The following is a 43625-nucleotide window of genomic DNA, read 5'->3' as shown; positions in this document are numbered from 1 at the left end:
CGCATCCCGGGCGTCGGTCTTTGCGCGGCCTGGATAGAGGTCGGCGATCCGCCGCATAGCCAAACCGGGCAGATAGGCCACTTGGTGCCCGCAAGCCCGAGCGACCGCGACCGGCAACGCGCCGATCGTGGCGGGTTGATCGACCACCACGAGCAGCGGCCCATGCCCGGCGAGTTTGTCGAACAGCGCTCGCAGTTTAGGTTCGCTGTTGGGCAATGGGCCGTCATGCAGCCGCCTGCCGTCCGGAGCCACGCCCACTGCGTGATGCTCGCCTTTCCCTACGTCCAGGCCGAGGAACACACCGAAATCGCTGCTCATCCACCCAGCGGCCGGCGCAACGTGGCCGCGCCAACGATCCTGGGCGTCACCCATCGTTGTTCCCGGGCCTGACCTTTTGCCCGAAAGTACCGGGGATGACGATCCATCGGGCACGAATTCTGCAGAGATTTGCATTCTCGAAACGTGTGCCGGAGGCGGGGCACAGTGATGATGCGCAACCGACTCGCTTGGTAGAAATGGGCAATTTTGCCAGGGTAAAGCGTGCAAATCTTCGGAGCGTGTTTGACTTTTTCGGTGGTCCTGTGGTCGCGGACCTTGTGGAAGAAATCGAGGTTTCGATTACCGGATAGTCTGATCGGGTGAATCTATGACTCGGTACGAGTCCTGCTTAACGCCGCTCTTGTGCACGCGAAATTCTCAGCTGTACTCTTCCAGCTGTCGCCGAAGTCGAGTCGCAAGGCTTCACTTCGAAAAGTCCTTGAAGCGCCACCGCTGGGAGAACAGCGCCCAGGGTTGACTCGGGCCGGCGAGCTGTTGCGGGCTGAGTTCTCGGGTCTACTGCGTCGTGGCCCGGTTAATTTTATTGAAACATAGCACTATGCGAGGGGATCTGCTTGTCGAACACAGTTGTCTCCCGGCACAGCTTGGACGAGCGCATCGCTTTGATCAAGTTGTTGCTCGACGGGACCGAGGAGTCCTACGAGCCGCTGAAGTCCGATCTCGCGGAATCGGAGGTGCAGGGCAATATCGAGAACTTCGTGGGCGCGGTCCCCATTCCGCTCGGGCTGTGCGGTCCGGTGGACATCCGAGGTGGCGAGGCACGGGGGACTTTCGCCGTCCCCATGGCCACTCTCGAGGGGACCTTGCTCGCGTCCTACTCCCGCGGCGCGAAGGTGATGAATCTGTCGGGCGGCTGCGAGACCATGGTGTATGAAGACTACTTCTTGCGCGCCACCCAGTTGACCACGAATTCCCTCGACGAGTCGGCGCGACTGATAGAGTGGTGCCGCGACCATGAAGAGGCTATTCGGGACATAGCGAATCGCAGCAGTGGTCACCTGAACGTCACCGCTGTCTCGTACGACTGCGCGGGAACCTCCGTGATCTTGTCGCTCCAGTTCACCACCGGTGACGCGATGGGGAGCAACATGGGCAGCAAGGCCGTCAGCCTGGTGTCCGACTACGTCAAGCGGAACAGCGGCCTCGTGCGCGAAGAATTCGTGCCGTATCCGGAGGACAAGAAGAACATCCCCGCGCGTCAAAAAGGGAAGAAGGTCATCGCTCGCACCGTCCTGAAGGAGGACGTGGTGCGTCGAATGACCCGAGTCGGGCTGGATCAGCTGGCGAGCTACATCCGGAATTACAAGAACGTCCTGGCCCTACACGGGAGCCCGTCGCTGAACATCCATGCCGTCAACGGCATGGCCGCGTTGTTCCAGGCGTTCGGGCAGGACATGGCTTATCTCGGCGAATGCTCGCAAGGCGTGGTGGACTGCCAGTTCTTACGTTCTGGTGACCTGGAGGTGTCAATCACCCTGCCCACTCTCATTGTGGGAACCGTCGGTGGCGGAACCGGGCTGCCCGCCTTCCGGGCAACGTTGTCCATGGTGGGCTGCTACGGCGCCGGGAAGGCCCGGAAACTAGCGGAGATCATGGCTGCGGTGATGCTCGGCGGGGAGATCGGTTGCGCAGCCGCGCAGTGCAGCAACGAGTTCGTGGCGGCACACGAATCCTTGGGAAAGAACCGGCCGAGCGATCCGGCGGCCCCCCTCGTTCGGCCAAGGCTCCCGCTGGAGGACACCGAAAACGTCGGGAGCATGTCGTGACGCTCCTCACCCACGACAGCTGCCCGCCAGGCGCAGTGCGTGAGCCGTTGGACGTGCCGCGCAGCGATCCCCGTTCGCTGCTGCCGGAACGCGAACCGTTGCGTGTCCTGGGAACCCCCGCAGCCGCCGAGTACGACGTCGACTTGCTCCGCGCCTTGTTCCAGGAGGTTTTCACCGGCCGTCGCTACAACCTGCAGGCGACCGCGCTAGCCAAGCAGGGCAGACTCGCCGTCTACCCGGCGACCACCGGACAAGAAGCATGTGAAGTTGCGGCCGCCGCGGTGTTGTCGACACAGGATTGGCTTTTTCCCACCTACCGGGACACGCTTGCCGCCATCGTGCGCGGTGTGGACCCGGTTGAGGCGTTGACGGTGATGCGCGGCGACTGGCACCACGGCTACGACCCGTACGAGCACCGGGTCGCGCCGTTGAGCACCCCGCTCGCCACGCAACTCCCGCACGCTGTCGGCTTCGCCCGCGCTGCGCGGCTGAAGGGTGAAGACACAGTCGTTCTCGCCATGGTGGGTGATGGCGGTACGAGCGAGGGCGACTTCCACGAGGCGGTGAACTTCGCTGCCGTGTGGAAGGCTCCGGTAGTTTTCCTCGTTCAGAACAACGGATTCGCCATCTCGGTTCCGCTGGCCAAGCAAACCGCCGCGCTGTCACTCGCCGACAAGGCGGTCGGCTTCGGTGTGCCGGGACGTCTGGTCGACGGCAACGACGTGCTGGCCGTTCACCAGGTCCTCGATGAGGCGGTGTCGCGGGCTCGAGACGGCGGAGGCCCCACCCTCGTGGAGGCGGTCACCTACCGTCTCGATCCGCACACGAACTCTGATGACGACAGCCGCTATCGCGACCTTTCGGAGGTCGAGCAGTGGCGGCGGCGTGATCCAGTTCTCGTCCTGGAGCGGTCCTTGCGCGGAATGGGGGTGCTCGACGATGACGCCGTCGAGCAGGTAGCCCGGTCGGCTGAAGAATTCGCAGCGAACCTGCGGAAGCGCTACAACCACGCGCCGAGCCCGGACCCCATGACGCTGTTCTCCCACGTCTACGCAGAGAAAACACCGCAACTGCGTGAGCAGGAAGCGATGTTGCGCGCCGAGCTGCGCGCCGAGAGGCAGGCCGAAGGGAACGAACAGCAATGACGAACGGCGCGACCACTGTCACATTCTCGGCGCCGGCCGGAGCGAGTCCGGGGCAGCGTTCGACGACGATGGCTCAAGCGCTCAACGCCGCCCTGCGAGACGCTCTGCGCGACGACCCTACAGTCCACATCATGGGCGAGGATGTGGGCGCTCTCGGCGGGGTTTTCCGGATCACTGACGGATTGGCCGCCGAATTCGGCAGTGACCGGTGTGCGGACACGCCCCTCGCGGAGGCGGGCATCTTGGGAACGGCAGTGGGCATGGCGATGAACGGACTGCGCCCGGTCGTTGAAATGCAGTTCGATTCCTTCGCCTACCCGGCTTTCGAGCAACTGGTCAGCCACGTTGCGCGCATGCGGAACCGGACGCAGGGCCGCATGACGCTGCCGCTGACCATCCGCATTCCCTACGGGGGCGGGATCGGCGCGGTTGAGCACCACAGCGATTCCTCCGAGGCTTACTACATGCACACACCCGGGTTGCACTTGGTCTGCCCGGCTACCCACGCCGACGCCTACGGTCTTCTACGGCAGTCGATAGCCTCTGATGATCCGGTGGTCTTCTTGGAACCCAAGCGGCTGTACTGGTCGAAAGACCAATGGTCGTCGGATTCTTCCGAACAGGTGGATCCTGCCGGTGTCGCGGCAGTGCGTCGCAGTGGGACTTCGGCGACGCTGATCACCTACGGCCCGAGCCTGCCCTTGTGCATGGCGGCGGCCGAGGCGGCAGTTGAGGAGGGATGGCAGCTCGAAGTCGTCGACTTGCGATCCTTGGTGCCCTTCGACGACGAGACGGTTTGCGCCGCGGTGCGGCGAACGGGACGCGCGGTCGTGGTGCACGAGTCGGCGGGCTTCGCGGGTGCGGGTGCGGAGATTGCGGCGCGGATCACCGAACGCTGTTTCCACCACCTGGAGGCGCCCATCCTCCGTGTCGCAGGGTTGGACATCCCGTACCCGCCGCCGATGCTGGAGGGCCGTCACCTTCCGTCGGTGGACCGGATTCTCGATGCAGTGGCCCGCCTCCAATGGGAGACGGATATCCGAAGGGGAGAGGTGCATGTCGCAGGTCTTTGAATTCCTGCTCCCCGACATCGGTGAGGGCCTCACTGAGGCGGAAATCGTTCGCTGGCTGGTGGATGTCGGCGATCGCGTGCGCGCGGACCAGCCGGTGGTCGAGGTGGAGACGGCGAAAGCCACGGTCGAGCTGCCGTGCCCGTATCAAGGAACGGTCGACAGTCGTGTCGGAGACGTGGGTGACGTCCTCCCCGTGGGCAGCGTCCTGGTGACCGTTGCGGTCGCCGCGACCGAACTCGAGTGCTCCGACGATTCGGCCAAGGTGCTTGTCGGCTCCGGCGTCAGCAGCGCACCCGTTCGCCGGCGCGGTCGGGTTCGGGCGGGGGCGGTGCCCGTCCCGAGGACCACAAGTCTTTGTGCTCAGCCTGCCCCCAGCCGGGATTCCGGCTCGTCGGCGCTGGTGACCACGCCGGTCGCCGTCGTTTCGCCACTGGTGCGCCGCCTCGCGAGGGACAACGGGCTTGATCTGCGCGCGGTCCAAGGCACCGGCGCCGACGGTGTGATCACGCGCGCCGACGTCAAACGTGCCATCACCGCAGCCTCCCAGGTGGATTCCGCCGACCGGCGAGGAGGTGAGCGGGTTCCGATTCGTGGCATGCGCAAGGCGGTTGCCGACAAGCTCTCCCGCAGTCGACGCGAAATTCCGGACGTCACGTGTTGGATGGATGTCGACGCCACCGAGCTGCTCGCGGCACGGGACGTACTCAACGCAGGCGCTGAGGCGAACCGAATCAGTCTGCTCGCGTTCCTGGCACGCATTTGCGTCGCTGCCGCGTGCCAGTATCCTGAGCTGAATTCCACGGTGGACGTCGAACGTCAAGAGATTGTCCGCTTTTCAGCTGTCAATCTGGGTTTTGCGGCCCAAACCGAGAAGGGCTTGTTCGTGCCCGTGGTGCACGACGCCCACAAGATGACCACTGCCGATTTGTCCGTCGAGATCGCGCGGCTCACCCAGGCCGCCCGTGCCGGGACACTCGCTCTTTCTGAGCTTACCGGTGGAACCATCACGTTGAACAACTACGGCGGCTATGGAGTCGATGGCTCCACGCCGATCATCAACCACCCGGAGGCCGCGATGCTCGGCGTCGGCCGCATCGTGGCCAAGCCCTGGGTGCACGAAGGCGAATTGGCGGTGCGCAAGGTCGTGCAGCTCTCGTTGACGTTCGACCACCGAGTCTGCGATGGCGAGGTCGCATCAGGCTTTCTCCGCCATGTCGCTGACCGGGTAGAACAGCCGCTCAAGCTCCTATGAGTCCACGGAGGAGGAATGATCAGGTCTCTCATCTCCATGCCAGGGGAGACCGTTGACGGCGGTTTTGACGTGTTACAGCTTCGTCGGCGCATCGACGGCATCGACCAGAGCATCATCGATTTGATCCGTACTTGCAAGGAAATATCCCGGCAGGTGCAGCGCACTCCCACCGACGTGGGCGGGCCGCGGGTCGAACCCGTCCGGGAGGCCGAGATCACCAACAACTACCACGTCCCGTTCGGCGACGCCGGTAGTGCACTCGCTGCCGCACTGTTGCGGATCTGCTGGGGCTGACACGCACCTCTACTGTGGCTGAAGGTTGAAATGAACAGATCGCATGCCCTGCTCGATCCGCCCGCCCTGCTCGATCCGCCCGCCCTGCTCGATCCGGCTGCAGCACAACAACCAGATTGGCCGGATCCGTGTGCACTGCGGGACGTGGTGGGTGAACTCGCCGCGCAGCCGCAACTCGTCTCGCCCCGAGAGTGTGATCGGCTACTGGCGAGACTCGGGTCGGTGGCCGCTGGCGAGGCATTCCTCCTCCAAGGAGGGGATTGCGCGGAGACCTTCGCGGGTGCCACTCCGGAGACCGTCGAGGGGAAGGTGCGCATACTCCACCAGATGGCGGAGATCCTCGCGGCCAATATGAATTTGCCCGTGGTGACCGTTGGCCGCATCGCGGGGCAGTACGGAAAGCCCCGGTCCTCGGCAACGGAAACCAAGGACGGGACGGTGCTGCCGAGTTACCGGGGTGACGCCGTGAACGGGACGGACTTCACAGCCGAGGCCCGGACGCCGGACCCGAGGAGACTCCTGCAGGCATACCGGACAGCTGCTGACACCCTGGTGCAGCTTCGGGAGCTGACCGGCAACGTCGCGCTGGTCCGCGAGGAGTTCTTCACCAGCCACGAGGCGCTGCTGCTTCCATACGAAATAGGCCTCAGTCGCACCGACTCCCTGACGGATCGGCGGTTCGGCACATCGGGACACATGCTTTGGATCGGGGAGCGGACCAGGAAACTCGACGGTGCGCACGTGGAGTTCGCCGCTGGGATTTGCAATCCCATCGGCGTGAAGCTTGGCCCGACCGCCGACCCGGCCGACGTATTGACGTTGATCGACAGGCTGGACCCGGACCGCAAACCGGGCCGACTCACCCTGATCACTCGAATGGGAGCAGGGAAGATCCGCGATGTGCTGCCGCCGCTCGTTGAGAAGGTCACGGCGAGTGCGGGCTCGGTGGCGTGGGTGTGCGATCCCATGCATGGAAACACTTTCTCCTCGCCGAGCGGCTACAAGACCCGTCGCTTCGACGACGTACTCGACGAGATTGCGGGCTTCTTCGAAGTGCACCGCGCGCTCGGCACCCATCCGGGCGGCCTGCACTTGGAGCTCACCGGTGAGGCTGTCACCGAGTGCGTAGGTGGGAATCCCGCGGTGACCATGGAAAGTCTCAGCCGGTGTTACGAGACGGCGTGCGACCCGCGCCTGAACCGCGACCAAGCACTCGAGCTCGCCGTCGCGGTGGGCTATCTGGCGAGGGCCGCGGAGGGGGCGGCTGTCTCCTGATTTCTGTCACTGGAGTCGCGCAGGCCGAACAGGGTGGTCTTCGGTGACGGAAGAGATATTGTCCGAAAGTCGCAAGAACGACCGAAAAGCGACCGTTGCGATCACGATCACGGTGCTGCTGTGGGCCTCGGCTTTTGTGGGAATTCGTTACGCGGGAGAGGATTTCACACCGGGTTCGCTGGCGCTGGGGCGGCTGCTGGTCGGCTTGCTCGCACTGGGCGTGGTCCTGATGGTGCGCGGCGAAGGACTGCCACCGCGGGCGGCGTGGCCGGGCATCATCGGCGCGGGCGTCTTCTGGTTCGCGCTGTACACCGTGGCACTGAACTGGGGCGAGCGATACACCGACGCCGGAACAGCGGCGTTGATCACGGGAACGGGTCCGATCCTGGTGGCGCTGCTGGGCGGCTGGCTGCTCAAGGAGGGCTTTCCAACCCGGCTGCTGATCGGCCTCGCGGTTGCGTTCGTCGGGACCGCGGTAGTGGGGCTGTCCAACGGAAACGGACACGCTACGACGCAGGGCGCCCTGCTCTGCCTGGTGGCGGCGGCCGGGAACGCAATCGGGGTCGTGGCGCAGAAACCAGCGCTGAAGCATGCTTCTGCGCTGCAAGTTACGGCATTTTCTTGCGCCGTCGGCGCCCTGGCGTGCCTGCCCTTCGCGGGCTCGCTTACCACCGAACTGAGCACGGCACCGATGAGCTCCACACTCGCAATGGTCTACCTGGGTCTGTTGCCGACCGCGCTGGCGTTCCACACCTGGGCGTACGCGCTGTCCCGGACAACGGCCGGAAAGCTGGGCGCCACCACCTACGTGGTTCCGGTGCTGGTCGTGTTGTTGTCCTGGCTCCTGCTCAGCGAGGTGCCGACGCCGGTCGCGCTAGGGGGCGGCGCGCTGTCGCTGCTCGGTGTCGCGGTGTCCCGGATGAGGCGGAGGCGTGTCGACCCCACTTCCGCTGTCACCGACTGATCGGCTTGAACTGGTCAGCACCGCTGACTCTGTCCGGACCGGCTCGCACATGAGGTCGCTCAGGAGCGCGCGCAAGCTCTCTTCGTCGATGCGCGAATGGGCAGGGTGGCGGGGATGTAGGGTCCTGGATCTTTCTCATGGTTTGGCTTGGGGGCGTATCTGGTCTTTGAATGTCCTGCGGTCTTGTTGGGTGTTGGGCCACGTTGGTGCTCAATTGAGCGCAATTCCGGGGTGGGGCGACAACGGTGTTGAGGAGGGTGCGTTGCCGATGCGGGCTGCCGTCATCAGCTGGCCGGGGGTGATCGGTGTGGGTGAGGCGCCTGATCCGGAACCGGGCTTGGGGCAGGTGGTTGTCCGGGTCCGTGCGTGCGGGGTCTGCGGGCTAGACGTGCTTATCGCCGACGGCGAGCTTGCTTCCGTGCCGTATCCGATCGTGCCGGGGCATGAGTTCAGCGGCGAGATCGTTGCATTGGGGCCAGGCGCGGCGAGGAAGTGGCGGGTCGGGGATCGTGTGACGGTCGATCCGATCCTGCCCTGCGGGCAGTGCGCGGCGTGCTGTTCGGATTACATGATGGAGTGTGAGCAGCGCGGTGCTATCGGTGAGACGGTGAACGGTGCGTTCGCGGAATACGTCGCTGTGCCCGCCGCCAACTGCTACCGGATGCCGGACTCGATGACCTGGGCGCAGGCAGCGATGGTCGAACCGGCCTCGCGTGCACTCAGGGCCGTGCGCAGGTTCGGCGTCGTCGCTGGGCAGCGTGCACTGGTCGTGGGAGCGAACGCGACTGGGCTGCTCTTGCTGCAGGTGCAGCGACTCAGCGGTGTCAAGGTAACCCTCGTTGACCGCGACCCGGGGCTGCTGGATCTCGCGATGGACCTCGGCGCGTTTGCGGTTGCCACGGACATCGCCCAGGTCGGCGGTGAGAAGTTCGATGTTGCGATCGACTGCACCGGTGATCCGGAGGCGATGGAGGGTGCGTTCGACGCGATACACACCGATGGCCGGCTGCTCGTGTTCGGGACGCCCCACGCGAGCGGGCGTATCCAGTTGGCGCGAGTTCCGCTCTACGATCTGCAAGCCGAGCTGAATCGCTCGATGGCCGTGCTCAACAGCTTCGGCGTCGCGCTCGAACTGATCGCATCAGGATCGATCCGAACCGATCCGTTGCTGACTCACGCCTTGCCGCTTGCGAGCTTCGACGAAGCTTTGAAACTGACCCGCAGCGGAGCCGAGTTGAAGGTCCAGGTGCTGCCGGACTTCGAGGCGCTCGATCCCGAGCGGTCCATCGACCTCGGCGGGCGTGGTCAGTAATCCAACGTGCTCGTGACCGTGATCGTCGGCACCGGCCGAGCCGTCCGAGCTGAGCAACGCCTTCGGAACCAGATCCAGTCCCAGCAAGACATGGAGGAAACGGCATGGCAGAAGTCGCCTACGTGGAGGCATCGCGGGTCTACGGCGGTGCTTCGCAGGTGCGCGCCGTCGATCGGCTCGATCTCTTCATCTCCGATGGTGAATTCCTGGTCCTGGTCGGCCCGTCAGGATCGGGCAAGTCCACCGCCCTGCGCATGGTGGCCGGCCTGGAAGAAGTCGACGAAGGAGAGATCCGCATCGGCCACCGGGCGGTGAGCAACCTACCGCCGAAGGACCGCGACATCGCGATGGTTTTCCAGTCCTACGCCCTGTACCCGCACATGACTGTCGCGGAGAACATGGGTTTCGCGCTGAAGCTTCGACGCATGCCCGGATCCCAGATCAAGGAGAAGGTCGCCGAAGCCGCGGCGATGCTGGATCTCACCAAGTACCTGGACCGCAAGCCCAAGGCGCTCTCCGGTGGGCAGCGGCAGCGGGTCGCCATGGGCCGTGCGATCGTGCGGGAGCCGAGCGTATTCCTGATGGACGAGCCGCTGTCCAATTTGGATGCCAAGCTTCGGGTGGAGACGCGGGCGAACATCGCGTCGCTGCAACAGCGCCTGGGGACGACGACGATCTACGTGACGCACGATCAGGTCGAGGCGATGACGATGGGGGACCGGGTGGCGGTGCTCGCCGACGGTGTGCTGCAGCAGTGCGCCAGCCCTCGGGAGTTGTACGAGGCTCCAGCGAACTCGTTCGTCGCGGGTTTCATCGGCTCGCCCGCAATGAACCTGCTGGACCTGCCGTTGGACGCGGCCGGTGTCGTGATCGGCGGACTGACCATCGCGTTGCCCCGGGAGGTGCTTTCGGATGCCTCCGCCAAGCAGTTGGCGGAGGTGACCTTCGGGGTGCGGCCGGAGTCGTTGCGGCTGGTCGGGGCGGACGAGGAGGGTTTTGAACTCATCGTGCGACTGGTTGAAGAGCTGGGCTCGGACGCCTATGTGCACTGCGTTGTCGCTGGGTCGGAGCAGCGCATTGTCGTCCGCGTGGATGGCCGGACCCCGCCCTACATCGGTGAGCGGATCCGGGTCGCAGTGCGCGATACCGCCGAGGTCCACGTGTTCGACCCGAACACGACGCAGCGGTTGAGCGGCTCTCCATGAGGCGCGTTTCGTCGCCGGCGGTGCGTTACCAGGCAGAGTGCACTAGTCGAAAGGTCAGTTCTGGTTGCCGGATCGGCTACCGCGTCGATATTCAGGCATGGTTGGTCCGTAAACGTCGGATCGAGGAGGAGTTCGTTGGCGACGATCGATCTGCCTGAGGATGTTGAGCACGTGCTGCGGCAGCTGGAGTCTGAGATGGCGGATACTCGCGAGTACATCCTGCGGTGCCGTGCGTCGGGGGACGACCAGGCGGCTCAACTCCACGTCATCTGGATCGACCTCCTGCTGGACGAGTGGAACCGTTGCCGGTTGGTCGCGCAAGAGTCCTGACCAGGGCTCTCTCGCATAGAGGCGACATAGAGAATTCGTGAAGACGGGCTTCGCACACTGAGATCACATCATCACTCAACGTGTGGGAGTCCCGATGGACCGAGTGCGAGTGGCCGTGCAGGCAGCAGACCCCATCACCCTGGCCGGCCTCACCAGCTGCCTGACGTCACGGCCGGAGCTGGTCATAGAGCCGAACCACGCTGAGGCCGACGTGATCGTATTCGTCGCGGATCGGGTCAACACCCAGGTCCTGGCCGACCTGCGGCAGTCGGCGCAAGAGGTCTCCGTGCCCAGAGTGCTGGTGACCAACGAGCTCAACCCCGCCGACGTGCTCAGCGTGGTCGAATCCCGTGTGGTGGCTGTGCTGCCGCGAACGGCCGCGACCGGGACGAGGCTGATCAACAGCGTAGTCGCCGCGGCCAACGGCGGGGGCATGATGCCGCCCGATCTGCTGGGCGAGTTGCTCAAGAAGATCGACTACCTGCGCCGGGAAGTGCTGACGCCCCGCGGATTGAACTCTTCCGGGCTGACCACCCGGGAGGTCGACGTCCTGCGGTTGATGGCCGATGGAATGGACACCGCGGAGATCGCGCAGAAGCTGTGCTATTCCGAGCGGACCGTCAAGAATGTCATCTACGGCGTGACCGGTCGGCTCAACCTCCGCAACCGGCCACACGCGGTGGCTTTTGCGATGCGAGCCGGGGTGATCTGACCGCGCCCGGCAACGGGGCGGTGAGCGTGCAAAGTCTGGGCGTAGGTCGGCTGCGTCGCGCTCCACAGGGTCGGGCGCCGAAATTCGAAAACTCCCAACGGCATAGCACAGGGGAAGGACCTCGATGTTCACCATGGATGCGATCTTTAGATGGTGTAGAGATTTTGTGAAGATGGGTTCTGCACACTGAGGTCACAGCGTCACGGAGCGTAGTCACGGAGCGTGTGGGAGATCCTGATGGACCGAGTGCGAGTGGCCGTGCAGGCAGCAGACCCGATCACCCTGGCCGGGTTGGTGAGTTGTCTGAAGCCGCGGGCGGAGTTGTTCGTCGTGCCGAGTCCGGCCGACGCCGATGTGGTCGTGTTCGCCGCGGACCGCGTGAGTGCCCAGGTGCTGGCTGATCTGCGCCTGTCGGCACAGCAGGTGTCGGTGCCTCGTGTGCTGGTGGCCAACGAGCTCGATCCGTCCGATGTCCTACGTGCGGTGGAGGCCCGTGTGGTGGCGGTGCTGCCGCGAATCGCCGCGACCGGGACGAGGCTGATCAACAGCGTGGTGGCCGCGGCCAGGGGTGGTGCTGTGATGCCGCCGGATCTGCTGGGTGAGTTGCTCAAGCAGGTCGATCATCTGCAGCGTGAAGTGCTGACGCCGCGGGGTTTGAACGCGTCCGGGCTGACCAGCCGTGAGGTTGATGTGCTGCGGTTGATGGCCGATGGGTTGGACACCGTGGAGATCGCGGAGAAGCTGTGCTATTCGGAGCGGACGGTGAAGAACGTCATCTACGGGGTGACCAATCGCCTGAACCTGCGTAACCGGCCGCACGCGGTGGCTTTTGCGATGAGAGCCGGAGCGATCTGATGGGTGTACGGATCAGGACAACGGCCGGTTGCGCCCCCGCCGCGGTAGGCGCCGAAAACCGCAAGCGCCGCAACGCCATGGCGCAGAAGAACTCGAGGTCCACTAGGGACACCCTTGCGGCGAGAACGACTCGCCGTGTGCTGCCCTGCAGTGACGAGCAAGGCCACGACCGCGAACTCACCCTCACATTCACCGGCCGCCAGCTGGTGCTGACCGCACCGGACGGCACCGCTGCGGTCCTCACTCCCTTGCAGAGCGAACGATTGCGGTCCGCGGTCCGCGATCTGCTGCTGGATGTCGACCCGAGCGATTACGCGTGATCGGCCTGCAGACTCTCCGATTCGCGCCTGCGGACCTCGTCGACGATGGCGACTCGGGAATGCGCGTTGAGCTTTCCCAGGATGCGGGCAACGTGACTTTGCACCACGCGTCTCGGCAGGCCCAGTTCGGCCGCGATGTCCGGGTTGGAGCGGCCCTCGGCCACGAGAATCGCGATCCGGACCTCATCGCGGGACAGCGCCTCCCAGCCCTCGGCGGGATGGACGACCGAGATGTCCGGACTCGGGCGGATCCCGAACCCGCGGAGTCGTGACTCGGCGCGGCGGATGTCCCAGCGGGCGGACAGCCCGGCGAAGTGCTGGATCGCCTCGTCGAGTGCGCACTGCGCGTCCTTGAGCAGATTCCGTTGCGCCAGAAGTAAAGCAGCATCCTCCAAAGCCCCGGCCAGTTCGACCACGCGCCCCACTTCCCGGTAGTGCCGCCCCGCCGCCATGACCGGTTCGGGGTCACCAGCGATGAGTCCCTCGCAACGGGCCGCTGCGGCGAATGCCCGGGCCGGCCGGGTTTCCTTGGCGGCTTCGTCCCGGCACACGGCCAACGCCTGGTTCGCCAGATCGAGGTCGCCGAGTTCGACCGCCAACCGGACCATGATCGGCAACCACTGGTGGCGCAGCATCAGCGGGGCGAATCCGGGATTCAGGATCGGGTCCATAATCGACAGTGACTTCTCCGGCTCGCCGCGTTGTTCGGCCGCCAACGCCCGGGCGATCAGCAAGAAGTCAACATTCTCGCGCTCCGCGCCGCTGGATGGCGCGTACTCCTCGGCAGCGTCCAGATGGCGGGCGGCTGTCTTGCCGTCTTCCCGCTGCCCGGCGATCAACGCGCTGACGCCGTGCGAAAGCAGCGCCGCTGGGCCGGGCTCGCGCAATCCGTAGAAGGAGATCGCAGGGCCGTCCTCGGTCAAGGTCTGCAACTGGAGCATGGCGTCGTCCCAGCGGCCTACCCAGAAGTAGTGGACCGCCTCGGCAACTTGGAGGCCACTGGACGGAAGGTGCTGGGCCGCGATCTGGCGAGCCTCGAGCATCGTCGTTTCCGCCTCGTCGAGGCGATCCAGGTTCTGCAGCGTGAACGTGCGGTTGTCGAGCAGGTCGAAGCGGAACTCGGAGAATTCGGGATCATTCCCGACCACTTCGAGCGCCTTGTCGACGTGTTCGAGCGCGCGTACGTGATCCCGCTGCACCGACTCGACCAGCCACATGGTCTGCAATGCGTGCGCGATGGGGTAGGGCTCGCCGGTGGTTACTGCCTGCGCGTAGGCATTGTCGGCGCTTTTCTGAGTGGCGTCGAGATCGCTGAGGTCGCCGCGCTGGAAGTTCGCTGCCAGCGACCTGTGCCTACTGCGCCAGATCTCCGGTACTGCTGGATCGTCGGCCGCGTTGCCCAGCGTGTCGAGAGCAGCGGCCAACTCGCCCTTGCGGTACAGCGTCGCGACCAGCAGCTGTCGCATCTCCGCCGACCGGTACGGGTCGGTGGCGATCGCGAGGGCCTGGCGTGCTTTGTTTTCCGTGTCGCGTCCCGCCCGGAACATTACCTTCACGAGCGCGGCGAGCAGCACTTCCCGGTTCGGGTCACCGACCGGGCAGTTTTCGAGCGCGCGTGAGAAAAGGTCGATGGCGATCAGCGGGGCACGGTTGGACACCGCGACGTGATGCTCCGCCAGCCATTCCAGTACCCAGCGGTCGTTGGCGGTCGATGCTGCGAGAAGATGCTCGGCGACCTGCTCGACCCGTGCGCCGACCTCAGCCAGTTTTTCCGCCGCCTGCCGGTGCAGTGCGCCCCGGGCGGCCTTCGGGATTCCGTCGTAGAGCGCCTGGCGCAGCAACGGGTGGCGGAATGCCATCTGGACTTCGGCATCGACCAGAACGTCGGCGGAGACGGCCTCTTCGAAGGCGTCCAGCAGCTCGAACGCTTGTCTACCCATAGCGGCGGCGACTTCCGTGCAGGAGAACTCCAAGCCGAGCAGGGCGCCCCAGCGAAGCACTTCCCGGGTTGGCGAGGAGAGGAACTCCAGTCGTTTGCCGATCGCGGCGACCAAAGACCGAGGGGCTTGCGAGATCGACGAGGCGGGAACGTCTGCGGTGCCATTGGTGATCGCTACTGCCTCAGAGCGCAGCAGTGTGCCGGTGATTTCCTGCACATACAGCGGGTTTCCCGCCGCGCGCCCCGCAATTTCCCGCAGCACTGGCCCTGGTTTGGCCCCGACGATCTCGCGAAGCAGCTGGATGGTCTCCAGATCGGTCAGCGGTTCGAGGAGGAAGACTTCACCGTCGCGCGACTCGACGGCGCGGCGCAGCTGCCGCAGCTCAACCCTGTCGGGTGCCGGGCGTGTCGCGGCCACGAGCAGCAACGGCAACTGGCGCGTTGCCGCGCAAAGCCGGTGCCACACCAGCACGCTGGCTTCGTCCGCCCACTGCAGGTCGTCGATGACCAGGATCAGCGGCGAGATGGCACACAGCTCGTCGACGAGCTCCAGGAGCTGATCCACCGGCTCCGTGGAGCGCTCACCATGCAGGGTGGCGGCCAGCTTCGCCCGTCGCGGGTCGGGTGCTTTCGTGTCGATGCCAAGGCATTCCGCCATGACCTGCAGCGGGAACCGCTGACTCAGTTCGTCGGCGACCGCCCAGGCGAGTTGGCAGCCGAGACGGCCGGCATCGGCGAGGGCGACCGTGAGCAGCTCCGACTTGCCGATACCGGGTTCGCCCTCGATCCACACCGAACGGCCGCGGCCGGCCAGCACTTCCGCGACCAGTTCCTGCAGGCGCCTGCTTTCAGCCAGGCGTCCGACGTAACGCCTCTTGTCGCTTTGCTGCAGTGCCCGGTTGACGTAGGCGGGAACGATCGAGAGCGGCGTGGCGTGGCGAACCAGCGATTTCCGCACCGGTGTCGGGCTCAAGTCAGGATCGTTGGCCAGGATCTGTTCATGCACTCGCCTCAGCTCAGGCCCGGGTTCGATGCCGAGCTCTTCAACCAACGCCCGGCGGGCCTCGCGGAAGATCTCTAACGCCTCCGCCGGTCTGCCACTGCGGTACAAGGCGGTCATCAGCAGCGCGCGCAGGGACTCACGCAACGGGAATTCGCGGACCAGGCCGGCAAGTTCGGCCGCCAGCTCGACGTGGCTGCCGTGCGCGAGCATTGCTGTCGAGCGGTGTTCGATGGTCATGAGCCGTAACTCAGCGAGTCGTTCGCGCTGCAGCTGGGCGAACGGTCCCGGAATACCAGCGAGAGCCTCCCCTTGCCACAAGCCCAATGCGGCGTCCAGGGACTCGACCGCGCCCTCGTGGTCGCCGGAGGTGAGCTGCTGCCGCCCCTGCTCGCGCAACCGGTCGAACACCTTGACGTCCAGGTTCTCCGTCGGCAGCCGGAGCGTGTAACCGGCGGAATGCGAGATCAGGACGCCGTCGTTGGACCGGTGGGAGCGCTGCGGTTCCAGGCTGCGGCGCAGTCCCGAAATGTAGGTGTAGACGCTGCCTTCGGCGCTGGCCGGCGGGCGATCCCCCCAAAGGGCGTTGATGATTTCGTGCCGGGGCACGACGTGGTTGCACTGCAGCGCCAGCACCGCGAACACGGCTCGTTGGCGTGGCGGACCAAGCGAGATCTCGTCCTGTCCGAGCCAAACACGCAACGGTCCAAGCAACGTGACCTGAAGCGGTCCGTTCGCGCCTGCGGGCATCGCCACCCCTATTTCCACGGTCGCAAAAGATAGCGTCTCTCTCCGCAATAGTGCACCTTCGTGTACCGAATTGTGCCCGAGGCGGCTCATTGCCCGAAGGATTGCCTGTTTGTACACGCGTCAGGGGTTACCATCGGGTTCCGTTTTCCGGTACTGGATCGTCTCGATCGATCAATCGGTCAAAACGGATCTTCTTCGGGGCGACGGCTGGGCTCAGGCCTCCCGTTGGCCTGGTTGAGCGCCTGCCGAACGGAGCAGTCCAGGTGCCCGCCGGAGTCTGAAGATGTCGTGAAGAAGAAGTGAATCCAGGTTGGCCATGCTGCATTTCGAGTGGGAGTCAAGCTTGAAGGAGTGCAGCATGATGGCCAAGAACCACCGGACGATCATCCGCTTCGCCACGGTCTTCAGCCTGGCTGCCCTGCCAGGGGTGAGCGCACCGGTTCGGGTGGAACTGCGGTACGAAACCCGCGACCCGTACGCGGTGGCCGTGATCTTCAACGCGGGGCAGAGCCACCAGGTTCGCTGGGAGGTTGCCCGTGACCTACTCGCCGACGGGCTGGTCGCCGACAGCGGGGAAGGTGACATGCGCATCGGCCCTTGTCCGGACAAGCCCGAACTCCTCTTGATCACGTTGCGCTCGCCATCGGGACAGGCCACCTTCGAAACGCCGGCTGAGAAGCTGGCACAATTCTTGAACGACACCTATGACATCGTCGAACCCGGCGACGAACACCGGTGGATGAGTGTCGACGAGGCGTTGAACCGGCTGCTCCCAAACGACCTGTAACCGACCGGTATTCACACTCGCGCCGTGCGGTGTCGGCAAGGATCGACGCCGCACGGCGCATTCGTGGTGCGTACCGCAGAGTGATTCGCGCACTTGTCGAGGGGGACAGCAATTCCTGCCCCCTCGCACGGAGATTCATTTGTGCTTGGTGGCACCGTGCATCGTGCACGGTTGGCCGGATCAAGCCAGACCGAGTAAACGGGGGGCTTTGATCGTGACCGTCGGGGCATCGGTGACAGCTTGCGACTCCAGGCTGCTGATGTGGGTGAGATCGCCGTTGTAGGTTTCGATGACTGTCCGAAGGATGTTGCGGTCTTCACGCGAAACCATTCGCCGCTTGGCCGCAGCGATGGACGCCAGCGCTTCCGCCGCGGGCAACGCCTTTCCGCCTTCCAGGTAGCCGGCCACCTTGTTCGCCTGCTCGTCGTTCAGGGCCGAGCCCATGTGGAAGAGCACCTGGTCGAGGGCGCTGCTGAAGCTCTGCGGGGATTCGGGGGCGATGACGCCCGGGTCCATGGCAGACATGTCGTTCTCCCTTGCGTGCGTCAGGGGCAAATACTCCGTGGCGCGCGATTACGAATTTGTGCGTCGACAGCGAACGGCCGGGCGACGCGCCGCCTGGACCGGAGAGGGTGGCGGAGCATCTCGTTCCCGAAGTGGTCGATCCCTGTGCCCGCAGCACAAAGCTACCGGCCCCGGCCTAGCACTGGCCACGACTTGAGTTGAGCGTTGCCCGCACGACTCACCAAGATTGCACTCGTCCCCAGTGCCGGGCCGAGTTCCCGGGCGCACGGGGTACTGCCCTGCGATGGCGTACGTTGGCGGGTTTCCATTGGCTGGTGGGGATTCTGGGACGGTGTTGAGACGCTGTGGAGTCGCGTGCCGTCGTCGGCGGCGTGCTTCCCGGGGAGTTGATCGGCGGGTTGCTCCGCCAGGTTGATCGTCTGCGAGCGGAAGTTTTCTCCCCGCATGGTCTCAACGCTTCCGGGCTGACAACTTGCTAGGCGTGATCCAACTCGAACACGGACACGGCTCGAGTCAAACGGGCAAACCTTCCTGGACTTTCCCCTCGTCCGCCGAGCCGCCTGCGACTGATGGTAAGTAGTCGGACCATTTCCCTACAGCAACTGGCCAATTGTCATAGAGGGCGGGCACCGGCCGAGAATTCGGGAGTCCGAAAAGTTGGTCTCTCTTTGGTTGGTTGAATCGTAGAAAGGTATTGGTATGGTCTCGAGTGCGATTCCTTACGGGCAGGTTCTCTTCACGCACGGCCATGCCGCGGAGGCGGAACGGTTGACTGCGTTGGCGGCGGCGTTTGACTCTGACACCATCCACCGGCTCGGGAGGCTCGGTATCCAGCCCGACTGGAACTGGAGATCGGAGCTGGCGTCGGTACAGTTGCAAACTGGCTGGCCACCCAATGTCCTCGCGGCCGTGTCGTTGCCACCGATCTCGACACCAGCCTGATTTCAGACGAAGGGCGTCCCTCAAATTTGGAGATTATGGCGCATGATGTGACTGTCGATGATTTCCCCGAGGGCGCCTTCAATCTGATTTGTTCCAGGTTTGTGTTCGAGCACATCGCCGACCGTGACGCCGTGCTCGCCAAGGTGGTCCGCTCGCTGGCCCCAGGTGGCTGGCTCCTCCTGGGGGACACCGGACCGTTCCCGTTCGACTCATCGCCGAATGCGTTGTACCGCAAGGTCAGTCAGGCGGTGCTGTCGATCGCCACCAAGCGAATGGGAAGCGACTACGAATGGTCGAGAGCGTTCCCAGCCCAGTTGCGCGCGAACGGGCTGGTCAACACCGGTGTCCATGCCTCGAGCCACGGTGTTGGAGCCACCCCGATGGGCCGTGCGTGGCGGCTGACTGCCGAGCACATCGCGGCCGACCTGAATACATACTTCGGGATCACCGCAGCCGAGCTCGCGGAGTTTGCCGACCAGGTCGAGAGCTCCTCGTTCGATGATCTGTGCATCGCGAGCGTCGCAGCCTGGGGGCAGCGACCTCCAGCGACAGATCTGCCCAACCCGCGATTTCCTGCATGAGGGAGACCAGCATGTCGACCCAGCTGATATCTGATCACGGAGGCACTGCGGCCGCGTGAGTATCAGGTCGGTGCCGAATCAGTTCTCGCTGAACCATCTACCACGTTCTTATCTCGTCACATCTTGAGAGCAGGCAAATGGACCTTGAACTGAAGGATCGAGTGATACTCGTCACCGGGGCGTCCGTCGGCATCGGGCGGGCAACTGCCGAGCTGCTCGCAGCGGAAGGAGCCACCGTAGTTGGCGTGAGCCGCAATCTGGGGCCTAGCGACCCGGATGAACAGATCGATCACGTCATCGCCGATGTGACCGACCCGCAAGCAGGTGATCGCATCGTCGAGACAGTGCTGGAACGCCACGGCCGCCTCGATGGATTGGTCAACAACGCGGGTGGGTTGGATCTTCGAAGCGGTTTCCTCGACATCACCGAGGAACAATGGCTCGACATGTTCGACTTGAACTTCCATGCTGCGCGGCGCATGAGCAAAGCCGCACTGCCGGCACTCCTTGAATCTGGCGACAGTGCGATCGTCAATATCTCCAGCTCTTCTGCCCATTTAGGCACAATGCTGAATCCCGACTACGCGGCGGCCAAGCTGACGCTGTTGTCCCTGTCAAAAACCTTGGCTGCCGAGTTCACCGGCAATGGAGTCAGATCAAACGTGGTCACTCCTGGACTGACCAGGACGGCTATGACCGCCCCGGCGGTTTCGGGGAGAAAGTGGCGAAGTTTCGCGGGATCGAATTTGCTGACATCGTCGACTACATGGCCACTTCAGTTCGCCCGCAACTGACGAAACGAGTCAGTGAACCCGAGGACGTCGCTCGCGTGATTGCCTACCTTGTCTCCCCATTGGCAAGCCAAGTTACAGGCGCGGAATGGGTCGTTGATTCCGGCGTGCTAATGCAGATCTGAGCAGGCGACAAGGTCATTACAACCCCACCAAGGTGTGGGTCACCAACGCATTATCCGGTGCTGAGCTTGAAACCTGGAAACAGACTGCCGCTGCGCGACCGAATCGCGCAGCGGCAGTCTGATTCGTCAGCGTGATTTACCGACAGGGCAGGACTTGGCGGATTTCACCGAGCGGAGATCTTCGCGCCGGTCTCAGGGTTGGTTGAGACTATTGGTCAGATCTGCGGCATCGACGCCCATGCGTGGGCCGAGGAACCGTACGTGATGACGTTTCCGCCTCGGCTCGGACGGAACTTGCCGCTCTGGACCCAGAACGTGGACGGGCTGTGGATGCCGTAAACGTTGATCGACTCGACGGCGGTACTGGACCCAAAGCCAGTGAACTTCTGGCACTGGCCACGGTGCACGATATTCGTGGTCATACCGCCTCGCGCAGGAAACTCCACGTAGGACGCGTAGTCGCCCCGCGAGCACACGGTAAGCTGACCGGTGGCGGCTGAGGCGGGCGTCGTGGCAGCCAGCATGGTGGCCGATGCCAGGACACCGACAGTGATGGCGGAAGAACTTGCTCGCTTGAGGGTGTTCGCGAAGGGCATATTTCTCCGTTTCAGGTGTCTCTGCGCCGAATCACTATTGCTGCGGTCGCATGGAAATTGCGTTGTGAAGCTATGTCGGAGAGACTCGGCTCTGCAACAGGGTGCGAACAGATCTGCCCGTGCGGGCATGAACATATTCCCTTGCGAATCCGCCGTCAGACATTCTCGAGGGCGCGCTGCACGGTCCGTGAGCACCTTGGTTGCTGCCGGCTCAGTGTGCTATGGCGAATACAAGTAGCACTCGCTTGCGCACATCTTGCCTCACGCCGTTGGGCGGATGGATGGGCAGGAAACGAGGGTCGATCAGGCAACTTCGAGGATGGCGCCCTTTCGGCCACCGCACCGGGGTTCCTACGTTTTCAGCGTCCGGGTCGGATTCGGCCGGTCCGGTGCAAGGCCGTCCGCTCGGTGCTGTCTGGTCTGTTGGCTGCCAGATCAAGTGGTTCGCGTGCCGCGACCGCAGACAGGGAGGCTCGTTGTGCAATCGGACGTCGAGCCGGATCCGCGCCCGGTCGCGAGCCCCGGTGCAGGCACGATTCTGTCGGCGTTCGCCGATCTTCACGAGCGCGACATGCACCGCGAGCTTTTCGTCTTCGTCGACGACGAGGGCCGCGATGTCGAGTCGATGACAGTGCATCGCCTGGCCCAGGACGCGCACCGGGTCATGTCTCTGCTGGCAGAACGGGACGTCCGGCGTGGCGACCGGGCCCTGCTGGTCTACCTGCCTTCCCTGGATTTCGTCAGCGCGTTCCTTGGATGTCTTGCCTGCGGCGTGATCCCAGTTCCGGTCGCCGCGCCGAATCCGTGCAGGCTCGCGACCGACACCGGGGCTTTGGCGGCCATTGCGGTCAGCTCCGGTGCGCGTGTGGTGCTGACCCACGATGCCTACCAGGGGGCGATCGAGGCTGCGATAAGAGCGCGCCCGCTCCCGTCCGAGGCGCCCGAACTACCCGAGATTCCTTGGCTGGCCACCGATTCACGCGATGGTGGCGAGGTGGACGTGGTCGACCTGCGGCGTTGGTACGCCCACGCAGATCCCGATGAGCCTGCATTCCTACAGTACACGTCCGGCTCGACGGACTTCCAGAAAGGCGTGATCGTCAGCCATCGCAACATCTACCACGAGTTGCTGTTCCTGGCTGCGGACCTGGGGCTCGGCGACGACACGGTCGCGGTCACCTGGGTACCGCACTTCCACGACCTCGGATTGATCAGCTTCTTGCTGAACACCATCGTGGGGCACTCCGGGCGGACCTACGTGATGTCGCCCCTGAGCTTTCTGCAGCGGCCCTCGGTGTGGTTCGACGTCATGTCCCGGATACGCGCCACGCACACGTCGGCGCCGAACTTCGCCTACGACCTGATGGTCCGCAAGACGACCTTGGAGCAGCGCGCCGAATGGGACCTCAGCGCCGTGCGAATTCTCGGTTCCTCAGGCGAAATGGTGCTGCCACAGACCATGGAGCGGTTCTGGAACGCTTTCATACTGCGCGGTCTGAAGCCTGCGGTGTTCCACCCCGGTTACGGCATGGCCGAGCACACATTGAGCCTGAGCGTGGGCAGCGGTGGACCGATGTGGGTGGACAAGCGGGAGCTGGAGAAGGGCCGCGTGCGGCCGGTGGAGGCCGGGTCCGCGCGGGATGTGGTCGGTCTTTATGGCAGTGGTTGGGTCACCAAGGAAGATGCCCGCGTCCGCATCGTCGATCCCGACACCCACAAGCCATGTGATCCAGGGCAGGTGGGGGAGATCTGGGTCGACTCGCCCACCAAAGCCCTCGGGTACTGGGGCTTGGCGGACGAGACCCGTGAGACTTTTCGCGCTCGCGTGTCCGACGGCGACCCCCGCGAGTATCTGCGGACGGGTGATCTCGGCTTCCTGCACAACGGGGAATTGTTCGTCACCGGTCGACTCAAGGAACTGATCACCATCCGGGGCGACAACTACTACCCGCAGGACATCGAGGAATCCGTTCGCCGGTGTCATCCTCTGATCCGCCCGGGCGGGACCGAATTTTTCAAGCGGGCCAAGCATGTTTTGTAAGCCCTGTGTTGGTAGCGCACGTTCTTTCAGGGACGACACGCGATGGCATCCCGGCTCGGTGGTGATGTCAGACGCCTTTCGTTCTCCCCGAGTCCTTCTCACCAGAAAGGTTCGCATGCTGCGACTCGATCCTTCTTCGCTGACGATGGGTGTTCCGGTGCCGTGGTGCGAGACCGCGGTGGGGAAGGTGCGATTGACCGATCGGTTCACCTTGCATTCCAGGGCACCGGAGTCCAAGTCGTTGAGGCGTGCGCGGCGCGGGTTGGAGCACCTGCTGAGCTTGCTTGGCGCGCAGGATGTGGCGCTGGGCGAAGCAGCGGTGGAGGAGCGGTCACCAGCGGGCGGCAGCTGGTTCGTGGCACTTGGCGAGGAGGATGACCGGCACTGGGTGCGTGCGGCCGGGCTGTCGCATTTGCGTGCGCGTCAGGTCGCGGTCGACGAGGTGGTGCTGTCCTCGGGACTGTGTCTGTGGGGGACCGGAGCGTTGTGGGCGGTGGGAGAGGCGGGAGCGGTGGAATTGACGCGGGCGCCGCAACCCGAGGAGGTGCGCACTCTGCACACTCTGCGGGCCCAAGCGGAGCTCTCCGCCTATGAGACCACGACCTCAGCGGCACTGGCCGGACTCGCGGGAGCGTTGGCGCGGTGGGCGGCGATACGAGTGCCTCCCACAATGGACTGGGACATACCCCACCTGCACTACTTGGCCGCCTTGCTGGACGAGCGGGGTACGCCGATGCTGGCACCGGAATTGTGGCACTACTGGCAGGATTTGGTGCGTCAGCGCAACGCCCAGGTCCACGAGCTGGTGGTGCGGCGCTGTCTCGCCGAGGGCCTGCACGCTGTCGTCGTCGAGGGGCTGGCCGATATTGCGGACATTGCCCGCGGCCGGTCGCCAGGAACCACGCCCCAACAGGCACTGCGGTTCCTAGCCGACGTCGATCCGGTCTGGCGCCGCATCGCTCCGACCGAACAGGTCACCAGTTACTCCGAGCTGGTCCGGTTGGCCTATGTGGTGCAAGTGCTGCGAGCCGGTTGCCCAGAACTGCACGGACGATCTGGGCGATTGCTGATATGCGTGGAGGATCCGGCCGAGTCCCGGATTCTTTCCACGGCGCGGACAGTCGCCGAACGGGCTGGGCTGGATCTGCAGGCCGTGGGGCTGCATCCGCTTGGGACACTCCTGCCCAGCGCGGGCGGCAGCCTGCACGCCTGCGGGGAGCCGAGGTAAGCAGCGCCGGGAAACAGACCGGCGCAGGGGAAACTCGCGTTCGTTGGGAGAGTGGGACACATTGCTGCGCCCCACTCACCACACACGTTGCCGGACGAGGCAGTAGCTCAGTTGCGCAGCAGCAACGCTGTCACATGTAGACCGCATGCGACTGCCACGATCAGCGTGTACTCGGTGGTGATCTCGTCGAGGTAGTACGCAAGATTGACCGGGTAGGTGGCCACGGTCATATTGCCGTGCTCTGCGAGGGTGTCCAGGTATTCCCGGGGTTTGATGCGCTCATTCCAGTGGTCCATCAGGATCCGGGAACCCTGGTGGGTCATCAGGGTTACCTGGTTCGGGTCCACGTCATTGCGTTTGAGCAGGTCCAGTGCCACTACTGCAACGGCGTCCTTGACCAGCCCGCCGAGATCCTCGATCCCGGTCTGCGTCATGTCGTAGGTCGGGGTCGGCAGCCCGGTGACCGGATCGACGGGGAGCAGCGTGAGTCCGTTGAGGTGCAACGTTCTCATGGTCATAGTCAGGCCGTGGTATTGGCTGCTTGCGGTCTGCGTCAAGTGGTCAAGGACCACGAATCGATCGGAAGGACCGACCACCGCCGCACCGGCCGCGTCGCCGATGCTGACCGCGTGGCCTTTGGTGTAGTCCATGTGTCCGGTCCAGTTGGCGCCGCAGGCGACCAGCGAGTTGCGGGCCCGGCCGGCTTCTACCGCCTCGGCTGCGTGCACGACGCCGAGCAGGAAGTTGCTGTACTCGCTGTTGATCGGTACGACCACGACTTCAGAGGGAAGCCCAAGCAGGTGGTGCACGTGGTACAGGCTGTTAGGGGTGAGGTATTCCGGCACGGTAATGTAGCCGTACAACCGGTCGATGTCGGCGGGCTCGAGCCCTGCTTTGCCCAGCGCGAGATCGGCGGCTTTGACGACATGGTCTTCAATGCGTTCGCCCTTGGCGAGCACTCGGCGGCGATCGAGGCCGCGGAAGACGGCCGCCTCGATCACGCCCTGGGCATTGCGGTTCTGATTCAGCGAAGCATATGCCGGGTCGTCGTTGCGTCGGACCCCGTTCGGGACCGAATAGCCAGCGCCGAGAATGCCTGCAGTCTGTGTCATGCCGTCCCTCAGAGACTGTTGGGTAATGGTCTGGGTGGGTGGTCGCTTAGCGGAACCTGAGAGGTTCCCTGGACTGTGGGTGCCCCTCCTTATGTATGTCCAAATACACGGCGGAGGGGCCGTCCTCGCCAGGAAACCTCTCAGAACCCGCCGATGGTCATCTTGGCAAGGTGGATGCAAGCGGCTGCGCCGCTTCCAAAGGCGCGGACGGCATTCGCCGACAGGCACTCAGTACGTGATGAGCGGCTTGATAATTCCGTCAGCGCGTGAAGCGAGGAGGTCGAAAGCTTTCGCCGCGTCTCCGAAGCCGAAACGGTGCGTCGTCATCGGTGTGGGGTCGATGCGCTTGTTGACCATGAGCCGGAACAACCGCTGAAGACGCTCGGAGCCGCCAGGGCAGAGCATCGCTCGGATGGTCTTGCCACCCATGCCGAAGCCGAAGGACACCAGTGGAATCGGCAGCGGCCCGGTGGCCTGCCAGCCGTGGTAGCCGGCATTGACCACCGTGCCGCCGGCTTTCGTTGCGCGAACGGCCTGCTCGAAGGTCTCGTGGGTGCCGAGTGCCTCGATGGCGCAATCGACCCCGTGCTGGCCGACGACGTCCCGGATCTTGTTGATCGCATCCTCGTGGCGCGGGTTGATGACTAGATCGCTGCCGAACTGTGCGGACAGCCGGGCATTGAGTGGGCGAGTCGCAGTGGTTATGACTGTGCCGGCGCCGAGCAAGCGGGCTCCTGCCGTGACGGAGAGACCGACCGCGCCCTGAGCGAACACCGCAACGGTACCGCCGAGAGGGATGTTGGCTTGTTCGGCTGCGGCGAGCCCCGTGCTCATGGAGTCGGTCGCGTACAACGCCTGCTCGTCGGTCAGCTCGTCGGGGATCCTGGCGACGTTGAAATCGGCATCTGGCACGACGAAGTATTCAGCCAGACTTCCGTCCTGTTGTGTGGTGAACTTATAGCCACCAACCCCACCGCCGCACTGCTGTGGCGCCCCGCTCTGGCAGAAATCACAGCACCCGCACGGCGTGACTGAGGTAACCGCCACCCGTTCGCCTTCGCGTACTCGTGTCACTGCGTCCCCAACGCGGCTCACGATCCCCACACTTTCGTGCCCAAGGACGCGGCCCACCGGCACAGCCATTGCTCCGCTTAGATTGTGTACGTCGCTCGCGCACATCATCGATGCGGTGGTTCGCACTACCGCATCGCGCGGACCTGGTTCCGGTACCGGCCGTTCTGCCAACGCGACCTCGTTGTGCGCCACAAGCGTCAGGGCTTGCATGGTTACGCGCCGCGGACGTGGCAACTTAGCAGTTTCTTGGCTACCCGATTGCGTCGTGGTCAAGCCGCTCGTACTCATGACTTTCCTCCTGTTCTATAGCCTTGCATTCGAGAACATCTGCCAGGTTCCGGAGACTGTCCATCAGGGATTCGACGCGGTCCCCGGAAGATTTCAAGAACAGTTCCAAGTATTGCCGCCCGCTGCGGCTTTCCAGCGACATTCGGTCAATGGTGAGGCCGCACCGGCGCACTGTGGCCGTAACGCGCGGCACTACGTAAGGCGTGTCCCGCGTAACCAAGAAAACTGCTCGAGGGGAGGCGCAGGCCAACTTGTTACTCGCGTTTCTCGCGATGACTTCCTCGCGAACGATGCTCGTATCCCAGCATGGTGACATACCTCGGGCAATGGCGATGTCATCGTTGCTGACGCCTGGCTCGATCATCGGCCACACCATCTCACTGGCCGGCACCTGGAAATCGATGACCACTGGAGTGTCGGTGATTTCCAGAGCGCGTCGAACCACGTCGTCGAGTTCATCGATCGTCGTGCATCGCAGGCCGACGCATCCATATGCTTCGGCGAGCCGCACGAAATCCGGCGCTGACCCAACGGTGTTCAATTCAGACTGCGAGTACCGCTGGTCGTAGAAAAGGTTCTGCCACTGCCGGACCATGCCATAACTACCGTTGTTGATCACAGCGATCTTGATGGGGATTCGTTCGGCCACGCACGTGGCGAGCTCCTGATGCGTCATCTGAAAGCAGCCGTCGCCGTCGATCGCCCAGACCTCGCGCTCGGGCAAAGCCATTTTCGCGCCCATGGCGGCAGGCACCGCCACTCCCATCGTGCCAAGCCCGCCCGAGGTGATCAGCGAGCGCGGACGTTCGAAGCCGATGCACTGGGCAGCCCACATCTGATGTTGGCCAACCCCGGTCACGTAGATCGCCTCCGGCGCGGCCAGTTCGCTCAGCCGGCGTAGCACACGAGGGGCGGACAGGCCCTCCGCTGGCTGTTCGTAGGCCGGGCGATAGGTCTTCTGATACCCCTGCAAGATCCTGGTCCAGGCCGTGAAGTCGTAGCGGAGATCCTCTGCAGCGCTTAGCCGGTGGAGTTCGCCGAGGACCTGCTTGCAATTGCCGACCAGGGGCACATCGGCGTGCCGGACACGAGAAACCTCGGTGGCGTCGATGTCGATATGTATGACCTGTGCCCCGGGGGCGAACGTGGACAGTTGTCCGGTCACTCGGTCGTCGAAGCGAACGCCGACCGCGATGAGCAAGTCAGCCTGTTGCAGAGCGCCGACCGCGGCCACTGATCCGTGCATACCCGGCATGCCCATGTGCAATGGATGGCTGTCCGGGAAGACGCCGAGTCCCATGAGCGTGGTCACCACAGGTATCCCGGTGTGCTCTGCAAAGCGCAACAGCTCCGGAGCAGCGTCCCCGAGAACGGCACCACCGCCTACGTAGAGCACTGGCCGCGATGCCGAACTCAGCAGCTTTAGGGCGCTACGCAGCAACTCTTCGTCATAAATGGTCGGCGTCTGGGGCGCAGACCCTAGTAGTCCAGGGAAGGGAGTGGCGGCGAGCAAGGCATCCTTGCACACGTCAACGACCACCGGCCCGGGCCTGCCAGCCCTGGCAATCCGAAATGCGTCGGCGATCGCAGCAGGGATCTGTTCGGCGTCGGTGACTGCGAACCCGTGCTTGGTAATGGGTAGAGTGATCCCCAGGACGTCAATCTCCTGGAAAGCGTCCGTTCCGATCGCCGTGCTGGGCACTTGGCCGGTGATCGCCACAATCGGGATCGAGTCTCGGTACGCGTCGGCCAGGGGAGTGACGAGATTTGTCGCGCCGGGACCGCTGGTAACCAGACAAACCCCAACCCTCCCGGTCGCCTGGGCGTAGCCCCTCGCCGCGTGACCGGCGCATTGCTCGTGCCGTACCAATACGTGCCGCAGCGTCTTCGAATCGACCAGCGCATCATACGCCGGCAGGATCGCGCCCCCGGGCAAGCCAAAGATCACCTCCGTCCCGGCTAGTTCCAGGCTTCGGAGCAGGGCTTGAGCACCGGTTATTCGTTCGGCATATCTTGGTGAGGGGACGACCATCGGGAAAGCCTCCAAAGGAAGACCCATTAATTCCGGGTTGTACCCGGCGTCGGCCTACCTCCACGAAAACCGACGCCAAGGATTACCCGCCGACGACATGAAAGCATGCCGCTTCGTGCAAGTACTGTTTAGAGAAAATGGTGCCATTGATCGCCGCTTCACGTGCAAGCAACGGAGTCACAAGGGAGACCGGCAAGGAAACCGGGCGATCGTTGCGGATACTCCTCGCCCGCCTCTGGCAGAATTCTCCGTTCTCGACCTGCGGGAATCGGGCTACCCCAGGTGTACACCCGGGGTATTGATTCTGCGGCCAACCAGACTAAATGTCGGTGGTCGCGAGTTCGTGGCAAATTTTTACGGTTCTCTCGTCAGAGACGATACCGCTTGACCACGGCTGTGCCCTTGCGATCATCAATACCTGCCTATTTGGGCAGGTTCAGGGAGTGCTGTGTCCGCTCTGGGATCCAGAGAGGTTTTTTCGTCCTGATCGGCCCGCAGCCGCGGACCGCAAAGCTGCACGTCGATGGGGTGTCGCATGCGCCGCAGGCGCATAGCCCACCCAAGACACCGGCACCGCCGCGGGTTCACGGTGCCCACTCCTCCGGGGTTCCCCCGGCGAGGATGAGTGCTGGCGGGAACCGCCGAAAGGGCATTGAGGTGGCTCGCTGCACCGTCGAGCGGCTGATGCGTCAGCTGGGCATCAGCGGTGTCGAGCGAGGCGCACCCAAGCGGACCGCGATCCCGGCTGCCATCGTCGTGCGGCGTTTCACAGGCGGTGCAGGGTCCTCGCGAAAGTCGGTGTGCTGTTGATAATCTTGGCGACGAACCAGCATTCCGGGCAGCTGTCCCAGAACCAATCGGTCTCACTCGGCCGGATCAGCGTGATCACCTCGCCGCAGAGCGCTACGACCTCGGTCCCGAGTTCACGCTGATGTTGCTCCTTGCGCATGGCGTGTCTGGCGCCGTTCACTGGCAGCCACCGAACGTCACTCACGTTGATCGCCTCCACTGGGCATTGCCCTTCTGCCAACGTCAGTCTGGGACGTGACGTGCGAGCCGCCGATGTGGGAGTCGAGTGCGGATACGCGGCCTTTGCCGGCTCACGCCGTGTTCAGGTCAGATCTCGATGTCTTCCACCTGAGGGCTCGTGACCTCGAAGCTACGCAGCGAGCGCGCGCTTCGCGATACTTCAGGGCATACGTGCACTTTCGGGCTGGACAAGTTGACCCAGTTCACAGTTCGACGCTTCCACCCGTGCGGCTTCTGCGCGTCGTCTCCGTGCCCGGATGCTTTGGTGGGCGCACGGCGCACCAAGGATGCTGCGTGATGGTGTACCAGGTTGCTCGCGGGAATCGCTCGTCCGCGGTGCCTCCGCGCCCCCATCAGGGTTGCCCGGAAGTCCCTTCCTTGCAACGAATTCTTGACGGGTAACTACCCAGGGGCCAGCATTGCTCTTCATTCGCCAAGAGCGGAACAAGCGTGAGGATCGGCCGCGCGTCATATTCGCGTGTGACGAAACGACACCGGAAACGAGTTGGATCGAGTGACTGACCGAACCGTGCGTGATGAAGGCCGACCAGAGCTGCGAGAGCATGTCGATGTCGGCGACATGGGATACAGCAAGTCCTTGAAAGCCAGGCACATCAACATGATCGCGATCGGGGGCGCGATCGGCACCGGGCTTTTCCTCGGCGCGGGCGGGCGACTGGCGCAGGCCGGTCCTGCATTGGCCATCGCGTATGCCGTCTGTGGTGTGTTCGCCTTCTTCGTGGTGCGGGCTCTGGGGGAGCTGATCCTGTACCGGCCGTCGTCCGGCGCATTCGTTTCCTATGCGCGGGAATTCATGGGCGAAAAGGGCGCTTTCGTCGCTGGGTGGATGTACTTCCTGAACTGGGCCACCACCGGTATTGCCGACATCACCGCGATTTCGCTGTACGCGCACTACTGGAGCCTGTTCACCCCGGTTCCGCAGTGGGTGCTGGCGCTGGTGGCGCTGGTGGTGGTGCTTGCGCTGAACCTGGTCTCGGTGAAGATCTTCGGCGAGATGGAGTTCTGGTTCGCGATCATCAAGGTCGGCGCGCTGGTCGTCTTCATGGTGATTGGCATCGGTCTGCTGGCCGTGGCGCATCCGATCGGTGACACCGTCCCTGGGCCGCAGCTGATCTTCGACAACGGCGGTGTGCTGCCCAACGGCCTGGTGCCCTTGATCCTCGTCATCCAAGGAATCGTCTTCGCCTACGCTGCCATCGAGCTGGTCGGTGTCGCCGCGGGGGAGACGGAGAACCCGTCGAAGATCATGCCCAAGGCGATCAACTCGATCATGTGGCGGATTGGCATCTTCTACGTCGGCTCGGTCATCCTGTTGTCGATGTTGCTGCCGTGGAACGCGTACCAGAAGGGCGAGAGCCCATTCGTCACGGTCCTGTCCCAACTCGGAATCCCCGCAGCCGGCGACATGATGAACCTGGTCGTGCTCACCGCTGCGATGTCCAGTCTCAACTCGGGGCTCTACTCCACCGGCCGCATCCTGCGGTCGATGGCGGCCTCCGGTTCCGCCCCGAAGTTCACTGGCCTGATGAACCGCAGCCAGGTTCCTTACGGCGGAATCCTGCTCACCGGCGCGGTCTGCGTGCTCGGTGTGGGGCTGAACTACGTTGTCCCCGCCGCGGCCTTCGAGATCGTGCTGAACTTCGCCGCGATCGCGATCATCACCACCTGGGGCATGATCATGCTGTGCCACCTTCTCTTCGTGCGCAAGGCGAAGACCGGCGCGGTACTTCGACCGACCTACCGTCTGCCCGGCTCGCCGGTCACTCAGCTCGTGACGATCGCGTTCCTGTTGTCCGTCGCGGTTCTGATGTGGTTCGACGTGCCGGCGGGGCGGGTGACGCTGCTGTGCGTCCCGGTGCTTGTGGCAGCCCTGGTGATCGGCTGGTTCTTCGTCCGCAAGCGGGTGGATACGGCACAGGTTCTGGGGGAAACCGGCAAGAAAAATTAGTCGGGTTCCGCTAGATTGCTGGCGGCTCCTTACCGCGCATAGGGGCACCGGCACGGGACGCGATCACGGGCAATTCGAGATTGCTCGTGATCGCGTTCTCGTTTTTGGTCAGCAGGATTGTGGTGGATGTCGCGCTGCGGCCTTTGTTTTCTGCGCCGGAGGGAGTTATACTTCGGATGTATTTGTTGGCGGTGCGGAAGCGTGCACTAGCGGTTTGCGAGGCTGAAGCGGTGGAAACGGGTAAGATCGTTAAGTACGACGAGACCAGAGGGTTCGGTTTTATCGCGCCGGATTCCGGTGGCGAGGACGTATTCCTGCATGCGTCCATTCTGGACGAGGAGCTCAAGCAGAATCTCCGCGGCGGTATGCGGGTCGGGTTCGAGGCGATGCCCGGCACTCAGGGCACCAAGGCAGTGGCTGTGCACCCGCTCGGCGCGGCTTCGCAGGCGGCGGAGGTCGCGGACGAAACCCGCAGAGGTGACGATGATGAGCTGTGCGACGTCCTGCCGGTGGCCGAGTTCTCCCAGCAGATCACAGATGTGCTGATCGAGACCGCGCCCAGCCTGACGGGTGGGCAGATCCTCCAAGTGCGCAAGCGGCTTGTGGCATTCGCGCAGAGCAACGGCTGGGTGGAAGCCTGATGGCGCGTTGAGAAGTTCGGCATGCCCGGTCGGGACGCAAAGCGTCCCGACCGGGCATGCCGCGTTGAGCAAAGCGTCGCGACGGCTTGCCGGGGCACTTTCGGTGCTCCGGCAAGCCGTCACCTGCGATCAGGGGAGGATTCAATGCACGGGTTCGATGATATGCGTGCGGTCGGCGGAGCTCGTCTCGCGTTGTAGGGGCACGGCTGTCCGAAGTTCCTCGGCTGTGTGGCCGATTCCAAGTTCGGATACAAGCCGGGCGACCAGGGCTTCTTGCTCGGTGAGGTAGAAATGCCCGCCGGTGAAGCCTTCGTAGGAATACGTGCCTACCGTTAACTCATTCCAGGCCGAAGCATCGTCCAAGGTCGTGAGCACGTCGCCGTCGGAATGCAACACGGTGACAGGGCAGCTGATCTGCGGCGACGGGTCGCATCGGTAGCGGTTCAGCATCTCGTAGTCCGCGCGCAGTGTCGGCGCCATCATGTTCTTCAGCACTCTGCTGCGGTAGATCGGCTTGGGTATACCACCGATGCTGTAGGAGTGTTCCCACACTCCGTCGTCTGTGCCGGGAAGCGGGTCGCGCCGGTGCAGCCGGTGGGGCGCGGTGATGTTCGATGCGACCAGTGCGTGCGGCGGAGCGCTTTCGACGTCGGCAAGCCTGCGGGCGACCTCGAAGGCCACCACCGAGCCCATGCTGTGCCCGAAGAGCACCAGCGGCACCGCCGGCAAGGCGAGGATGTGCGAGGCGATCTCGTCCGCGAGTGGGCAGATCTCCGCAGCGGCCGGCTCATCCCGCCTTCGCCCGCGCCCCGGGTATTCGACCGCATGGATTTGGACGCCGGGCACGGCGTTTGCCGGCCACTTGGCGAAGAAGTCCGCGTTGCCTCCCGCGTGCGGAAAGCACACCAGGTTCAGTTTGGGGCAGGGATGGGAGGTGAGGGGCCACAGCGGTGGTGTGGCCGTCTTCACCCTGGGCGCGGGGACGGGAATGTCCGGCATCAGATGCTGCCACCTCCGTCCGCGGTGATGACCTGCCCGTTGATGTTGGTGTGCTCGAGGAGCAGGGTGCGGATCAGAGGCAGGATGTCTTCAGGGGTCACCAGACGGCCGGTGGGGGTGCGGCGCGCGATGGAGGCGACCTGGTTGGCACCTAGCACCGCAGACATCTCCGAGTCGAAAAAGCCTGGGGAGACGCAGTTGACCAGCACGCGGTCCCGCCACTCACGGGCGAGCGAGCGGGTGGCCGATTCCAGTGCGCCCTTCGTGGCGGAGTACGCGGTCAGCCCCGGATAGCCGCGTTGGGCACAGACCGAACCGATCATGACGATGCGGCCCCGTCGCCCCGATGCCAGCAACGTGCGCAGGAAGTCACGCGTGAGCAGAAGTGGCGCTGTGAGATTGGTGGCGCTGCGTTATTGCTGGCCGTTGGCCGCGTGGCTGACGGCCTTGACAGGGCGCCTGGAGCTCGAGTTCGCCTGCACTGGAACCGGCAGCTCCGTGTCGGCGATGAACTGGTCCAGTTCCTCCTGCTTGATGCCGTAGCAATGCTCGGGCGCGGGGAAGGCACTGCGGCGGACTTCGTCGGCGTACTCGCTCACCGCATCGGTCATCGCGGACCGCATGTTGGCCCACCGCTTGGCGAACTTGGGCTGGAAGCCGTCGAAGATGCCCAGCAAGTCGTGGTAGACGAGCACTTGGCCGTCGGTGTCCGGACCCGCACCAATCCCGATCACCGGTATCTTCATGTGCGGCATGATGACCTTGGTGACTTTGGCCGGAACCGCTTCGAAGACGATGGAGAAGCAACCAGCGGCTTGGAGACGTAGGGCATCGTCCAGCACCGATCGTGCTCGTTCGGCGGTGACGCCCTGGGCGCGGAACCCGCCCAGGGCCGTCGCGGTTTGCGGGGTCAGCCCGATGTGGCCCATGACCGGGATGCCGGCGCGGACGATCGCCCTCGCCCGCTCTGCCGACTCGCCGCCGCCCTCGAGCTTGACGACGTCGCAGCCGCCTTCCTTGACGAATCGAATCGCGGTGCTCACTGCCTGCTCGTTGGACACCTCGTAGGAACCGAAAGGCAGGTCGCCGACCAGCAGCGGGGTTTTCAGACCTCTGCGAACCGCCGCGGTCAGCATGATCATCTCTTCGATCGAGACCGGAACCGTCGTGGGATAGCCGAGCACGGTCATGGCGGCCGAATCGCCGACGAGGACCATGTCGACGCCAGCGGAATCGACCACCTGGGCGCTCGGGTAGTCGTAGGCCGTGATCATTACGATCCGTTCACCGCGGTGGCGCAGGTCGGCCAGTGCGTTCACCGTGACGGGTTTGCGGCTGGCTCCGGACTTGCCTTCAGGCTGGGGGTACGTGGACATCGCTATACTCTCCTAGTCGTTTTCCCGGCACGCTGGCCCGGACTCATTTCTGCGCTGTCCGATTGAATGCCAAGTCTCTGGTTGCCTCGACGAGCGCGTCGAACAAGAACAGCGATTGCGGGCAGCGCTGTCCAACCGCGAATCGCTGGAGCGCCACGGTTTTCTCGTCGCCGCGAGCGATGGGCCCCGTCAACGCACGCGAGGCGCCGAGTTTCTCCCAGTTCCGGAAAGCCGTTTCCACCAACGGAAGGAATGCCCCACGATCCACTCCCGCGGTAGCGGCCATGTCCTCGGCCAGGCCCAGCACCGTGACGAGGAAATTCGCGGCGACCGATGCCGCAGCGTGGTAGGCGGCGCGGTCGCCCTCCGCGACCGCGATAGGGCGCATGCCCAGGCTCATGGCCAACTTTCGTGCCACTTCTGACCCCCGCTGGGTAGTACCGGCGATCGCTGCAGCGCAACCGTCGAAGCTGGCAGGCGCGGCTCGTGTGATCGTCATCAGTGGATGCAGGGAGAATCCCTCGTGCTCACCCAGAACTCCGAGGCCGGTGGCGCCCGAGCAGTGTCCGACCACGATTCCCAGGCGCAACCGTGCCGCGACATCTGCGATAGCACCGTCCGGAACGCAAAGCAGGACCACGGGGGCATTCCCGACATCCGGATCACGCCCCAACGGGCCGACGATCTCCGTTCCCGCGTCGCGCAACGAACGTGCCAACGCGGTGCCCATCCGTCCCTGGCCGACGATTGCGACCGGGCCCTCCGGCAGATCTCGCGAGAGATGATCCATAGGTACCACCGAGTTCCTCGTGATCATTGCCCTCCGCGAGCCCGGCCCGCCAATGGAAAACTCCTGACGGTTACGCGTCGCGTTGAGGTGACCGCGTCCATCAACTTCCCCATCAAGAACGATGCTGTTCCCTGACGGAACTTTGCCGAGATTGCCAGGTCTAGGAGTCCTCGTGCTTTAGGGGCCGGCCGAGATTGAGACACTCCGGAATATGCCACTTAGCCTGGCAATCTGTCAGCGCCTCTTGCCCGTTCGTACCGACGCGAGTGGCCAAAGAGGAAGGCAGCCATCGGACACGCCAGCCAACGGTGACAACGCCGCCCGAAGCGCTAAGGCCACGGGGGATGAGCTCTTCAAGGGCTACGCCACTTGAGCCCAAGTCCCCCTGCCCGCTCTCGTCGACGTCACCCGCCGGGGGCGATCATGACCACCTGGTGGTCTCCGGGCCGTCCGGTGAGGGCGTCCATCATCGCTGAGACCGGTCCGGAGTCCAGGGGGACGACGTCGGTGATGATCTGCTCGACCGGGACACGGCCGCCTCCGAGGAGATCCAAGGCCTCCTCGAAGGCGCCTCTGTTCTGGGCGAAGCTGCCCACGATCCGGATCTCCTTGGTGATGAGGGCGACCGAGTCCAGTTCTGTGGGCCGCTCGTTCACTCCGAGTGCGACGACCGTTCCCCGTGTCCGCACGCGTCGGGCCGCGTCCGCGAGCGCGGTCACCGAGCCCACGCACTCGAACACCACGTCTGCGTCCGGGCCCTGCTCATCGACGTCCACGGCGGTGATCCCGGTCGCGGTTAGGCGTGCGCGCCGTACGGGGTGCGGTTCCACCACCCGCACGTCCTCGACTCCCCGTAGCCGCAGCACGTGTGCCAGCAGGAAGCCGACCGTGCCGCCTCCGAGGACCGTGACAGTATCCGCTGCCGAAATTCCGGAGCGGTCGGCCGCGTGGACAGCGCAGGAAAGCGGTTCCGTCAGCGCGGCGTGCTCCAGCGAAACACCGTCCGGCACCGCGTACACCGTGTGCTCGGGGACGACGACGGCTTCGGCGTAGCCGCCGGGGCGTGTGCCCAGGCCGAGGGAACTCAGCCGCCAGGGCTGTACAGGGCACAGGTGGTTGTCGCCTAGCCGGCAGTCGTCGCAGTCCCCGCAGCCCGCTTTCGGCCACACCACCACGGCCTGCCCCGCCGTCAGCCGCTCCCCGCCCGGTGCGGCGACGTGCCCGGAGATTTCGTGTCCGAGAACCGCGCCGGCCGGGACGAGGTGCGGCATCGCCCGCAGGTGCAGGTCGGAACCGCAGATGGCGCAGAACGCTACGTCCACGCGTACCCAGCCGGGCTCCAGCTCGCGTTCCTCGACCTCCGCGAGGCGCAGCCCGCGCTCCTCGGTGATGACCAGTGTCCTCAATTTTCCTCCACAGTCTTCTCAGCGTCCAGGAAAGCCCGGATCCGGGCGACCAGGACGTCCGGCTGCTCCTCGGCCGGGAAATGCCCGCAGGAGGCGATTTGCGCCCCCTCAAGCCGGGTGGCGTAGTCCCGCCACAGGTCGAGTACGGGCAGTGACCCCACCAGCCCTTCGGCGCCCCACGCCACGTGCACGGGCATTGTCAGGCGGCGGCCCGCAGCCGCGTCGGCCTCGTCGGCTTCCAGATCCTCATGGCGAGCGGCGCGGTAGTCGTCGAAGCTCGCGCGAAGCGCCCCGGGCTGTGCGTACGCTTCCGCGTAGTGCCGCAGGTCCGCCTCAGTGAACGCCTCGCGCCGGAATGCTCCGGCGGCCAGCATGAACCGGACGTACTCCCCGCCTTTTCCTTCGGTGAGGAACTCGGGGAGGTCGGGGACGAGGTGGAAGAGCCAGTGCCAGTACGCGGCCCCGACCCGTGCGTCCATGTGCCGCCACATTTCCAGCGTCGGTACGACGCTGAGCAGCATCAGGCGGCTGATCTCGTGCGGCCGCTCCAGTCCCCACCGGTGGGCCACGCGTGCGCCCCGGTCGTGCCCGACCACAACAGCCTGCGTGTATCCCAGCTCATGCATGAGTCCGCTCATGTCGGCGGACATGGTCCGCTTGTCGTAGCCGCCTCGGGGCCGGCTGGAAGCCCCGTATCCGCGCAGATCCGGCGCGACCACCGTATGGTCCCGCGCGAGGACGGGCAGAACGCGGCGCCAGGCGTAGCTGGTCTGCGGCCATCCGTGGAGGAACAGGATCAGCGGACCCTCTCCAGCGCGCCGTACATGGAACCGCAAACCGTCCACCGTCCGCGTCTCTTCCCGCACATGCATCGCCACGGCGGTTTACCTCCCGTCCGCTGGGACGGGAATTCCTGCGGTCCGCGGCGCTGGGAGGGGAACTTCTACGGCCCGCGCTGGGGACGTGAATTCCGTCAGGTAGCCGTCGTCGACCAGGGGGGCGGTGACGAGTTCGGGCAGGGGCGCGAGCAACTCGGCCAGGAGGCCGATCTTCTCCCTGTCGGCCGACACAGGCCGCTGCGGTTCCCCCAGCCGGTGTGCGGCGAAATCCGCTACCAGGTCGTCCATGATCTGCTGCGGCACCTGCGGGTCGGCGTCGTGCTCGCTCAGGATGAGGTCGAGCATGCGGGCGTGAACGAGCGCGACGGCCTCGTCATGGGTGAACGATCCGCCCGGACGGCTGCGCCACGCCTCGGTCAGTTTCCTTTCGACCCGCTCGGGCAGTGTCCCAGGCGGGCGTGAGGCGAACCGGTCCGAACGCAGAGCAGCGCGCGCCACTTGGTAGGCCATCACGGAGTTGTCGCCCGCGAAGGTCACATTGACCTCGAAGTCGGTCCGCAGGGTGACGATCTGGTTGTGGCAGTGGAACCCCTGCGACCCGCACATCTCGCGGGACGCGGCCAGGACGTCCAGGACCAGCCAGGAGCCGCATTTTCCGGTCGCGGTGAGCAGGTGCATGTTTTTACGGCCGGGGTCGGTGTGCCAGTCGCGTTCGACGCCCCTGACGACGGCGCGTTCCAGCAGGCGCAGCGCGAGGCAGCGCAGCTGGACCGGATACAGGCGGTCCAGGAACAGCGGCTCGTCCAGGAGGACCTTGCGGGTAGGCGTGCGGCGGGTTTCGCGGTGACAGGCGAACCGCCAGGTGAGGTGAGCTGCGAGTTCGGCGGCTCGCGCTCCGGCGCTGAGCGGGAAGATGCGTTCCTGGACGAAGGTCTCGATGGATTTCACGAAGCGGGCGCCGGCATCGGGAAGCGTGCTGGAAAAACGTCCGTCCGCGTCGATGCGCGAGTACCGCCCCATCAGCGCCTCGCGGGGGAGCCGGACCCCGGCGAAGCGGGCACCGCCGACCTGGTTGGCCTGGATACCTCCCTTCGGGTCGCACGACAGGATCGTGATACCCCGCAGGGGAGGACCGTTCTCCTCGTCCCGCAGCGGGACACGGAACCAGTGGTGGCCGACGTCTTCGCCGTCGATGACAAGGCGGGCCAGGACCATGCCGACGGTCGCGGCGTGTTTGATGTTTCCGATCCAGAACTTGCAGGCGGCGTCCGTGGGGGTGTCGAGCGTGAAACTCTGCTCCTCACGATTCCAGGAGACCGTCGTGCGGATCTCCCGCAGGTTGGTACCGCCGCCGATCTCCGTGCAGCAGAACGCGTAGACCTGATGCATCCGCGTGATTTCGTCGTGGTATCGGGCGACCTGCTCAGGGGTGCCGTGGTTGAACAGCGCGCTCCCCGCGATGAGGTGATCGGTGATGGTCGAGGTGAGCGCGAAATCGAAGGCGCCCGTCAGGCCCATCACCTCGCACATGGACCGGAACGCGTGCTCCCGGGACTGGCCCATCCACATGTCGTTGTCGACGAGCCCCTCCCGGAAGATCGCTTTCATCCGGTCGATGGTCAGGTCCATGTACTCCCGCAAGGGCAGATCGTCACGCAGTCGCGGATCGAACAACTCCTGCCGCAGCAGGTCACGCATCGTCCGCCGGTAGGCGGAGACGTCCTGCGCCACGTCCAGGGCAGTCAACCGCTCCGCCTCCGTGGCATGGGCATGGGTTAAGAGAGGTTGCCCATTGGGGACTGAAGTTGCGGCCATGTGATCGAAATCCTCTCGATTCGTGGGCATCGCGCATTTTCAAAGGGGGCCGTGCTAGTTGGGCAGGGCCCATCTAGCGGCCGTTCACCCACGGTGGCGGGAAAGCTGGGCCCAGCAAGACACACAGTTGGGCGGCCAAGAGGAACAAATCGGCACGGAAAAACCTCAAGGGTTTCGTGATCATCCAGTAGGGTGCATGGTCGAACTCATTTCTGCGCTACCCGGCAGCCGCCAGGTCTCTTGGTGCTTCGGCCAGGGCGTCAAACGCTCCCAACAAGTGCGGGTACTTGTCACTTCGTCGCTCCCGCCTACAAGCGTCGTCGCGATCGGAGTAACGAAAACCTCCTACATATCTCAGCTTCTGTCACACCTAGTTGCCCGAACGGCACATAAACCGGTGTCCTAACGGGCACGCCACGCGACCTTGCTTCCAGACTTGCGCGAAAGTCAGTGGGCAAGTGGAAGGACGAGCAATGGAACTCTTCGCGCAAGGGCTCTTCGCCCCGGAATGCCCGGTGATCTTGGACAACGGTGACGTCTTGGTGGTGGAGATGCGGCGAGACCGCAGCGCCGTCACTCGTGTAGATGCGGAAACACGGGAACTGCACGCTATCGCCCTGACTGGAGGGTTCCCCAACGGACTGCTGCGTGATGCGCAAGGCAAGCTGTGGGTCGGCGAAGCGCGCGAGCACGCGCTCATCCGCTACGACGCAGAGGGCAACGAGGAAGCACGCATCACGAATTGTGGGGACGAGCTTTTCCGCTGGCCCAACGACCACGTCATCGGCCGTGACGGTGCGATCTACATGACCGACTCCGGCGCGTGGGAGCACGAAGTGCTCGACCCCGTGAAGATGACCCTCAAGCCTGGTTGGTCTGACTATCCGTTCGATGGCCGGGTGTACCGGATCGATCGGGCGACGTTGGACGTGACGCGGATCGACAACGGCATTCGGTTCGCCAACGGTATTGCCTTCGACCGCCACGACCGGCTCTACGTGGCCGAGACCATTGGCGGGAATATCTACCGTTACGAGGTTTTCGGCGCCAATCCGCGGCGCGAGTTGTTCGGCAATGTTTGGGACGGTGTGGCGCCCGAGGGTTTCATTGGCCCGGACGGCATGAAATTCGGTGCAGACGGGCGTCTTTACTGCACGGTGATGGGTGCCGGGCACATCGTCGTCTTCGACGAGGCCGGCACGGTGGTGGAGCGTATCGAGACGAAGGGCAAGGCGCCGACGAACATCGCGTTCACCGAAGACGGACGGCACAAGATGTTCGTCACTGAGATCGCCAACGGCGCGATCGAGGTGCATGACGCCCCGTGCGATGGTTTACCCATCTATCGGGACTCGGTCGTCATCCCAGCTCAAAGGGACATCTCGCCCTCTCGCCACCGGGCGGAGACCAGCTCCGTGTGATCGGTGCTGGTGGTCCCGGGGAGCGGTCCGGTGTCGATCAGCTCCTGACGGCGCCAGTTGTCGATCGTCTGGACGCTGAAGCGGATTCGCGAGCGCGCCCCTTCTTATGTGACCAATACGCGGCGAATGGGCTGTCCTCGCCAGGAAACGTCTGAGAACCCGCGGCGGTGCAAGTTGTCAGGATGGGCCAAGCGGCTTCGCCGCTTCAAAGACAAAACCGCCATTCGCCAGCAGGCTCTAAGCGTTGTGTCCAGCCATGGAGAAGGAAGAGACATGCCGGCAATCCGATTGGCAGCGCTGGGCGACAGCTTCGTCGAGGGCCGTGGCGATCCCGGCCTCGATGGCCCGTTCCACGGCTGGGTGCCCCGGCTGGCCGACCAGCTCGGGATACCGCGCCGGGGCGTGCTGAACCTGGGGGTGTATCAGGCGACCACCCAGGACGTCGTCGACGGGCAGCTTCCGGCCGTGCTGGCGAGAAAGCCCCCGATGATCGTCGTGAACGTCGGGGTCAACGATCTCGTCAGCGACTATGATCCCGAGCGGTTCCGGCGTAACCTGGGGACGATCTATTCGAGTCTTCGCGGCATGGACACCACGGTGTTCACCGCGTCCTATCCCGACATCCCGAAGAACCTGGCTGTTCCCGACGCTTTCCGGAGCCTGCTGCGGGACCGGTTCGCCGAGGCGAACTCTGTCCTGCGGGAGATCACCGTCGCGACCGGGACGCTCTGCCTGGACCTGACAGCGATGCCCGGTTGGGCTGAGGCGCGGGTGTGGGCGGCGGACGGAATACATCCCAACGCCGCGGGTCACCAGCTTTTTGCCGACCAGCTGACCGAATTCGCCGCGCGGGAGACGGGTCTGGTGCAGCCCGCCCTGCTCGTCGGTGGGTAACCGCGCGACCAGAGATCTGCCTCTCCCGCATTCCGCGACCGAGCCGACGAAGTCCCGGTGGCCCGATCCTAAACCTTGCCCGACGGCGGTACGTGTCTTCGTGCTGCCCACCCGCCGAAACGACGTTGTGAGGAAGAACGTGAGCGAGGGGACGAATCCGATGGACCGGAACTTGACCGACCGGCGGCTGGCGAACAATCCCATTGCCATCGTGGGCATGGCGGGTCTATTCCCGATGGCGCGCAACTACCGCTAGTTCTGGCAGAACATCGTCGACGGCACGGACTGCACCGAGGAGGTGCCGGAATCCCGTTGGCGCCTTGAGGACTACTACGACCCCGACCCGTCGGTGCCGGACAAGACCTATTCGCACCGCGGCGGTTTCGTCCCGGACGTGGATTTCAGCCCGCTGGAGTGGGGGCTGCCGCCCAACCAGCTTGATATCACCAGCACGATGCAGCTGCTGAGCCTCGGCGTCGCCCGTGACCTCCTCCTGGACAGCGGGGCGGTGGGCTCGGCGTGGTACGACGCGTCCACCACGGGCTGCGTCCTGGGCACGACCGGATCGGTGCCGCTGGTGCACCCGCTGGCCGCCCGGCTGTCCACCCCGGTGCTCAAGGAGGTCGTGCGCAGCTGCGGGCTGACCACCGAGGACGCGGAGCAGATCGCGGAGAAGTACGCCCAGGCATTCACCCGGTGGGAAGAGACCACCTTCCCGGGGCTGCTCGCCAACGTCGTCGCCGGGCGCGTCGCGAACCGCCTCGGTCTGGGCGGCATGAACTCCACTGTGGACGCCGTGTGCGCCGCGTCGCTGTCGGCGGTCCGGGTGGCCATCGCCGAACTGGTGGACGGCCGCGCGGACATGATGATCACCGGCGGGGTGGACACCGACAACTCCATCTTCGGGTTCATGTGCTTCAGCAAGACCCAGGCCCTGTCGCGCAGCAGCAAGATCAGCCCGTTCTCGGACGCCGCGGATGGGACGCTGCTTCGGCGAAGGTGTGGGCATGCTCGCGCTGCGGCGGCTCTCCGACGCCGAACGGGACGGCAACCGGATCTATGCGGTGATCCGCGGCCTCGGTTCCTCCAGCGACGGCCGGTCGAACAGCATCTACGCCCCGCTGGCAAAGGGGCAGCGGGTGGCGCTGGACCGCGCCTACGCGGACGCGGACTGCTTACCCGACTCGGTCGAGCTGTTCGAGGCACACGCCACCGGAACGCCGGTCGGGGACCGCACCGAGCTGACCGCGCTGGGCGGCCTGCTGCGCGAATCGTCGGAGGAGCAGCACTTCGCCGCGCTGGGAAGCGTCAAGTCCCAGATCGGCCACACCAAGGGTGCGGCGGGCACTGCGAGCCTGATGAAGCTCGCGCTGAGCCTCTACAACAAGACGCTGCCGCCCACGATCAATGTCGACCGCACCAACTCACAAGATCATTCTGTTAGGGCCTCTTGCAACTCGTTTCAGAATGATCGGTGTGTCTGATGTCGGTGGTTGATCAACTTTTGGCATGCTGCTGGGGTGATCGAGGAGTTGGTGCCAGAGGGCTTGTGGGAACGGGTGGAACCGTTGCTGCCGGCGCGTCCGCCGCGTCGCCGTCGGTATCCAGGAAGGTTGCCGACCGGCGATCGAGCAGCGCTGGCCGGAATCGTGTTCGTGCTCAAGACCGGGATCACGTGGCGGGAGTTGCCGCACGAGGTCGCCGGATGTTCCGGGGTGACCTGCTGGCGGAGGCTGCGGGACTGGACCGAGGCCGGGGTCTTCGAGGCGGTCCACGAGCTGCTACTCGACCAG

The 43625-nt window shown here is 64.6% G+C and carries 40 protein-coding genes and 3 pseudogenes; 28 read left to right on the top strand and 15 right to left on the bottom strand.

What is annotated here, in order from left to right:
* A partial coding sequence (locus tag BLW84_RS41185) for an IS110 family transposase (RefSeq protein ID WP_143061293.1) occupies positions 1-318 on the bottom strand: 318 nt, incomplete at its 3' end.
* 95 nt (positions 319-413) lie between these two features.
* Here BLW84_RS41185 and BLW84_RS46895 point away from each other — a divergent pair.
* The 14 genes from BLW84_RS46895 (at position 414) to BLW84_RS41120 (ending at position 12842) form a co-directional block, all read left to right on the top strand.
* Positions 414-629: a hypothetical protein gene (locus BLW84_RS46895; RefSeq protein ID WP_143061292.1), complete on the top strand. Its 216-nt coding sequence runs from the start codon at positions 414-416 to the stop codon at positions 627-629.
* A 294-nt stretch (positions 630-923) separates the two neighbouring features.
* A complete protein-coding gene (locus BLW84_RS41180; protein ID WP_245761746.1) occupies positions 924-2105 on the top strand; it encodes a hypothetical protein in 1182 nt (393 codons plus the stop codon).
* Between the two features lie 53 nt (positions 2106-2158).
* Positions 2159-3250, top strand: coding sequence for a thiamine pyrophosphate-dependent enzyme (locus tag BLW84_RS41175; RefSeq protein ID WP_218157686.1), 1092 nt, complete (start codon positions 2159-2161; stop codon positions 3248-3250).
* A gap of 68 nt (positions 3251-3318) precedes the next feature.
* Positions 3319-4323: an alpha-ketoacid dehydrogenase subunit beta gene (locus BLW84_RS41170; RefSeq protein ID WP_245761749.1), complete on the top strand. Its 1005-nt coding sequence runs from the start codon at positions 3319-3321 to the stop codon at positions 4321-4323.
* Positions 4307-5575: a dihydrolipoamide acetyltransferase family protein gene (locus tag BLW84_RS41165; RefSeq protein ID WP_093277348.1), complete on the top strand. Its 1269-nt coding sequence runs from the start codon at positions 4307-4309 to the stop codon at positions 5573-5575. Before BLW84_RS41170 ends, BLW84_RS41165 begins: the two co-directional genes overlap by 17 nt.
* Before the next feature lie 36 nt (positions 5576-5611).
* Positions 5612-5869 carry a chorismate mutase family protein gene (locus BLW84_RS41160; RefSeq protein WP_177226982.1) on the top strand — a complete coding sequence of 86 codons (258 nt, stop codon included), beginning with the start codon at positions 5612-5614 and terminating at the stop codon, positions 5867-5869.
* 30 nt (positions 5870-5899) lie between these two features.
* Complete coding sequence (locus tag BLW84_RS41155) at positions 5900-7144, top strand: 3-deoxy-7-phosphoheptulonate synthase class II (RefSeq protein ID WP_093277343.1); 1245 nt, start codon at positions 5900-5902, stop codon at positions 7142-7144.
* Between the two features lie 43 nt (positions 7145-7187).
* Positions 7188-8108 carry a DMT family transporter gene (locus tag BLW84_RS41150; protein WP_245761745.1) on the top strand — a complete coding sequence of 307 codons (921 nt, stop codon included), beginning with the start codon at positions 7188-7190 and terminating at the stop codon, positions 8106-8108.
* Positions 8109-8376: 268 nt separating this feature from the next.
* Positions 8377-9420 (top strand): alcohol dehydrogenase catalytic domain-containing protein, encoded by a 1044-nt coding sequence (locus BLW84_RS41145; RefSeq protein ID WP_093277342.1) that lies wholly within the window; start codon positions 8377-8379, stop codon positions 9418-9420.
* 104 nt (positions 9421-9524) lie between these two features.
* Positions 9525-10625: an ABC transporter ATP-binding protein gene (locus BLW84_RS41140; RefSeq protein ID WP_093277340.1), complete on the top strand. Its 1101-nt coding sequence runs from the start codon at positions 9525-9527 to the stop codon at positions 10623-10625.
* A gap of 135 nt (positions 10626-10760) precedes the next feature.
* On the top strand, positions 10761-10955 hold the full coding sequence (locus tag BLW84_RS41135; RefSeq protein ID WP_093277338.1) for a hypothetical protein: 195 nt from the start codon (positions 10761-10763) through the stop codon (positions 10953-10955).
* 94 nt (positions 10956-11049) lie between these two features.
* Positions 11050-11667, top strand: coding sequence for a helix-turn-helix transcriptional regulator (locus BLW84_RS41130; protein ID WP_093277336.1), 618 nt, complete (start codon positions 11050-11052; stop codon positions 11665-11667).
* Between the two features lie 237 nt (positions 11668-11904).
* Positions 11905-12522, top strand: a complete 618-nt coding sequence (locus tag BLW84_RS41125; RefSeq protein ID WP_093277363.1) for a helix-turn-helix transcriptional regulator — start codon at positions 11905-11907, stop codon at positions 12520-12522.
* 137 nt (positions 12523-12659) lie between these two features.
* Positions 12660-12842, top strand: coding sequence for a hypothetical protein (locus tag BLW84_RS41120; protein ID WP_093277334.1), 183 nt, complete (start codon positions 12660-12662; stop codon positions 12840-12842).
* On the opposite strand, the gene BLW84_RS41115 is transcribed toward BLW84_RS41120, so the two are convergent.
* Entirely contained in the window at positions 12833-16531 is a 3699-nt protein-coding gene (locus BLW84_RS41115; protein ID WP_093277361.1) for an ATP-binding protein, read from the bottom strand. The genes BLW84_RS41120 and BLW84_RS41115 overlap by 10 nt on opposite strands.
* Positions 16532-16847: 316 nt before the next feature.
* Here BLW84_RS41115 and BLW84_RS41110 point away from each other — a divergent pair, with 316 nt between their 5' ends.
* A complete protein-coding gene (locus BLW84_RS41110; protein WP_245761744.1) occupies positions 16848-17318 on the top strand; it encodes an SsgA family sporulation/cell division regulator in 471 nt (156 codons plus the stop codon).
* A gap of 180 nt (positions 17319-17498) precedes the next feature.
* On the opposite strand, the gene BLW84_RS41105 is transcribed toward BLW84_RS41110, so the two are convergent.
* The gene (locus BLW84_RS41105) at positions 17499-17843 is read right to left on the bottom strand and encodes a hypothetical protein (RefSeq protein ID WP_143061291.1); all 345 of its coding nucleotides are present in this window, start codon (positions 17841-17843) and stop codon (positions 17499-17501) included.
* Between the two features lie 839 nt (positions 17844-18682).
* On the opposite strand from BLW84_RS41105, the gene BLW84_RS41100 reads away from it, so the two are divergent.
* The 3 genes from BLW84_RS41100 (at position 18683) to BLW84_RS50580 (ending at position 20282) form a co-directional block, all read left to right on the top strand.
* Complete coding sequence (locus tag BLW84_RS41100; RefSeq protein WP_093277326.1) at positions 18683-19366, top strand: methyltransferase domain-containing protein; 684 nt, start codon at positions 18683-18685, stop codon at positions 19364-19366.
* A 137-nt stretch (positions 19367-19503) separates the two neighbouring features.
* A complete protein-coding gene (locus tag BLW84_RS41095) occupies positions 19504-20160 on the top strand; it encodes an SDR family NAD(P)-dependent oxidoreductase (protein ID WP_218157684.1) in 657 nt (218 codons plus the stop codon).
* Positions 20133-20282 carry an SDR family oxidoreductase gene (locus BLW84_RS50580; protein ID WP_218157683.1) on the top strand — a complete coding sequence of 50 codons (150 nt, stop codon included), beginning with the start codon at positions 20133-20135 and terminating at the stop codon, positions 20280-20282. Before BLW84_RS41095 ends, BLW84_RS50580 begins: the two co-directional genes overlap by 28 nt.
* 215 nt (positions 20283-20497) lie before the next feature.
* Here BLW84_RS50580 and BLW84_RS41090 read toward each other — a convergent pair whose 3' ends face one another.
* The gene (locus BLW84_RS41090; protein ID WP_093277324.1) at positions 20498-20878 is read right to left on the bottom strand and encodes a hypothetical protein; all 381 of its coding nucleotides are present in this window, start codon (positions 20876-20878) and stop codon (positions 20498-20500) included.
* Between the two features lie 478 nt (positions 20879-21356).
* Here BLW84_RS41090 and BLW84_RS41085 point away from each other — a divergent pair, with 478 nt between their 5' ends.
* Positions 21357-22919 carry an AMP-binding protein gene (locus BLW84_RS41085; protein ID WP_177226981.1) on the top strand — a complete coding sequence of 521 codons (1563 nt, stop codon included), beginning with the start codon at positions 21357-21359 and terminating at the stop codon, positions 22917-22919.
* Between the two features lie 115 nt (positions 22920-23034).
* Entirely contained in the window at positions 23035-24147 is a 1113-nt protein-coding gene (locus BLW84_RS41080; protein WP_143061290.1) for a hypothetical protein, read from the top strand.
* A gap of 107 nt (positions 24148-24254) precedes the next feature.
* On the opposite strand, the gene BLW84_RS41075 is transcribed toward BLW84_RS41080, so the two are convergent.
* The 3 genes from BLW84_RS41075 to BLW84_RS41065 all read right to left on the bottom strand — a co-directional run bounded on the left by BLW84_RS41075 (position 24255) and on the right by BLW84_RS41065 (position 28680).
* The gene (locus BLW84_RS41075) at positions 24255-25259 is read right to left on the bottom strand and encodes a beta-ketoacyl-[acyl-carrier-protein] synthase family protein (RefSeq protein ID WP_093277320.1); all 1005 of its coding nucleotides are present in this window, start codon (positions 25257-25259) and stop codon (positions 24255-24257) included.
* Positions 25260-25487: 228 nt separating this feature from the next.
* Complete coding sequence (locus tag BLW84_RS41070) at positions 25488-26543, bottom strand: alcohol dehydrogenase catalytic domain-containing protein (RefSeq protein WP_177226984.1); 1056 nt, start codon at positions 26541-26543, stop codon at positions 25488-25490.
* A 40-nt stretch (positions 26544-26583) separates the two neighbouring features.
* The gene (locus tag BLW84_RS41065; protein WP_425441824.1) at positions 26584-28680 is read right to left on the bottom strand and encodes an acetolactate synthase large subunit; all 2097 of its coding nucleotides are present in this window, start codon (positions 28678-28680) and stop codon (positions 26584-26586) included.
* 612 nt (positions 28681-29292) lie between these two features.
* Here BLW84_RS41065 and BLW84_RS46890 point away from each other — a divergent pair.
* Positions 29293-29388 (top strand): annotated as a pseudogene (locus tag BLW84_RS46890) (IS3 family transposase); the annotation flags it as partial.
* 31 nt (positions 29389-29419) lie between these two features.
* On the opposite strand, the gene BLW84_RS41060 reads toward BLW84_RS46890, so the two are convergent.
* Positions 29420-29647, bottom strand: coding sequence for an HC3 family zinc finger protein (locus BLW84_RS41060; protein WP_143061289.1), 228 nt, complete (start codon positions 29645-29647; stop codon positions 29420-29422).
* 654 nt (positions 29648-30301) lie between these two features.
* On the opposite strand from BLW84_RS41060, the gene BLW84_RS41055 reads away from it, so the two are divergent.
* Positions 30302-31651 (top strand): amino acid permease, encoded by a 1350-nt coding sequence (locus BLW84_RS41055; protein WP_425441825.1) that lies wholly within the window; start codon positions 30302-30304, stop codon positions 31649-31651.
* Between the two features lie 86 nt (positions 31652-31737).
* Entirely contained in the window at positions 31738-32292 is a 555-nt protein-coding gene (locus BLW84_RS41050; RefSeq protein ID WP_245761743.1) for a cold-shock protein, read from the top strand.
* Positions 32293-32433: 141 nt separating this feature from the next.
* Here BLW84_RS41050 and BLW84_RS41045 read toward each other — a convergent pair whose 3' ends face one another.
* From BLW84_RS41045 to BLW84_RS41015, 7 genes and pseudogenes are all read right to left on the bottom strand, one after another.
* On the bottom strand, positions 32434-33291 hold the full coding sequence (locus tag BLW84_RS41045; RefSeq protein ID WP_093277310.1) for a thioesterase II family protein: 858 nt from the start codon (positions 33289-33291) through the stop codon (positions 32434-32436).
* Positions 33291-33686: pseudogene (locus tag BLW84_RS41040) on the bottom strand (SDR family NAD(P)-dependent oxidoreductase); the annotation flags it as partial. The gene BLW84_RS41045 and the pseudogene BLW84_RS41040, both read right to left, overlap by 1 nt.
* Before the next feature lie 18 nt (positions 33687-33704).
* On the bottom strand, positions 33705-34667 hold the full coding sequence (panB, locus tag BLW84_RS41035; RefSeq protein WP_093277309.1) for a 3-methyl-2-oxobutanoate hydroxymethyltransferase: 963 nt from the start codon (positions 34665-34667) through the stop codon (positions 33705-33707).
* A 43-nt stretch (positions 34668-34710) separates the two neighbouring features.
* Positions 34711-35484: a Rossmann-like and DUF2520 domain-containing protein gene (locus tag BLW84_RS41030; protein WP_218157682.1), complete on the bottom strand. Its 774-nt coding sequence runs from the start codon at positions 35482-35484 to the stop codon at positions 34711-34713.
* Between the two features lie 377 nt (positions 35485-35861).
* Positions 35862-36863, bottom strand: a complete 1002-nt coding sequence (locus tag BLW84_RS41025; protein WP_093277304.1) for a zinc-dependent alcohol dehydrogenase — start codon at positions 36861-36863, stop codon at positions 35862-35864.
* Positions 36860-37735, bottom strand: coding sequence for an alpha/beta fold hydrolase (locus tag BLW84_RS41020; protein WP_177226983.1), 876 nt, complete (start codon positions 37733-37735; stop codon positions 36860-36862). Before BLW84_RS41020 ends, BLW84_RS41025 begins: the two co-directional genes overlap by 4 nt.
* 12 nt (positions 37736-37747) lie before the next feature.
* Positions 37748-39448, bottom strand: a complete 1701-nt coding sequence (locus BLW84_RS41015) for an acyl-CoA dehydrogenase family protein (RefSeq protein ID WP_218157681.1) — start codon at positions 39446-39448, stop codon at positions 37748-37750.
* Between the two features lie 542 nt (positions 39449-39990).
* On the opposite strand from BLW84_RS41015, the gene BLW84_RS41010 reads away from it, so the two are divergent.
* The 5 genes and pseudogenes from BLW84_RS41010 to BLW84_RS40995 all read left to right on the top strand — a co-directional run.
* A complete protein-coding gene (locus BLW84_RS41010; protein ID WP_093277299.1) occupies positions 39991-40938 on the top strand; it encodes an SMP-30/gluconolactonase/LRE family protein in 948 nt (315 codons plus the stop codon).
* Positions 40939-40995: 57 nt separating this feature from the next.
* Positions 40996-41832 carry an SGNH/GDSL hydrolase family protein gene (locus tag BLW84_RS41005; RefSeq protein ID WP_218157680.1) on the top strand — a complete coding sequence of 279 codons (837 nt, stop codon included), beginning with the start codon at positions 40996-40998 and terminating at the stop codon, positions 41830-41832.
* 298 nt (positions 41833-42130) lie between these two features.
* Positions 42131-42760, top strand: a pseudogene (locus tag BLW84_RS49615) (beta-ketoacyl synthase N-terminal-like domain-containing protein); the annotation flags it as partial.
* A 79-nt stretch (positions 42761-42839) separates the two neighbouring features.
* Positions 42840-43316, top strand: a complete 477-nt coding sequence (locus tag BLW84_RS49610; RefSeq protein ID WP_245761741.1) for a beta-ketoacyl [acyl carrier protein] synthase domain-containing protein — start codon at positions 42840-42842, stop codon at positions 43314-43316.
* A 36-nt stretch (positions 43317-43352) separates the two neighbouring features.
* The coding region (locus BLW84_RS40995) for a transposase (protein ID WP_143061288.1) at positions 43353-43625 on the top strand (273 nt) is incomplete at its 3' end.

The organism is Saccharopolyspora shandongensis (genome assembly GCF_900106995.1).
Taxonomy (GTDB): Bacteria; Actinomycetota; Actinomycetes; order Mycobacteriales; family Pseudonocardiaceae; genus Saccharopolyspora; species Saccharopolyspora shandongensis.
This window is presented reverse-complemented; position numbering and strand designations above follow the sequence as displayed.

Excerpts from the sequence above, each read along its gene's own strand:
- BLW84_RS46895 (WP_143061292.1), top strand. The coding sequence starts at position 414 with ATGACGATCCATCGGGCACGAATTCTGCAGAGATTTGCATTCTCGAAA.
- BLW84_RS41170 (WP_245761749.1), top strand. The coding sequence starts at position 3,319 with ATGGCTCAAGCGCTCAACGCCGCCCTGCGAGACGCTCTGCGCGACGAC.
- BLW84_RS41165 (WP_093277348.1), top strand. The coding sequence starts at position 4,307 with ATGTCGCAGGTCTTTGAATTCCTGCTCCCCGACATCGGTGAGGGCCTC.
- BLW84_RS41160 (WP_177226982.1), top strand. The coding sequence starts at position 5,612 with ATGCCAGGGGAGACCGTTGACGGCGGTTTTGACGTGTTACAGCTTCGT.
- BLW84_RS41155 (WP_093277343.1), top strand. The coding sequence starts at position 5,900 with ATGAACAGATCGCATGCCCTGCTCGATCCGCCCGCCCTGCTCGATCCG.
- BLW84_RS41145 (WP_093277342.1), top strand. The coding sequence starts at position 8,377 with ATGCGGGCTGCCGTCATCAGCTGGCCGGGGGTGATCGGTGTGGGTGAG.
- BLW84_RS41140 (WP_093277340.1), top strand. The coding sequence starts at position 9,525 with ATGGCAGAAGTCGCCTACGTGGAGGCATCGCGGGTCTACGGCGGTGCT.
- BLW84_RS41130 (WP_093277336.1), top strand. The coding sequence starts at position 11,050 with ATGGACCGAGTGCGAGTGGCCGTGCAGGCAGCAGACCCCATCACCCTG.
- BLW84_RS41125 (WP_093277363.1), top strand. The coding sequence starts at position 11,905 with ATGGACCGAGTGCGAGTGGCCGTGCAGGCAGCAGACCCGATCACCCTG.
- BLW84_RS41115 (WP_093277361.1), bottom strand. The coding sequence starts at position 16,531 with ATGCCCGCAGGCGCGAACGGACCGCTTCAGGTCACGTTGCTTGGACCG.
- BLW84_RS41110 (WP_245761744.1), top strand. The coding sequence starts at position 16,848 with ATGCTGCATTTCGAGTGGGAGTCAAGCTTGAAGGAGTGCAGCATGATG.
- BLW84_RS41105 (WP_143061291.1), bottom strand. The coding sequence starts at position 17,843 with ATGTCTGCCATGGACCCGGGCGTCATCGCCCCCGAATCCCCGCAGAGC.
- BLW84_RS41095 (WP_218157684.1), top strand. The coding sequence starts at position 19,504 with ATGGACCTTGAACTGAAGGATCGAGTGATACTCGTCACCGGGGCGTCC.
- BLW84_RS50580 (WP_218157683.1), top strand. The coding sequence starts at position 20,133 with ATGGCCACTTCAGTTCGCCCGCAACTGACGAAACGAGTCAGTGAACCC.
- BLW84_RS41090 (WP_093277324.1), bottom strand. The coding sequence starts at position 20,878 with ATGCCCTTCGCGAACACCCTCAAGCGAGCAAGTTCTTCCGCCATCACT.
- BLW84_RS41080 (WP_143061290.1), top strand. The coding sequence starts at position 23,035 with ATGCTGCGACTCGATCCTTCTTCGCTGACGATGGGTGTTCCGGTGCCG.
- BLW84_RS41075 (WP_093277320.1), bottom strand. The coding sequence starts at position 25,259 with ATGACACAGACTGCAGGCATTCTCGGCGCTGGCTATTCGGTCCCGAAC.
- BLW84_RS41070 (WP_177226984.1), bottom strand. The coding sequence starts at position 26,543 with ATGCAAGCCCTGACGCTTGTGGCGCACAACGAGGTCGCGTTGGCAGAA.
- BLW84_RS41065 (WP_425441824.1), bottom strand. The coding sequence starts at position 28,680 with ATGGGTCTTCCTTTGGAGGCTTTCCCGATGGTCGTCCCCTCACCAAGA.
- BLW84_RS41055 (WP_425441825.1), top strand. The coding sequence starts at position 30,302 with ATGATCGCGATCGGGGGCGCGATCGGCACCGGGCTTTTCCTCGGCGCG.
- BLW84_RS41045 (WP_093277310.1), bottom strand. The coding sequence starts at position 33,291 with ATGCCGGACATTCCCGTCCCCGCGCCCAGGGTGAAGACGGCCACACCA.
- panB (WP_093277309.1), bottom strand. The coding sequence starts at position 34,667 with ATGTCCACGTACCCCCAGCCTGAAGGCAAGTCCGGAGCCAGCCGCAAA.
- BLW84_RS41030 (WP_218157682.1), bottom strand. The coding sequence starts at position 35,484 with ATGATCACGAGGAACTCGGTGGTACCTATGGATCATCTCTCGCGAGAT.
- BLW84_RS41020 (WP_177226983.1), bottom strand. The coding sequence starts at position 37,735 with ATGCATGTGCGGGAAGAGACGCGGACGGTGGACGGTTTGCGGTTCCAT.
- BLW84_RS41010 (WP_093277299.1), top strand. The coding sequence starts at position 39,991 with ATGGAACTCTTCGCGCAAGGGCTCTTCGCCCCGGAATGCCCGGTGATC.
- BLW84_RS49610 (WP_245761741.1), top strand. The coding sequence starts at position 42,840 with ATGCTCGCGCTGCGGCGGCTCTCCGACGCCGAACGGGACGGCAACCGG.